Annotated in this window: 55 protein-coding genes and 2 tRNA genes (1 of these 57 only partly in view); 35 read left to right on the forward strand and 22 right to left on the reverse strand. The window is 67.2% G+C overall.

What is annotated here, in order from left to right; all coding sequences use genetic code 11:
• The first annotated feature begins 215 nt into the window (after positions 1–215).
• Positions 216–593 carry a hypothetical protein gene (locus CHB86_RS21135; RefSeq protein WP_245838254.1) on the forward strand — a complete coding sequence of 126 codons (378 nt, stop codon included), beginning with the start codon at positions 216–218 and terminating at the stop codon, positions 591–593.
• 269 nt (positions 594–862) lie between these two features.
• Positions 863–1,639, forward strand: coding sequence for a hypothetical protein (locus CHB86_RS21140; protein ID WP_141134948.1), 777 nt, complete (start codon positions 863–865; stop codon positions 1,637–1,639).
• A gap of 172 nt (positions 1,640–1,811) precedes the next feature.
• Here the strand turns inward: CHB86_RS21140 and CHB86_RS21145 are convergent.
• Together CHB86_RS21145 and CHB86_RS21150 are read right to left on the reverse strand one after the other, a co-directional pair.
• Positions 1,812–1,897 (reverse strand) — tRNA-Leu (locus tag CHB86_RS21145).
• A 69-nt stretch (positions 1,898–1,966) separates the two neighbouring features.
• A complete protein-coding gene (locus CHB86_RS21150; RefSeq protein ID WP_089235113.1) occupies positions 1,967–2,533 on the reverse strand; it encodes a tetratricopeptide repeat protein in 567 nt (188 codons plus the stop codon).
• Between the two features lie 104 nt (positions 2,534–2,637).
• Here CHB86_RS21150 and CHB86_RS21155 point away from each other — a divergent pair, with 104 nt between their 5' ends.
• Positions 2,638–3,369: a rhomboid family intramembrane serine protease gene (locus CHB86_RS21155; RefSeq protein WP_089235114.1), complete on the forward strand. Its 732-nt coding sequence runs from the start codon at positions 2,638–2,640 to the stop codon at positions 3,367–3,369.
• A gap of 12 nt (positions 3,370–3,381) precedes the next feature.
• On the opposite strand, the gene CHB86_RS21160 is transcribed toward CHB86_RS21155, so the two are convergent.
• From CHB86_RS21160 to CHB86_RS21170, 3 genes are all read right to left on the reverse strand, one after another.
• Positions 3,382–3,528 (reverse strand): hypothetical protein, encoded by a 147-nt coding sequence (locus CHB86_RS21160; protein ID WP_245838258.1) that lies wholly within the window; start codon positions 3,526–3,528, stop codon positions 3,382–3,384.
• A gap of 96 nt (positions 3,529–3,624) precedes the next feature.
• On the reverse strand, positions 3,625–4,422 hold the full coding sequence (locus CHB86_RS21165; protein ID WP_089235116.1) for an inositol monophosphatase family protein: 798 nt from the start codon (positions 4,420–4,422) through the stop codon (positions 3,625–3,627).
• A gap of 200 nt (positions 4,423–4,622) precedes the next feature.
• Positions 4,623–5,531, reverse strand: a complete 909-nt coding sequence (locus CHB86_RS21170; protein WP_089235117.1) for a LysR family transcriptional regulator — start codon at positions 5,529–5,531, stop codon at positions 4,623–4,625.
• A 93-nt stretch (positions 5,532–5,624) separates the two neighbouring features.
• On the opposite strand from CHB86_RS21170, the gene metF reads away from it, so the two are divergent.
• Both metF and CHB86_RS21180 read left to right on the forward strand, forming a co-directional pair.
• Positions 5,625–6,491, forward strand: coding sequence for a methylenetetrahydrofolate reductase [NAD(P)H] (gene metF / locus CHB86_RS21175; protein ID WP_089235118.1), 867 nt, complete (start codon positions 5,625–5,627; stop codon positions 6,489–6,491).
• Positions 6,492–6,642: 151 nt separating this feature from the next.
• A complete protein-coding gene (locus CHB86_RS21180; protein WP_141134950.1) occupies positions 6,643–6,948 on the forward strand; it encodes a hypothetical protein in 306 nt (101 codons plus the stop codon).
• 8 nt (positions 6,949–6,956) lie between these two features.
• On the opposite strand, the gene CHB86_RS21185 is transcribed toward CHB86_RS21180, so the two are convergent.
• Both CHB86_RS21185 and CHB86_RS21190 read right to left on the reverse strand, forming a co-directional pair.
• Positions 6,957–8,018, reverse strand: coding sequence for a DUF2235 domain-containing protein (locus tag CHB86_RS21185; protein WP_089235120.1), 1,062 nt, complete (start codon positions 8,016–8,018; stop codon positions 6,957–6,959).
• A 160-nt stretch (positions 8,019–8,178) separates the two neighbouring features.
• Positions 8,179–9,321, reverse strand: coding sequence for a type III PLP-dependent enzyme (locus CHB86_RS21190; RefSeq protein WP_089235277.1), 1,143 nt, complete (start codon positions 9,319–9,321; stop codon positions 8,179–8,181).
• Positions 9,322–9,523: 202 nt separating this feature from the next.
• Here CHB86_RS21190 and CHB86_RS21195 point away from each other — a divergent pair, with 202 nt between their 5' ends.
• Complete coding sequence (locus CHB86_RS21195; protein ID WP_089235121.1) at positions 9,524–9,955, forward strand: Lrp/AsnC family transcriptional regulator; 432 nt, start codon at positions 9,524–9,526, stop codon at positions 9,953–9,955.
• Positions 9,956–9,959: 4 nt separating this feature from the next.
• On the opposite strand, the gene CHB86_RS21200 is transcribed toward CHB86_RS21195, so the two are convergent.
• Positions 9,960–11,084 (reverse strand): acetoin utilization protein AcuC, encoded by a 1,125-nt coding sequence (locus tag CHB86_RS21200; protein WP_245838261.1) that lies wholly within the window; start codon positions 11,082–11,084, stop codon positions 9,960–9,962.
• A 213-nt stretch (positions 11,085–11,297) separates the two neighbouring features.
• Here CHB86_RS21200 and CHB86_RS21205 point away from each other — a divergent pair, with 213 nt between their 5' ends.
• Positions 11,298–11,768 (forward strand): DUF1178 family protein, encoded by a 471-nt coding sequence (locus CHB86_RS21205; RefSeq protein ID WP_089235123.1) that lies wholly within the window; start codon positions 11,298–11,300, stop codon positions 11,766–11,768.
• A gap of 15 nt (positions 11,769–11,783) precedes the next feature.
• On the opposite strand, the gene CHB86_RS21210 is transcribed toward CHB86_RS21205, so the two are convergent.
• Together CHB86_RS21210 and CHB86_RS21215 are read right to left on the reverse strand one after the other, a co-directional pair.
• Positions 11,784–12,689 (reverse strand): DMT family transporter, encoded by a 906-nt coding sequence (locus tag CHB86_RS21210; protein ID WP_245838262.1) that lies wholly within the window; start codon positions 12,687–12,689, stop codon positions 11,784–11,786.
• Between the two features lie 65 nt (positions 12,690–12,754).
• Positions 12,755–13,354, reverse strand: a complete 600-nt coding sequence (locus CHB86_RS21215) for a LysE/ArgO family amino acid transporter (RefSeq protein WP_089235124.1) — start codon at positions 13,352–13,354, stop codon at positions 12,755–12,757.
• An 89-nt stretch (positions 13,355–13,443) separates the two neighbouring features.
• Here CHB86_RS21215 and CHB86_RS21220 point away from each other — a divergent pair, with 89 nt between their 5' ends.
• Both CHB86_RS21220 and CHB86_RS21225 read left to right on the forward strand, forming a co-directional pair.
• Positions 13,444–14,349, forward strand: coding sequence for a LysR family transcriptional regulator ArgP (locus tag CHB86_RS21220; protein WP_245838264.1), 906 nt, complete (start codon positions 13,444–13,446; stop codon positions 14,347–14,349).
• A gap of 75 nt (positions 14,350–14,424) precedes the next feature.
• Positions 14,425–15,264: an SDR family NAD(P)-dependent oxidoreductase gene (locus tag CHB86_RS21225; protein WP_089235126.1), complete on the forward strand. Its 840-nt coding sequence runs from the start codon at positions 14,425–14,427 to the stop codon at positions 15,262–15,264.
• Positions 15,265–15,324: 60 nt separating this feature from the next.
• Here the strand turns inward: CHB86_RS21225 and CHB86_RS21230 are convergent, their stop codons facing one another.
• Genes CHB86_RS21230 through CHB86_RS21240 form a run of 3 tightly spaced genes read right to left on the reverse strand, consistent with a single transcriptional unit; the run spans position 15,325 to position 18,278 of the window.
• Positions 15,325–16,212 (reverse strand): NAD-dependent epimerase/dehydratase family protein, encoded by an 888-nt coding sequence (locus CHB86_RS21230; RefSeq protein ID WP_089235127.1) that lies wholly within the window; start codon positions 16,210–16,212, stop codon positions 15,325–15,327.
• Entirely contained in the window at positions 16,209–17,051 is an 843-nt protein-coding gene (locus CHB86_RS21235) for a glycosyltransferase (protein WP_089235128.1), read from the reverse strand. Before CHB86_RS21235 ends, CHB86_RS21230 begins: the two co-directional genes overlap by 4 nt.
• Positions 17,052–17,057: 6 nt before the next feature.
• A complete protein-coding gene (locus CHB86_RS21240; protein ID WP_089235129.1) occupies positions 17,058–18,278 on the reverse strand; it encodes an NAD-dependent epimerase/dehydratase family protein in 1,221 nt (406 codons plus the stop codon).
• 280 nt (positions 18,279–18,558) lie between these two features.
• Between CHB86_RS21240 and CHB86_RS21245 the strand changes: the two genes are divergently transcribed.
• The 9 genes from CHB86_RS21245 (at position 18,559) to CHB86_RS21285 (ending at position 29,808) form a co-directional block, all read left to right on the forward strand.
• A complete protein-coding gene (locus tag CHB86_RS21245) occupies positions 18,559–19,065 on the forward strand; it encodes a hypothetical protein (RefSeq protein WP_089235130.1) in 507 nt (168 codons plus the stop codon).
• A 207-nt stretch (positions 19,066–19,272) separates the two neighbouring features.
• Positions 19,273–20,328 carry a glycosyltransferase family 2 protein gene (locus CHB86_RS21250; protein WP_176442967.1) on the forward strand — a complete coding sequence of 352 codons (1,056 nt, stop codon included), beginning with the start codon at positions 19,273–19,275 and terminating at the stop codon, positions 20,326–20,328.
• Entirely contained in the window at positions 20,312–21,616 is a 1,305-nt protein-coding gene (locus CHB86_RS21255; RefSeq protein WP_176442968.1) for an oligosaccharide flippase family protein, read from the forward strand. Before CHB86_RS21250 ends, CHB86_RS21255 begins: the two co-directional genes overlap by 17 nt.
• Entirely contained in the window at positions 21,613–22,545 is a 933-nt protein-coding gene (locus CHB86_RS21260; protein ID WP_176442969.1) for a glycosyltransferase family 2 protein, read from the forward strand. The genes CHB86_RS21255 and CHB86_RS21260 overlap by 4 nt, the downstream gene beginning before the upstream one ends.
• 28 nt (positions 22,546–22,573) lie before the next feature.
• Positions 22,574–24,142 (forward strand): alkaline phosphatase family protein, encoded by a 1,569-nt coding sequence (locus CHB86_RS21265; protein WP_176442970.1) that lies wholly within the window; start codon positions 22,574–22,576, stop codon positions 24,140–24,142.
• Positions 24,139–25,125 carry an NAD-dependent epimerase/dehydratase family protein gene (locus CHB86_RS21270; protein ID WP_089235135.1) on the forward strand — a complete coding sequence of 329 codons (987 nt, stop codon included), beginning with the start codon at positions 24,139–24,141 and terminating at the stop codon, positions 25,123–25,125. The genes CHB86_RS21265 and CHB86_RS21270 overlap by 4 nt, the downstream gene beginning before the upstream one ends.
• Positions 25,122–26,687, forward strand: coding sequence for an alkaline phosphatase family protein (locus tag CHB86_RS21275; protein ID WP_089235136.1), 1,566 nt, complete (start codon positions 25,122–25,124; stop codon positions 26,685–26,687). Before CHB86_RS21270 ends, CHB86_RS21275 begins: the two co-directional genes overlap by 4 nt.
• Positions 26,684–28,204 (forward strand): alkaline phosphatase family protein, encoded by a 1,521-nt coding sequence (locus tag CHB86_RS21280; RefSeq protein WP_176442971.1) that lies wholly within the window; start codon positions 26,684–26,686, stop codon positions 28,202–28,204. Before CHB86_RS21275 ends, CHB86_RS21280 begins: the two co-directional genes overlap by 4 nt.
• Positions 28,201–29,808, forward strand: a complete 1,608-nt coding sequence (locus CHB86_RS21285) for an FAD-dependent oxidoreductase (protein WP_089235138.1) — start codon at positions 28,201–28,203, stop codon at positions 29,806–29,808. Before CHB86_RS21280 ends, CHB86_RS21285 begins: the two co-directional genes overlap by 4 nt.
• 50 nt (positions 29,809–29,858) lie before the next feature.
• Here CHB86_RS21285 and CHB86_RS21290 read toward each other — a convergent pair.
• Positions 29,859–29,935: transfer RNA gene (locus tag CHB86_RS21290), tRNA-Arg, on the reverse strand.
• Positions 29,936–30,041: 106 nt separating this feature from the next.
• On the opposite strand from CHB86_RS21290, the gene CHB86_RS21295 reads away from it, so the two are divergent.
• On the forward strand, positions 30,042–30,650 hold the full coding sequence (locus tag CHB86_RS21295) for a TetR/AcrR family transcriptional regulator (RefSeq protein ID WP_089235139.1): 609 nt from the start codon (positions 30,042–30,044) through the stop codon (positions 30,648–30,650).
• Between the two features lie 15 nt (positions 30,651–30,665).
• Here the strand turns inward: CHB86_RS21295 and CHB86_RS21300 are convergent, their stop codons facing one another.
• Positions 30,666–30,977 carry an ETC complex I subunit gene (locus CHB86_RS21300; RefSeq protein WP_089235140.1) on the reverse strand — a complete coding sequence of 104 codons (312 nt, stop codon included), beginning with the start codon at positions 30,975–30,977 and terminating at the stop codon, positions 30,666–30,668.
• 500 nt (positions 30,978–31,477) lie between these two features.
• Here CHB86_RS21300 and uvrB point away from each other — a divergent pair, with 500 nt between their 5' ends.
• The 8 genes from uvrB to CHB86_RS21340 all read left to right on the forward strand — a co-directional run bounded on the left by uvrB (position 31,478) and on the right by CHB86_RS21340 (position 38,725).
• A complete protein-coding gene (gene uvrB, locus CHB86_RS21305; RefSeq protein WP_089235141.1) occupies positions 31,478–33,679 on the forward strand; it encodes an excinuclease ABC subunit UvrB in 2,202 nt (733 codons plus the stop codon).
• 8 nt (positions 33,680–33,687) lie between these two features.
• Positions 33,688–34,011, forward strand: coding sequence for a hypothetical protein (locus tag CHB86_RS21310; protein WP_141134951.1), 324 nt, complete (start codon positions 33,688–33,690; stop codon positions 34,009–34,011).
• A 367-nt stretch (positions 34,012–34,378) separates the two neighbouring features.
• The gene (locus CHB86_RS21315; RefSeq protein ID WP_176442972.1) at positions 34,379–35,218 is read left to right on the forward strand and encodes a calcium-binding protein; all 840 of its coding nucleotides are present in this window, start codon (positions 34,379–34,381) and stop codon (positions 35,216–35,218) included.
• A 310-nt stretch (positions 35,219–35,528) separates the two neighbouring features.
• Positions 35,529–35,741: a hypothetical protein gene (locus tag CHB86_RS21320; protein ID WP_141134952.1), complete on the forward strand. Its 213-nt coding sequence runs from the start codon at positions 35,529–35,531 to the stop codon at positions 35,739–35,741.
• 280 nt (positions 35,742–36,021) lie between these two features.
• Positions 36,022–36,315: a hypothetical protein gene (locus CHB86_RS21325; protein WP_089235145.1), complete on the forward strand. Its 294-nt coding sequence runs from the start codon at positions 36,022–36,024 to the stop codon at positions 36,313–36,315.
• A gap of 36 nt (positions 36,316–36,351) precedes the next feature.
• A complete protein-coding gene (locus tag CHB86_RS21330; RefSeq protein ID WP_089235146.1) occupies positions 36,352–37,080 on the forward strand; it encodes a hypothetical protein in 729 nt (242 codons plus the stop codon).
• Positions 37,081–37,167: 87 nt separating this feature from the next.
• Entirely contained in the window at positions 37,168–38,214 is a 1,047-nt protein-coding gene (locus CHB86_RS21335; RefSeq protein ID WP_089235147.1) for a calcium-binding protein, read from the forward strand.
• Positions 38,195–38,725, forward strand: a complete 531-nt coding sequence (locus CHB86_RS21340; protein ID WP_089235148.1) for a YdcF family protein — start codon at positions 38,195–38,197, stop codon at positions 38,723–38,725. The genes CHB86_RS21335 and CHB86_RS21340 overlap by 20 nt, the downstream gene beginning before the upstream one ends.
• Here the strand turns inward: CHB86_RS21340 and CHB86_RS21345 are convergent, their stop codons facing one another.
• From CHB86_RS21345 to CHB86_RS21365, 5 genes are all read right to left on the reverse strand, one after another.
• The gene (locus CHB86_RS21345) at positions 38,726–39,133 is read right to left on the reverse strand and encodes a universal stress protein (protein ID WP_089235149.1); all 408 of its coding nucleotides are present in this window, start codon (positions 39,131–39,133) and stop codon (positions 38,726–38,728) included. It lies immediately after the preceding gene.
• Between the two features lie 127 nt (positions 39,134–39,260).
• On the reverse strand, positions 39,261–40,025 hold the full coding sequence (locus CHB86_RS21350; RefSeq protein WP_089235150.1) for an NAD(P)H-dependent oxidoreductase: 765 nt from the start codon (positions 40,023–40,025) through the stop codon (positions 39,261–39,263).
• Between the two features lie 10 nt (positions 40,026–40,035).
• Complete coding sequence (locus CHB86_RS21355; protein WP_089235151.1) at positions 40,036–40,356, reverse strand: antibiotic biosynthesis monooxygenase family protein; 321 nt, start codon at positions 40,354–40,356, stop codon at positions 40,036–40,038.
• Positions 40,357–40,434: 78 nt separating this feature from the next.
• A complete protein-coding gene (locus CHB86_RS21360; protein WP_089235152.1) occupies positions 40,435–41,280 on the reverse strand; it encodes a DUF6206 family protein in 846 nt (281 codons plus the stop codon).
• 63 nt (positions 41,281–41,343) lie between these two features.
• The gene (locus CHB86_RS21365; RefSeq protein ID WP_089235153.1) at positions 41,344–41,751 is read right to left on the reverse strand and encodes a universal stress protein; all 408 of its coding nucleotides are present in this window, start codon (positions 41,749–41,751) and stop codon (positions 41,344–41,346) included.
• Positions 41,752–41,999: 248 nt separating this feature from the next.
• On the opposite strand from CHB86_RS21365, the gene CHB86_RS21370 reads away from it, so the two are divergent.
• Positions 42,000–42,494 (forward strand): HugZ family pyridoxamine 5'-phosphate oxidase, encoded by a 495-nt coding sequence (locus CHB86_RS21370; RefSeq protein WP_089235154.1) that lies wholly within the window; start codon positions 42,000–42,002, stop codon positions 42,492–42,494.
• 10 nt (positions 42,495–42,504) lie between these two features.
• Here the strand turns inward: CHB86_RS21370 and CHB86_RS21375 are convergent, their stop codons facing one another.
• On the reverse strand, positions 42,505–43,068 hold the full coding sequence (locus CHB86_RS21375; protein ID WP_089235155.1) for a hypothetical protein: 564 nt from the start codon (positions 43,066–43,068) through the stop codon (positions 42,505–42,507).
• Between the two features lie 237 nt (positions 43,069–43,305).
• Between CHB86_RS21375 and CHB86_RS21380 the strand changes: the two genes are divergently transcribed.
• On the forward strand, positions 43,306–44,514 hold the full coding sequence (locus CHB86_RS21380; RefSeq protein ID WP_089235156.1) for a trans-sulfuration enzyme family protein: 1,209 nt from the start codon (positions 43,306–43,308) through the stop codon (positions 44,512–44,514).
• A 73-nt stretch (positions 44,515–44,587) separates the two neighbouring features.
• Here CHB86_RS21380 and dnaE read toward each other — a convergent pair whose 3' ends face one another.
• Entirely contained in the window at positions 44,588–48,046 is a 3,459-nt protein-coding gene (gene dnaE, locus CHB86_RS21385) for a DNA polymerase III subunit alpha (RefSeq protein WP_089235157.1), read from the reverse strand.
• Positions 48,047–48,177: 131 nt separating this feature from the next.
• Here dnaE and CHB86_RS21390 point away from each other — a divergent pair, with 131 nt between their 5' ends.
• The 6 genes from CHB86_RS21390 to CHB86_RS21415 all read left to right on the forward strand — a co-directional run.
• Positions 48,178–48,945 carry a sulfite exporter TauE/SafE family protein gene (locus tag CHB86_RS21390; RefSeq protein WP_089235158.1) on the forward strand — a complete coding sequence of 256 codons (768 nt, stop codon included), beginning with the start codon at positions 48,178–48,180 and terminating at the stop codon, positions 48,943–48,945.
• 215 nt (positions 48,946–49,160) lie between these two features.
• Positions 49,161–50,606: a xanthine dehydrogenase small subunit gene (xdhA, locus tag CHB86_RS21395; protein WP_089235159.1), complete on the forward strand. Its 1,446-nt coding sequence runs from the start codon at positions 49,161–49,163 to the stop codon at positions 50,604–50,606.
• Positions 50,603–52,972: a xanthine dehydrogenase molybdopterin binding subunit gene (gene xdhB, locus CHB86_RS21400; protein WP_089235160.1), complete on the forward strand. Its 2,370-nt coding sequence runs from the start codon at positions 50,603–50,605 to the stop codon at positions 52,970–52,972. Before xdhA ends, xdhB begins: the two co-directional genes overlap by 4 nt.
• Positions 52,969–53,925 (forward strand): xanthine dehydrogenase accessory protein XdhC, encoded by a 957-nt coding sequence (xdhC, locus tag CHB86_RS21405; RefSeq protein ID WP_089235161.1) that lies wholly within the window; start codon positions 52,969–52,971, stop codon positions 53,923–53,925. The genes xdhB and xdhC overlap by 4 nt, the downstream gene beginning before the upstream one ends.
• Positions 53,922–55,481: an ABC transporter ATP-binding protein gene (locus CHB86_RS21410; RefSeq protein ID WP_089235162.1), complete on the forward strand. Its 1,560-nt coding sequence runs from the start codon at positions 53,922–53,924 to the stop codon at positions 55,479–55,481. The genes xdhC and CHB86_RS21410 overlap by 4 nt, the downstream gene beginning before the upstream one ends.
• A protein-coding gene (locus CHB86_RS21415; protein ID WP_089235163.1) for an ABC transporter permease crosses the window boundary here: on the forward strand, positions 55,478–55,932 show its 5' end (the start). It continues 628 nt past the right edge of the window; the window shows 455 of its 1,083 coding nt (coding positions 1–455); it begins with the start codon at positions 55,478–55,480; the stop codon falls past the right edge of the window. Before CHB86_RS21410 ends, CHB86_RS21415 begins: the two co-directional genes overlap by 4 nt.

Genomic DNA, 55,932 nt, shown 5'->3' on the forward strand with positions numbered 1-55,932 from the left:
ACCCACACTCCGGCCTGAAATGGCGCTCGCCCCGCGAGTTCATAAGGGCCCAAACCGAAACCGCGTAGGTGTCCGGTCAAATGGGGGCAAGTTCATCCAGACCGTTCGTAGTTCCAAGCTTTGCCGAGACTCTCCCGGCGGGAGAGTACGAGATCGAAACGGAGTTGGTTTCGCCCCCGGATCAAAAGGATCCCGCGGCCTGGAAAGCTAACGTAATGGTAAAGCTTCATCCGCGGAGCTCGCATCCCGGACTTGCGCGGACTCTGACCGTTTCGCTTGCCGACCTGGACCACGCACGCGCCAGGGACAAGCTGTCGGGCAAGGCGTTGTCCGACTTCTTTCTCGAGGAAATGCTGGCAGATCCGATGGTGCGTCTCGTGATGAAGGCTGATGGAGTCTCTGAGGCGCATCTGAGACATCTCTACTCAGGGCATGGCACGCCTGATCACAGCTTGAATGCGCCGGCGTCGAAGACGACCACCCAAAAGACGCGGGACGATGCGTCGATCCCGGCAGCCGAAAACGAAGGCATGCCCTCAAGACCGGAAAAACTGTCGCGATCGCACAGCCGCGACGTCGTGGGACAGATTTGATGGCGGACAGGGCCATCGCGGGAAGTGCAGCGCCGGACATCGAGACCGCGAGGGCCTTGGGAGACGTAGCGCAAGAACGGCGATGCCTGCGATGCACTGCGTTGTTCTGGAGCGAGGGTTTCGGAGAACGGATCTGCCGACGCTGCAAGGTGCTGCACGCCTGGCAGAACGCCGCGTCCGTCAACCCGGGCGCATCTCGCTGCCGCTGAGGCATCACGAGATCCTGAGGGTCGATGCGGCGTAGCCTGTCGCGAAGAGGAGTGATGGCCATGAAGAAGGCAATCTTTGAACGATGGGATAGCAACTTCGCGGACTACGAGTGGCGCTGGCTTTTCTATCTCGAAAGACTCACTGACGGATCATTCACCCTGTCGGCTGAGCAGGAGCTCATTAAGGCCGATGAAGGCGACGAACCCTTGGAGGTCGCCGACATACCAGGGCTTCGTGAGGGTGCCGACATCTACGAGAGCTTCATGACTATGATTGCCTCGAACGAGTGTGGCATCGATCTGGACGACATCGATCCAGTGGCGGATGTCGTCGCCGAGCTCGACCCGGTTGTGGGCGACCAGTTCCGCCGTGGTGAAGAACTCCTCGAGCGCCGGGCCAGCCAGGCACAGAGAAGCGACGATGCCCGCATCGATGCCCTGGTTGCGCGACACCAGGAGGCCATCGATGAACTGACGGCGGGGCTGGATCACACGCCAGAACAAGTGGGCGGCAAGAGCCTGTTCTCACCCAGGGATCGGGTGCGGAGATTCCTCGAGTGCCATCTGAGGCGGGAGGAGAAACTTCCGAGCCCAGAGCAGGCCATTGATTTGGTCCTAGGTGCAGGCCGCCTAGCCGACGCTCTCAGCCCCGAGGCGCCAGAAAGCTGGATTAAGGTTCCCTATCGCCGGGTCTCCGTGCCCCGCGGAACCGGCGGCATCTGCCCATTCTGTGGGAATGAGTTTCGCGGCAGACCTGTCAGCCCGCGGTGGAACCTGCATTGCCAGTGCGGTGCGACCCTGGATTACCTCGGAATGGCCTGGCTCAGCGATCAGTGACATGATCCTGCTCTTCAGGCGTGGCAACTTAGCCCTCCACACCCTCAAGGCGGTGGCGGTGGCAGAGTTGGTCGACAGGATCCACCAAGCGTAGAAGGGTGGTCTATAGGGTGGATACATAGTATCGGCAACGACAGAACTTCATGATATACATCAATATTATAAAAGAAATTGGTGCGGGCGGCCGGACTTGAACCGGCACGGCCATACGGCCCAGGGAGTTTAAGTCCCATGCGTCTACCATTCCGCCACGCCCGCACGGATCATCGGGATAGGCGGAAGCGGGGCGCTCGGCAAGCGGCTACGCGAGGTCTCCGCCGGCATTGTTCAGATGTCTTGCTCGCCAAGCCTTTGGCGCAGCACCGGCAGCAGGCTGCGCTCCTTCAGCCAGGGGTTGAGCGCAAGCGCCGCCTCGAGGTCGTCCATGGCCTCGGCGTTGCGTCCGAGCGCCATCAGCGCCATCGCCCGTCCGGTCAGGGCGCCAAGGTGCTCCGGGCTGCGCTCGAGCGCACGGTCCAGATCGACCAGCGCCGGCGCATAATCCTGCCGGATGAACAGCACGAAGGCGCGCTGGTTGTAGCCTTCGGCATATTCCGGGCAATAGGCGATCAGCGCGTCGAACGCGGCGAGCGCCTTGTCCAGATCGAACACCGCCCGCCGATCGATGCCTTCATCGAGCAGTTCCTGCGCATGGTCGTCCGGCGCGTCGGCCCAGATCTCCCACAACCCGTTGGTGAGACGCTGCGCCTCCTCGGCGTTCGGCGCTTCCCGCACCGCCTCCATCAGCGCAAGCCGGCGCGTCTCGTCGACCTGCACAGGCGCGCACCCCACCTGCTCGGATGCCCCGGCCATGGAAGCACAGAGGATGAGGGCGGTTGCGAGGGTGCGTGACATACCTTCAGTCTGCCCAGTCGACCCAACGGGTCAAGTCACGGCTGTGTCAGCCGCCGGAGCGAGGCAGCCCTTGACCGCCGCCCCGGTGACGCTAGCCTCCGCCCATGTTCCCGATCCGCGACCACAACCCCTCGGGCCGAACGCCCTATGTCACGATGGCGCTGATCGCAGTGAACATCGCCGTTTTCCTGTCCTACTGGCACCTTTTCAGCAACCCTCCGGCGCTGATGCGGTTTTACGTCGATTACGCGCTGATCCCGGCATGGCCGCAGCCGCATAGCTTCGTCACCTCGATGTTTCTTCATGGCGGCTTCTGGCACATCGCCGGAAACATGCTGTTTCTCTGGATATTCGGGGACAACCTCGAAGACGAGATGGGTCACATCGGCTTCCTGCTCTTCTATCTCGCAAGCGGCGTCGCTGCCGGGATCGTGCATGTCGCGCTCTCACAAGGCTCCACCGTGCCGACGGTCGGCGCCTCGGGTGCGATTGCCGGGGTGATGGGGGGCTACCTTCTGATGTTCCCCCGGGCGCGGATCGACATCCTGATCATCATCATCATCATCTTCCGCATCATCACGGTCCCGGCCTGGCTTATGCTGGTGCTGTGGTTCGGAATGCAGGTGATCGGCGCCGCCGGGTCGGATCCCGACATGGGCGGCGTGGCCTACTGGGCCCACGCGGGCGGCTTCGCAATCGGCGCAGCCTTCGCTGTCCCGCTCTGGCTCAGACGCGGCGGGCGCGATTTCTGGAACCGCACCCACGGGCTGCCGCCGCACCCTGCCCGGCCGATCACCGCGCCGGGTGTGCCGGTCGTGCGTCGCAAACACCGCTGACGGGTGCGTTTGTCAGTCGAAGCTGGTCTTGATCTGGTAATCCGAGGCCGTGGACGCGATGTCGTTGGATATCTCGCCGGCACTGCTGCGCCACACGGTATGCGTCGCAAGTGCGAGGCCGATCACCAACGCCGTAAGCATGACCCAGTCAGTGGTCACGGCGCCGTCTTCTTCCCCGAAGAACCGCCCAAGGCGTTGGATATGTGTGTCGCTTTTCATCATGTTCACGACACTAGATGCGAATTGTGTCGCGATTCAGGCGCCTTCGCGGCTCCGAAGCGTTTCGGCGAACTTGGTGAACACGTCGCCATTGGCCGCGATCACGGCCCGATCGGCGAAAATGTCACCCCCCTCGCGCAGCGGCTCGACGAAACCGCCGGCCTCGCGCACGATCACGATCCCCGCGGCGATGTCGTACGCGTTGATTTCCCGCTCCCAATAGCCGTCGTACCGGCCCGCGGCCACGTAAGCGAGGTCGAGCGAAGCGGCTCCCCAGCGGCGCACCCCGGCACATTGCGGCATAAGGCGCGCAAGATCCTGCATCGTCGCCGGAAGCGTCCGCTTGGCACCGAAAGGCACGCCGGTCGCAAAGATCGAATCATTCAGCGAACGCCGGCCGGAGACCCGGATGCGCATGTCGTTCATCCAGGCGCCTGCGCCCTTCTCTGCCACGAACATCTCGTCCTTGGCGGCATCGAAGACCACGCCCGAGACGATCTCGCCCTTGTGCTCCAGCGCGATCGACACGGCCCAGTGCGGCAGCCCGTGCAGGAAGTTCGTGGTGCCGTCCAGCGGGTCGACGATCCAGCGCCGCGTCGGGTCGGTCCCGGCAACCTCGCCGGTCTCCTCGCCAACCCAGCCGTATTGCGGCCGCGCGCCCAGGAGCTCGTCCCGGATGATGGTCTCGGCGGCCATGTCGGCTCTCGTGACGAAGTCGCCCGGCCCCTTGGACCCGACCTGGAGATTCTCCACCTCGCGGAAATCCTTGACCAGAGACCGGCCGGCCTTGCGCGCGGCCTTGATCATGACGTTGAGATTGGCGCTGCCCTGCATCGACCCGGCTCCTGATGTTCAAGGGGGCGCTATACGATGCAGGTGCCCCGATTCCAAGGCCAGAATACAGCATTCCGACGCCCGACCCGTTGGCAATGGGCAAGGCGCACAGCCCGCTCGTTCTTCTGTCGTCAGATATCCCCGCCGGAGGCTCCCGTACCAGCCGCCCGCGCCGTCGCCCGAGCGGAGGCGTGCGCCGCTCACCCCTCGCGCTGCAACTTGACCGGGATCGTTCGGGCCAACCGCAGGAAATGCGCCATGAACGGTTTCGACACTTCCTCGCTCCGCGTCGCCGCAAAGAGCCGGCGCGAGATCCCCTGTTCGGTTATCGGGCGCGTCACGTAGTCGGAATTGTAGCGCACTTCCCGCACCACCCAGTCCGGCAGGACCGCGACGCCCCGGTTGGAGGCCACCAGAAGCAATATCACCGCGGTCAGTTCTACCTGCCGCACCGCTCGTGGCTCGACCTTGGCCGGCATCAGCACCTGGCTGAAGACGTCGAGCTTCGTGCGCTCCACCGGATAGGTGATCAGCAGCTCGTTCCGGAAATCTTCCGCCTCGACAAAGGGTTTCTCCGCCAGCGGATGTCGCGACGAGGCGACGAAAACCGGCGAATAGTCGAAGAGCGGGTTGAAGGTGACGCCGTCGATCTCCTCCGGGTCGGAGGAAATCACCACGTCCACCTCCTCCTTCCACAGCGCCGGAAGCGCGTCGAAGGCGAGCCCGGGACGAATGTCGACATCCACGTCCGGCCAGGCCTTGCGGAACTCCTCCAGAACCGGGAAGAGCCACTCGAAACACGCGTGGCACTCTATGGCGATGTGCAGCCGGCCTGACTTGCCGGCGCGCAGGCCGCGGAACTCCTCCTCCAGCGCTGACACCTCCGGCAGGATCCGCTCCGCCGCGCGCAGCATCCGGATGCCGGCCGCCGACAGCTTGAGCGGTTTGGAGCGGCGCACGAAGAGCTCCATCCCCGCCTGCTCCTCCAGCCCCTTGACCTGATGGCTCAGAGCCGACTGTGTCATGTTGAGGATCTCGGCCGCGCGGGCCAGCCCGCCGGCTTCGTGGATCGCCTTGATCGTGCGCAGATGGCGAAGTTCGATATGCATGCCGTATTCATAACCTTTGTGAGAATTATGAAATTGCTTCATCCGGAGCGATATGCAATTCCAACGGGCGACACAAGAGGACCCGAAACCGCCATGCCCGCCCCGAAAGTCTCCTTCGAATTCTTCCCGCCGCGCTCGGTCGAGGCTTCGTTCCGCCTGCACGACACGGTCCAGGCGCTGGCGCCGCTCAACCCCGAGTTCGTTTCGGTCACCTACGGCGCCGGCGGCACCACCCGTCGCCTGACGCACGAGGCCGTCTCGGCGATCCACCACACCAGCGACCTGCGCGTCGCCGCCCACCTGACCTGCGTCGACGCCACCCGCGAGGAAACGCTGGAGATCGCCCGCAGCTATGCCGAGGCCGGCGTCCGCGACATCGTCGCGCTCCGCGGCGACCCGCCGAAAGGGGCTGCGCGGTTCGAGCCGCATCCCGAGGGCTTCCGCGACACCTGCGAGCTGATCTCCGCGCTGAAACAGACCGGCGACTTCACGATCCGGGTCGGCGCCTACCCCGACCGCCACCCCGAGGCCGCCAGCGATACCGCCGATGTGGAATGGCTCAAGCGCAAGATCGACGCCGGCGCAGACGCCGCGATCACGCAGTTCTTCTTCGAGGCGGAGACCTTCTTCCGCTTCCGCGATGCCTGCGCCAAGGCCGGCATCGATGCGCCGATCCTGCCCGGCATCCTGCCGATCGAGAACTGGGCCGCCGCCCGCCGCTTCGCCCTGCGCTGCGGTGCCACCGTGCCGGCCTGGCTGGACGAGGCTTTCGAGACCGCCGTTCGCGACGGCCGCGAGGAGATCCTCTCCATCGCCGTTGCGACCGAGCTTTGCTCCAACCTTCTCGAGGGCGGCGTCGATCACCTCCATTTCTACACCCTGAACAAGCCGCACCTGACGCAGGACATCTGCCGCGCGCTTGGGGTGACGCCGGAGTTGCACCTCGAGGACGTCGCCTGAACCGGGACGCGGAGGCGGACGGCTCGCGCCGCCGCTCCGCTGTGGTTCTCGCGCCGCAGCCCTGGTAAATTTTGCAAGGCACCTATGCGCATAGGGCATTGGCAGGTTACAAATCCTGCCAATTTTCCTTTTGGGTTCACGGGGTGCTTCGATGTTTGGATTTCAGACCGTTCTACAAAACGGCCGCAACTGGCAGGACGCCGCGACGGCCTATGGCCAGATGTGGCTCTCAGCCGGCGAGGTCATCTGGCTGCGCAGCGTTCAGATGATGACCGGCACCATGACCCAGGCAGAAATCGCCCGCATGTTCATCGAAAAACCCGTGGCGTTTGCCCAGGCGGCGCAGGAAGCCGGGATGGCGGTGAGCCTCGGCAAGGATCCCGCGACCGTCGCCCGCCTCGCTGTCAGCCCGCTCAGCATCCAGGCCAGCACGAACGCCCGACGGCTCCGCAGCTGAGGCCCGCGCTACCCGGTCGCCAGCGCGGCGAGGTCCGCCTGGCGGTCAATCGCCGGATGAAAGGTCTCTGACGGGTCCATCCCGATCCGCCGACGTCCGCGCATCAGGAACAGCTTGGCCCAGCCGCGCCATGTGCCGACCGACGGCGCCGCGATGTTCTGAGGAAAGAGCTCGCGCCAGCCATCGGGCAGCATCAGCCCCGCGGCTTCCGCATGTTCCAGCATCCAGACCAGCGGCACGTTGGCCCGGGGCCGGGCCTCGGAAAAGCCGCCGAGCTGTCCGCCGACATCGCCATGCGAGCCCGGAAACCACCTCTGTTCCACGATCCCGCCGTTGCCGCCATGCGTCTCCCAGAGCTCCGGCGCAAAGGCCAGCCGGTTCTCGTCATGCGCCAGCGCATGGCAGCCGCGTTTGACGTGACGCCCGAGCGCGTGGTTGTGGAAAGCGTGGGTCGGTTCGTTCAGACGCCAGACCAGCGGCAGGCGGACGCCGAGCGCCTTGACCGTGTCCCAGACCCCGATCATCTCGATCGGCACGTCGCAGTGGCAATGCAGGCGGCTGAAATCCGCGGCGGCAACACTTTCGGGGGCGCATTCGTAATGCCGCCAGAGCTGCCGCACGTTCCGAACCGTGGCATGACGGGCTTCCAGCAAGCCAAGCCGGTCGATGGCACCGGCCAGCGAGCGCGCGGCAAAGGCGCCGCGGGAATAGCCGAACAGGAAGATCCTGTCGCCCGGCCGGTAGCGCGAGGCGAGAAAGCCGTAGGCGTGCCGGATCTTTCGGTCGAGCCCGTAGCCAAGCACGACGTGATGGGTGCTGACCCAATCCTGCCACTGGATGCCGGCATCGTAGTAGAGCGACAGCGACGCCCGCGGTCCCTCGGAAGCAAGCAGCTTGTACGTGAGGCCGGCGTTGGTCTCGTCTCCCGGCGACAGGGAGGACATGGTGCCATCGAGTACGATCACGTGGGTGACCGGCCCGCGTTCCCGCAGCGCCGGACGGGACTGGCGATGGCGATTGGCGCGGCGCAGGCGCACCCAGGCGGCGAACTGCCTGTTGAGACGTTTCATGCGCGCCCCCTGCCGAAGAGATCGGCTTGCCCTACCCGCACCATCACTCGCGACTCCTGAACACTCCGTTGTTTAGCATAACAGAAATGTGGCCCCGCGGGGTGTTTCGATCCAGCACCCGGTAACGTTGCACGCGCAATGGTGTTCGATGTGTGAACGGTTAGCCACAGAGCGACCGGACCGTTGCCCGCTCGAGAACGCCAAACCCGTTGAACCCCGTCAGCGTCGCCGTCGCGTAGGCGCCCATGCCGTGAAAGATCAGCACGTCGCCCTCGGCGACGTCGCCCGGCAGGTGGAGCGTGCCCGGCAGCCGGTCGAGGCTGTCGCAGGTCGGACCGAAGACCACCCGTTCCACGCGCGCGCCCATGCGCGGCCTGCCGACCGGGTCGCGCAGTTCGTAGCGGTCGGTGGCGCCGATCTGAGGAAATTCCATCAACCCGCCGTAGACCCCGTCGTCCAGGAACACGTCGCCGCCGTCACGCACCGCGCGCACCCGCGCCGCGAGCGACTGGCTGCCGGCCACGATCCCGCGCCCCGGTTCGCAGACCAGCGCAGGGGGCGCGGCGCCAAAGGCTTCGCGGGTGGCCTGTGCGATGCGAGCGAAGATCGCCTCGAGGTCGGGCGGCGATGCGGCCTCCCGGTGAGCGGGAAAGCCACCGCCGACGTTGAGCCGGGACAGCCGCACGCCGGCCGCGCGCGCCACCGCGGCAGAGGCCCGGATGTAGACCTCCCAGGCCGCCGCGTCGGTGCATTGCGTGCCGGGATGGAACGTCAGCGAGGGTATCAGGCCGCCAGCGGCTACACGGCGCAGAAGGTCTCGGGCAAGCTCGGCATCTGCGCCGAACTTGGAGCCAAAATCATAGGCCGCGCCCTTGACCGGCAGGCGGATGCGCACCGAAACCTCCGTGCTCGCCGGAACCAGGGCAAGGAGCTTTTCCAGTTCGCTATGGCTGTCCACGCTGAAGGACCGGACGCCCAACTCCGTCGCACGGGCGATCTCGCCCCGCGACCGGACGGGGTTGTTATAGTGCAGCGCCGCGTCCGGCGCGATCTCGCGGAGCAGTTCGATCTCCGGCACCGAGGCGACATCGAAACCGCGCAGGCCGGCCGTCCAGAGGTTCTCCAGCACCGCCCTGTCGGGGTTGGCCTTCACCGCGTAGGTGACCCTTCCGGGAAATCCCCGCTGGAACCGGCGCGCCGTGTCCTGGAGCACCGAGGGGGCGAAGAACAGCACCGGGCGGGCGCCGTCGTGGGAGCGGATGAACTCCGCCGGGTCGGACCAGATCTGTCGGGCCGGATACATGTGCGCGTTTTCCTGCTCTGCCGGCACGGTGTCCGCCGCCTGCTCCCTGGTATCGAGCACGGCACCATGCGCGTTTCCTGTTGCGGCGGAACAAACTCCCGCCAACTTCAGTGTCACTCAGGAATCCGTCGTTCTGTTCAGTCATCTTGATTGAAATGACGTTCAGTTCGATACAATCTGACGAAACAGGAGGGCAGATTGCATGGACACCCTGGATCGCAAGCTGATCGCGGCGCTCTCCGCCGACAGCTCCACCAGCACCGCCGAACTGGCGCGCAACCTCGGCGTCGCCCGTTCCACCGTTCAGGCCCGGATCGAACGGCTGGAAGGCTCCGGCGTGATTGCCGGCTACACGATCCGGCTCGGCGAACCGGTGGAGCGCCGGCGGATCCGGGCCACGGTGCTGCTGCAGATCGAGCCACGCGCGACCGCGTCGGTGCTGTCGCGCCTCCGCGCGCTCTCGGAGATCGAGAGCTGCCATTCCACAACCGGCCGCGCCGACATGGTGCTGCAGCTGGTCGCCGAAACGACCGAGGAACTCGACCAGGCGCTCGACCGGATCGGAGCCTTCCAGGGCGTTCGGGCGACCGAGTCGCTGATCCATCTCAGCACGAAGTTCGACCGGCGAACCTGAGGGGTCAGCCTAGGCCTTCGCGCCGCAGCAGGACGGCCAACCGCTCTTTGAGTTCATCCCGAACCGGCCCAGGGCGCGGGGCGTCGCGCAGGGTCGTGAACCAGTGGTCGGGCGGCGCCTTGCCCCGGCTGTTGCCCTCCCAGCGGAGCGCGCGCAGCACCGCCTCGCCCTCCGGTTCAAGGCGATCCGGGATCTCGATCCCGTTCAGCACCGCCCAGACGCCCGTCCACAGCCTGCCCACCGACCATGGGTTGTAGCCGCCGCCGCCGAGCACGAGGTAGCGCGGCGCCAGCGGGCGCAGCGCCGCCACGATCTCCCAATGGGCGTTGTTCGACAGCGTAAGCCGCGAGAGCGGGTCTTCCTCCACCGCATCCGCGCCGCATTGCAGGACGATTGCCTCGGGTGCAAACCGTGCGACCAGCGGCAGAATCAGCGCCTCGCGTACCAACGCCATCTCGCTGTCGTTGAGCCCCTTCGGCACTGGAAGGTTCACCGCTGCGCCTCCCGCCCTGTCGCCCAGGTGGCCGGTGAAGGGCCAGCGCCGTTCCTCGTGAACCGAGATCATCAGGATCTCGGGATCGCCGTCGAAGGCGAGTTCCACACCGTCGGGATGGTGCGCGTCGATGTCGACATAAACGATGCGCCGAACGCCCATCCGCCGCAGCGACAGGATGCCGAGGACCGGGTCGTTGAGATAGCAGAACCCGTTCGCCCGGCCGGGCAGACCGTGATGGGTGCCACCAGCGGGATGATAGACGACCCCGCCATCTACCAGCAATTCGCCGGCCAGCAGCGAGCCACCCGCGGCCGTGGCCGGGCGACGATAGACCTCCGGATAGATCGGGTTCGAATGCGTGCCGAGCCCGAACCGCTCTCTGTCCTCCTCCGTCCCGAGCTGCGTCGCTTCGACCCGCTCCAGCGCCGCGACGTAGTCCGGCGCGTGCCAGACCGAAAGCGCCCCTGGCTTTGCTCGCGGAGAGGCCAGGTAATTCGCCGGTCCGAGCCAGCCCAATGCCCGCGTCAGGTCCATCACCGTGGAAACCCGCGGCACCCGAAGCGGATGCCAGTGGCCGTAGCTCGATCCCCGGTAGATCTCCGAGCCGATGAAGACCGGTCCGTCCCGCTGCACCCCGCGCCCTTCCCATTCTGCCCCCCTTCGCAGACGACCTGTGCTGCAAGGAGCCTTGTCGATGAATACGTAGCCTCGGCCCGCCCGGATTGCCAATCGCGCGCGCATCGCGCATCCCGGACCGTGCGCCCTGCCACGATTACGGGCAGGCGGCCTATCGGACAGCGCGCGCCCCCTTTGCAGTTGCCGCACAACGGATTACATCTGAAGGGCATGATCAGATACAGCCTCATATGTGGCGAGAAGCACCGGTTCGATAGCTGGTTCGCCTCGGCCGACGCGTTCGAGACCCTGCGGACCTCCCGCCTGGTCTCCTGCGCCGTGTGCGGCTCGACCTCTGTCGAGAAGGCGATCATGGCCCCCAGCGTCCAGACGGCGGAGAGCAAGCCCGCCAAACCGCGCGAGGCCGATCCCGCGCCCGAGGCCACCCCGCCGGCAGAGCGCCCGCTGGCGTCGCCCGGCTCTCCGGCGGAGCAGGCGCTGGCCGAACTGCGCCAGAAGATCGAGGCGAATTCAGATTACGTCGGCAGCGATTTCGCGCGCGAAGCCCGTGCGATGCATCTCGGCGAGACCCCGCGGCGCTCGATCCACGGCGAGGCGAATGCGAAAGACGCGAAGGGGCTGATCGAGGACGGCATTCCCGTGCTCCCCCTGCCCTTCATGCCCCGCCGCAAGACCAACTGACCCCGGCCAGGCGGCTCAGCCTTCGGTCGACGGCGGCGTTGCGCGCATTCTAAGGCGCGCCTCCCGGTAGGCGATGAAGCTCACCGAGGCCATGATCAGCCCGCCCCCGAGAACGACCCATCCGTCCAGCGCCTCGCCAAAGGCGACGGCCCCGAGCAGCGTGGCCCAGATCAGCTGCAGGAAGGTGACCGGCTGGCTCACCGCCATCGGCGCCGCCTGAAAGGCCAGCGTCATCGCGTAATGCCCCCCCGTGGCGAAGGCCGCGACGATCATCAGCCAGCCGAGGTCGCCCCAGCTCGGCGTAACCCAGACGGCGGCGGCAAATGGCACCAGAGCGATCGTCACCATGATCGAAAGCATCGCGACGACCACCGTCGGGCCGACCTCGCCGGTCATGCGCTTGGCGATGAGGTAGGAGGCGGCGAAGCAGAGCGCGGTGACGATCATTGCGAAATGCCCCGGATCCAGCGGCCTCAGCCCCGGCCGGAGGATGACCAGCGCGCCGAGAAAGGCCACGCCGATCGCAGCCAGTCTCCGCGCCGCCAGCGGCTCGCCCAGAAACACCGCCGCTCCGAGCGTGATGTAGATCGGGTTGAGGTAGTTCATCGCCGTGACCTCGGCGAGCGTGATCCGTGTCATGGCGTAGAACCAGCAGATCACCGCCACGGCCTGCACCAGCCCGCGAAACGCAAAGAGCCCCCAGGCGCGTCGGCTGATCCTGGCGCGCCGCAGCGCCGGAAGCATCGGCAGGAGAAAGACAAGGCCGAGCAGGTAGCGCAGGAACGCCGCCTCGGCAGCCGGCACGCGCGGTCCGATATACTTTACCGTCGCCTGCACCCCGACGAAGCACAGCCCGGTGACCACCATCCAGAGGACGGCGACCAGCGGGCGTTGATCGGGCATGGCGGGAGCGACGGACATGGCGGCGACCAGACCCGATCCGGCGGAGCGGCACAAGGCGGAAAGCGCAGCCCTCGGCCGGTGTTTCAACCCCGGATCAGGCCCACCGCGATGCTCCACATCACGCAGCCGATCAGAACGTCCAGCAGGCGCCAGCTTTGCGGCCGGGCGAAGACGGGCTGCAACAGACGCGCCCCGTAGCCGAGGGAGAAGAAGAACGTGAACGAAGCCGCGACAGCCCCGGCTGCAAAGGCCGGGCGCGCCTCCCCGAAGGTAGATGAGACCGACCCGATCAGCACCACCGTATCGAGATAGACATGCGGGTTGAGCCAAGTGAGCGCGAGGCAGGTGGCCAGAACCGGCCCGAGCGCCCGCACCCCCGCGCCGCCGGGCTCCAGCACCTCCCCGCCCCGCCAGGCGTTCCGGAAGCTGAGCGCGCCGTAGGCCAGCAGGAAGGCCGCGCCGCCCCATCGCATCGCCGGAACCAGTGCCGGCGCCAGCGTCGAGATCGCGCCAAAGGCAAAGACGCCGATCGTGATCAGCACCGCGTCCGACAGCGCACAGGCAAGAACCACCGGCAGCACATGCTCTTGACGCAGCCCCTGCCGCAGCACGAAGGCGTTCTGGGCGCCGATGGCCAGGATCAGCCCGAAGCCGAGGCCAAATCCCTGAATGAATGCGTCCATGCCCGTTTCCTGCCCGTTTGCGTCAACGGCTTGCGTCTATCGGTTCGGCGGGGATAATCCAAATTCAACCTTCTGGAGCCAGATTAGAATTGCTTACGCTCGACACAGCACAACTCGCCGCGCTGGCAGAGGTGATCCGAACCGGCAGCTTCGACCGTGCCGCAGCGGTGCTCGGGGTGACGCCGTCGGCAATATCGCAACGGATCCGGGCGCTGGAAGAGCGGCAGGGGGCGGTGCTGATCCGCCGGGGGCAGCCCTGCACCGGCACCGAGGCGGGGATGCGGCTGTTCCGGCATGCGGAGGAGGTCGCGATGCTGGAACATGCGCTGGAGCGCGATCTCGGTGGCGGCACGCCGGCGTCTCGGCAGACGATCCGCATCGCCGTCAATGCCGACAGCCTTGCAACGTGGTTTCCCGCCGCGCTCGCCACGGCGCAGGCGGCCGACCCCGGTCTGCTCTTTGATCTGATCCTCGATGACCAGGACCATTCCGCGGATTGGCTTCGGCGCGGCGAGGTCGTGGCGGCAGTCACTGCCCATGCCGCGCCGATCCAGGGGTGCGACAGCCATCCCCTCGGCGCGCTGCGCTACCTCGCCACGGCGAGCCCGGATTTCATGTCCGCCCATTTCCCGCAGGGCGTCACGCCGGAGGCGTTGGCCGAAGCGCCGGCGCTGACCTTCGACCGCAAGGATGCGCTGCAGGCGCGGTGGATCTCCATGAAGGCCGGGGACGGGATCATGCCGCCCACGCATTTCCTGCCGGCAAGCCAGGCCTTTGTCGACGCGGCGCTGCTCGGGATCGGCTGGGGGATGAATCCGGAGCCATTGGCGCGCCCGCTGATCGCGGCCGGCAAGCTCGTTGCGCTCGACCCAGACCTGCCGCTCGAAACGCCGCTCCACTGGCAGACCAGCCGGGTGGCGCGGGCCGCTCTGGCGCCTCTGAGCGCGGCGGTGCGTCAGGTGACGCGCGAGTGGCTGGAGCCCTGCGCGGCCTGACGCGGGCGGTTTCGCCCTTTTCCCTGTGGGACCGCGGGACTAGGCTCCCGCCGACCGGCAAGAGGAGGACAAGCCATGGTCGATTCCGTTCTCAACTCCGAGTCCGTTGCGGTGATCACCGGCGGCGCGGCAGGCATCGGGCGGGCAATCGCCCTCGAGTTCGCCGCCCTCGGGATGCGCGTCGTGGTGGCCGACAACCGTGCGGACAGGCTCACCGGCATCGAGGCGGCGCTCAAGGCCGCAGGCGCGCAGGACGCCATGGCGCAGGTTGCCGACGTCGCGGACCCGCAATCCCTGGCGGCACTGGAGCAGGCAGTGGCGGAGCGCTTCGGCGGCACCGACATCCTGGTGAACAACGCCGGGATCCAGCCCGGCAGCGCGATGTTCGGCCCGGTGGAGGCATGGGAGGCCGTGCTGGACACCAACCTCTGGGGCGTGATCAACGGCACCCGCGCCTTCGGACCGCGCATGATCGAACGCGGCCGGCCCGGAATGATCGTCAACACCGGCTCCAAGCAAGGCATCACCACCCCGCCCGGCGATCCGGCCTACAACGTCGCGAAGGCCGGGGTGAAAGCCTATACCGAGGCGCTGGCCCACGAGTTGCGAAACACCGACGGCGCCCGGCTGTCGGCACATCTGCTGATCCCCGGCTTCGTCTTCACCGAGTTGAACTCGCGTGGCCGCACCGAGAAGCCGGCCGGCGCCTGGACGCCGGAAGAGCTCGCGGCCTTCTTCATCGAACGGCTCAAGGCGCGGGATTTCTACATCCTATGCCCGGACAACGACGTGACGCGGGAACTGGACCAGAAGCGCATGGCCTGGGCGATCGGCGACATCATCGAGAACCGCCCTGCCCTGTCGCGGTGGCATCCCGACTATGCCGAAACCTTCGAGGCCTTCATCCGGTCCTGATCACGGCGGAACATCGAATAAGGGCCTTGGGTAATTCGACCAGAAAGTCGGGCGTGGTCGCTATCCGGCGATCATCCCCGGCAGGGCCGCCCGGAGCCGGTCCATCCCGCCGGGGCGCCACCCCAGCGCCTCGATCTTCGCAGTGTCCATGACGTTGACCCTGGCCGCGTCCGAACGCTCGGGAAGCGGGCTGGTGGCTCCGGTGATCCGGGCGACCTCGGCCAGCAGGTCTTGGCGGTCGAGCAGGATGTCGGAGATGTTGAACAGCCCGCCGTCGCCAAGGCTGTCGCGGTCTGTGGTCAGCAGGAGCCGGATCGCAGCGGCGAGGTCCGCGCCATGCACCTCGGTCGCCGCGCGAGGCGTGACCGGCTCGCCCCCGGCGAAGCCCTCGAACAGCTCCGCCCACTTGTGCGTCCGGCCCGGTCCGGCGGGGCCGTAGACGCCGGTGACCCGCAGGCTTGCGGTGCCGAACTCCGGCGTCGCCATCGCGGCGAGCGCCTGCTCGGCCTCCAGCTTGACCTTGCCGTAGAGCGTGCCGGGCCGTGGAGCCATGGTCTCGACCAGCCGGGCGCCCGGAGGCCAGCCTTCGCCATAGGCCGCGCGGCTGGAGAGAAAGAGGAGCCGCGACAGGCCGGCCCGACGCGCCGTGGCAAAGAGCCGGAGCGAGCCCTGCAGGTTGGCGCGCAGGAAGCCCTCGCTGTCGTCGCCCTCGCCGCCGCGGTAGCGGCCGGGCACATGGCTGAATGCGGCATGAAGCAGCGCGTCGCAGCCGGAGAGGTCCGGCACGGAGCCGGTGAGCTCGTAGGGTTGATGCGCGACCTCGGCACTGAAGAGACCGGGCGGCGGGGCATGGCGGGAGAGGATCGTCACGCTGTCTCCGGCCGACAGCGCCTCCTCCACCAGGAAGCGCCCGACGAGCCCTGTGCCGCCGGTGATGGCGAGCCTCACCCCTGCGGGCCCGGCAACGAGGCGATAACCGGCACCGGGCCGTCGCCGGCGAACGCCTCCCAGAGCGCGATCAGCGGCGCCAGCTTCTCGGCCTTGGGATGGTCGTCCTGCCAGGGCTTCTCGTACTGGTAGTGCAGGATGTGGATCGCGGGCCAGCTCCACAGCTCCGGCATGTTGAACCAGACGTACTGCAGCATGTTGTCGAACACCGGCAACCCGTGCCAGTCGGGGAAGAAATGCTGCAGGAAGGTCTGGTCCGTGCGGCGCCAGAAGGCGCCGGGGGTATCGAGTTCGGCCAGCATCATGTCGAATGTCGCGACGGAGGGCCGGGCGGTGAAGACGCCGGAGTTCATCCGGTGGAAATCCGCGAGGCTCTCGTAAACGTTCGGCGCGGCACTGAACTCCGGGTAATGGAACAGCCGGTCGCAATTCTTCAGCATCAGCGCATCGGCGTCGATGAAGACGACCCGCTCGTATTCCACCAGTTGCCAGAGCCTGAGCTTGGCGAAATTGTCCAGCGGCGTATGGAACCTCGGCTTGCCGCCCTTGGTGAAGGGCGCCAACCCGTGCAGCCTGTCACGGGCATGGGCCTCGTTGAAGCTGGTGGACGTGGGCAGCAGGTCCACCTGAACCAGGCGCGCGCCAAGCGCCCTGAGCGGCGCAAGATCCTCCCCCGCCACCCCGCCGGTGTGCAGGACGACACTGTCCGCGTCGGTGCCGGTGAGGCTGATCGAGCGCAGCAGCGCCTTTGCCCCCAGGGCATAATCGGCATTGGTGACCAGCGTCACGTAGGCAAGGCGGCTCGCCGCCGGCCGGTCTGCCTGCAGTCCTTCGATCATGGGAGATCAGGAAACGGATTTCAGGTGCACGGCCTCCGGGTCGTGAACGACGCGTCGGGCGATATCCTTGGTCCAGGCCGAAACCGCCGGTACGTGCTTGCGGTCGATCCGGTGGGCGTATTTCTCGGCGATATGCACGATCTCGTCGAGCAGGCCGCTCTCCAGCCGGATCGGATCGAGGCCGAGCGCGAGGAAGCTGTCGTTCTTCACGATCAGGTCGTTCTCGGCGGCTTCCTTGCGCGGGTTGGGCAGGAAGGCGATCTCGGAGCCGGTCAGCTTGGCCACCATCTCGGCCAGGTCGCGGACCCGGTGGGTCTCGGTCATCTGGTTGAAGATCTTGACCCGGTCGCCGCGCTCCGGCGCATCGCTCAGGGCAAGCTCGACGCAGCGCACGGTATCCTGGATGTGGATGAAGGCCCGGGTCTGACCGCCGGTGCCGTGGACGGTCAGCGGGTACTTGATCGCCGCCTGGATCAGGAAGCGGTTGAGCACGGTGCCGTAGTCGCCATCGTAGTCGAAGCGGTTGATCAGCTGCTCGTGGCGCGAGGTCTGGTCGGTGTTGGTGCCCCAGACGATGCCCTGGTGCAGGTCGGTGATACGCAGCCCGTCGTTCTGGGCGTAGAACTGGAACAGGATCTGATCGAGCGACTTGGTCATGTGATAGACCGAGCCGGGACGCGTCGGATAGAGGATCTCGAGACCCTTCTTCTCGCCCTCGAGGTTCTCGATTTCGACGTCGAGATAGCCCTCCGGGATCGCCGCGCCGACGCTGGAATAGCCGTAGACGCCCATGGTGCCGAGGTGCACGAGATGCGCGTCGATCTCGGTTTCCACCAGCGCGGTCAGCAGGTTGTGCGTGGCGCTGACGTTGTTGTCGACGGTGTAGACCTTGTGGCGGTCGGACTTCATCGAATAGGGCGCGGCGCGCTGTTCGGCGAAGTGAATGATCGCGTCGGGGCGGTATTCCTCCAGCCAGAGGCGCAAGCGCTGATATTCCTTGGCGAGGTCGAGCAGGTGAAAATGGATCTCGTTTCCGGACACCTGTTTCCAGATCCGGCAGCGTTCCTGGATGGAATCCATCGGGGTCAGCGACTGCACGCCCAGTTCGGTATCGATCCAGCGGCGGGACAGGTTGTCCACGATGTGCACGTCATGCCCGAGGTTCGACAGGTGCAGTGAGGTTGGCCAGCCACAGAAACCGTCACCGCCGAGAACTGCAATACGCATGGTCAACTCCTCTTCGTCATGTCGCTGACGTTTCTGCTCTTCCGCTGGCTTGCTGACTTAGCTGCGCCCGGAAGGCATGTCGAATGAAAGATATGCGACAGAGTCGGACATTGCGGCGGTCGAGTTCAAGCCCCGGCAGCGAAAAAACCTTACCACTCCGCGGGATTGCGCCGTGCGGCATTCGCGCGGGCAAAGCCGGTCGGGAAGGGATTTGCACTCCCACCGGGCCGGCCCGCGCGCTAGGCTTCGGGCAACGTTCGCATCTTGAAAGGCCCGTTCCATGCCCTCCTCCCCGTCGCGGCTGCGCCGCACCCTGAGCGACCTGCTGCTGGCGATGCTGAACGCGACGCTGATCCTCGTGGCGCTCTGCCTGTTTCTCGGGCTCCGGCTGGCCGGCACGGTGGAGGACGTGACCGAACGGCTCACGGGCAATCTCGCCTCGGTTGCGCCGCTGCGCGACGGGGTCGGCGAGATGACGGAGGAGCTTCGCGCCTTGCGCGCCGATCTCGCAGCGGTCACGACACAGGCCGGCGAGGCATCTTCAGAGCGGGTCGCAGCATTGAACGCGCGGCTCGAGGCGCTGGACGCCCGCCTCGAAACGACCCAGGACCGGTTCGCGGAGCTTGGCGAGCGGATCGACTCGGCCATCGAGGATCCATCCGTGCTGATCGACCGTGCCGTGCGGGCGGCAGCCGACCAGACCGCGCAGAACCTTGCCGGCATGGCAGGCTGCGCCCTGCCCGCGTCCGGCGCGCCCGACCTGGCCGTGAACCCGCCCGGATCGTGACGCGGCGCGCCGGCACGCGCAACCTCCGAACCCGCCCTGAGTTTGTGCAGCCGCCGAGCAGCGCAGGTGCACCCTTGGGACACCTGCGAAAAAAAGCGGTGGTTCCGGTATGCCGAGGCTTGCGCGGCGTCCAATTCTGCTAGGCTTGCCGGGAGCAGAAGGCCACGGGAAGACCGGATGGAAGCTGTGCGGCGCGAAGCGCCACCGATGCTGAGTGCAGTCGTCGTGAACTACAACGGCGGAAAGCGCCTGTTGCGCTGCGTGGAGTCGATCCGTCGTCATGGCGGCATGGTCGAGGAGATCATCCTCATCGACAACGGCTCGCAGGACGGCAGCGCCGATGCCGTTCTGGCGGCCTTCCCCGAGACCCGGCTCATCCGGCTGAACGACAATCCCGGCCCTGCGGTGGCGCGCAATCGCGGGCTCGAGGCGGCGCGCGGCCGGCTCGTGCTGCTGGCCGATGCCGATACCCGGCTGACCGAGGGCGCGATGGAGACCCTTCTGCAGGCCCATGCCGACACCGGGGCCGAGATCGTCTGCCCCCGCCTTGTCTTTGCGCCCGGCACCAACACCGTGCAATGCGACGGCGCGGCGCCGCATTTCGTCGGCACGCTGATCCTGCGCAATGCCAACGCGGCGCCGGATGCGGGCGGCCCGCCGCGGGACGTCGGCGGGATCATCAGCGCCTGCCTGCTCGTGGATCGCGCCTCCGCGCTCGACGCCGGCGGCTTCAACGAGACCTTCTTCTTCTATTTCGAGGATCTGGAGTTCGGCCTCCGGATGCGCCTGCTCGGTCACCGGATCGTCTGTGCCTCGCGGGCCGTCGTCATCCACGACCGCGGCAGCGGCTATGCCGGCCTGTCGTTCCGCGGCACCGGGAACTACCCGCGCCAGCGCGCCTATCTCTCGATGCGCAATCGGCTGCTGACCATCGCGATCTGCTTCCACTGGCGCACGATCCTCGTGATCGCCCCGGCGCTGTTGCTTTATGAACTCGCGACGCTGGTGCTGGCGCTGATGCGGGGGTGGCTGCCGCTCTGGGCGCGCGGCTGGGCCTGGATGTTCACCCATGGGCGCGAGGTTCGGCAGATGCGGCGCAGCATGCAGGCCCGGCGCAAGCTGCGCGACAGCGAGGTGCTTGCCGGCAGTCCGCTGCCGCTGGCGCAGGGGCTTTTCAAGAGCCGCCTGCTCACAGCCGCGACGGACGCCTTCTCCCGCCTGCTGGCCGCCTACTGGAGGCTCGCCCGTGTCGCAGCCAACTGAGATCCGGACAGGGCAACCCCGCCCCGCGCCAAGCGCCTCGCTGATCGCGCGGATCACCGGCTGGGAGCGCGACCTCGTGCTGTCGGTGCTGTCGCAACTGGTGCAGAAACTGCCCGGGCTGGTCGGCGCCGTGGTGCTCGCCCGGCATTTCGACATCGCCCTGATGGGTCAGTTCTTTTTCTGCGGCGTGATCGCCGCCATCGCCGCGACCGTCAGCCATCTCGGCACCGACCGGGCGTTGAACCGCTCCGTCGCCCAGAACCCCGAGGGCGCGCTGGAGATGCTGGGCAAGGTGCTGCCCTTGCGACTGGTCGCCATCGCAGGGCTCTGGGTCGGGATCAACGGCATCGTGGCGCTCGTGGCGCCGGATCTGCTGGCGATCTGCGCGCTGACGACCGGCTACATGCTGCTCGGCAACCTCTTCTTCTCCTTCTCCGCCGTCTTCGTCGGCCTGCGGTGGGCCGGCCTGCGCCTGGTCATCGGAGCCATCGGACCGCTGCTGATCGCGCTTTCCTCCTGCGCGGTGTTCCTCGGGTGGTCGTTGCCGGCAGTCCTCGCGCTCTATTGCTGCGCCAACGCGCTGATGGTCGCGGTCGCGATCCGGGTGACCCGCGCGCGCCTTGGCCGGCCGGACCTCGTCTGGAACTTCGACGCGCTGCGGCCCGTGCTGCTGCTTTCGGCCCCCTTCCTCGCAATCGAGATCGTGCTTCTGATCCAGGCGAAGATCGACGTGCTGATGATCTACGCCATGAGCACCCCGGCGGCGGTGGCGGAATACGAGACCTCCTACCGCCTGCTCGAGGTCACCCGCACGCTGATCCGGCCGCTGATGATGGTCTTCGTGCCGATTGCCGCGGCGATGGCGGCGACGGGCGACCACGCCGGCCTCGCGCGCGTGGTGCGGCGCCTTCTGGCAGGCGTCAGCCTCGCCGGTGCCGTGCTGGCGCTGGTCAGCATCGCCTTCGCCGAGCCGATCGTGGTGACCGTCTGGGGCGAGACCTACCGGTCGGGCGCGGACATCTTCTCCGTGCTGGCGCTCGCCACCGTGCCCCTGTTCCTCGGACTGGCCAGCCTGCACCTCGCCGGAGCGCTCCACAGGGAACGCAGCGGCCTTCGCATCCTCATGCTGACCGCCCTCGTCAACGCAGGCACCAACGCAATGGTGATCCCACGCTTCGGCGCGCTCGGGGCGGCATGGACCACCTTCGCCACCGAATGCCTCGCCGCGCTGGCGCTGATGGTGCTGATCCTGCGCGCCACCCGCACCTCCGAGGGAGGGACGCGATGAGCGGTCCCGTCGTCTCGGTCGTGATCCCCTGCAAGGGCGGCGCGGACGGCCTTGCGCGGCTGCTGCAGGATTTTACGGCGCAGGACTTTCCCCACGCGTTCGAGGTGATCGTCGTCGACGCCTGGGCCGACGACGCGATCCGCGACACGGCGCTGGCGCATGGTGCATGGCCCGTCCGCGAGGGAACCGGCCACCTGCCCGGCGCCGCCCGCAACCTCGGGGCGCACCACGCCCGCGGCGAGATCCTGGCCTTCATCGATGCCGATTGCCGGGTCGATCCCGGCTGGCTCACAGCGGCCGTCCGCACGCTCGACGGCGGGGCCCTGATCGCCACCGGACCGGTCGCGGATCTCGCTCCGCTCCACCCCGTGGCCCGCGCCGACAACCTGCTCCAGTTCGCCGACCTGCCGCGGGAGCGCAAACCCGGCGTTCTGCACATGGCGCCATCGTGCAATTTCGCCCTTCGCGCCGAGGATTTCGACCGGCTCGGCGGCTTCCGGCACCGCGAGGGCCTGCCGACCGGCGAGGACGTGGATTTCTGCCAGCGCGCCACCGCGCTTTTCCCCGATGCGATCCGCTTCGAACCGCGCATGGCGATCCGCCATGCCGGCCGTCGGACGATCCCGGCCATGATCCGTCATCACCACGCCTTCGGCCATTCCCGCGGGCGGCTGCGCCTGTTGCTGACCGAGCGGCAGGCCCGCCTTGGACGGATGGCGGTGATGGCCCCTGCCGTGGTGCTGAGGCGGCTAAGCTACATCACCGGCCGCGTCGTGCGGCTCGCCCCCGGGAAATTGCCCGCGACTCTGCTCATCAGCCCCCTGCTGCTGATCGGCGCGGTCGCCTGGACCGCAGGTTTTCGCCGCGGGTTGAACGAAAGCGCGCCCTCCACCCCGGCCGGGGCGGAGACGCAACCGGAAGATGGATGACACGCCGCACGCAGAAGGAAGGCAGCGCATGGGACAGAAACGCAGAAAGCTGATGCTCCTGGCAATCGACGCTTCGCCGGCGGAGCGCATGACCCGCTGGATCGAGGACGGCTCGCTGCCCAACCTCGCCCGGCTGCGCGCCGCCGGCGCCCATGGCAGGATCGACTCCACGGCGGAATACCTCGCGGGCACGCCCTGGCCCACCTTCTACACGGGCACCTACCCGCCGGAACATGGCTGGATGTTCTACCTCGCCTGGCGGCCCGACCTCATGCGCTTTGTCCGGGCGACGCCGGACTGGCAGCCGATCGAGCCCTTCTACCGGAACTTCCCGCTCGACGGGCCGCGGGTGATCGCCATCGACGTGCCGATCACCTATGCGCCCAAGCCCTTCAACGGCGTTGAACTCACCGGCTGGGGGACCCATGACAAGATCGGCGCGCCGGGCGCCTACCCGCTGGGGCTGCTCGACAGGGTCCGCAAGGAGATCGGTCCGATGCCGATCCCCGACGAATTCGCCGGCCTGCAGGGCTCGCGCGAACTGCTCGACCTGCGCGACGACCTGATCGACGCCGCCGACTGGCACAGCCGGGCGGGCCGGATGCTGATGCGGGAGAACGACTGGGACCTCTTCATGCTCGGTTTCGGCTCGGTCCACCGGGCAGGCCACAAGCTCTGGAACCACCACGGCGCGGCCGGCCCGGTGACCGACGCCGAGAAGGCGGAACTGGACGACGCAATGCGACAAGTGGCGATCGCCACCGACAAGGCCGTCGGCGAACTGATCGAAGCGGCCGGAGACGACGTGAACGTGATCGTGTTCTCGCTGCACGGAATGACCGAGAACTTCTCGGTGCAGCCGCTGTTCGGGCGCATGCTGCGCCGTATCCTGACCGGGCAGCGCGAGGACGACCCCGAGACGATCGCGCCCTCGCCGATCTCCCGCCTGCGGGAGACGATCCCGCTCGGCGTGCGCGCCCGGGTCAAGGCGCGGCTGCCCTTCAGCCTGCAGGACAGCATGACGATGTACTGGCGCAGCGAGAAACGCGACTGGGCCCGGACCAAGGCCTTCGTGCTTGCAGGCGACCTCGAAGGGCTGATCCAGGTGAACCTGAAGGGCCGCGAGCGCGACGGAATCGTGGAGCCGGGCGCGGAATACGACGCGCTGCTGGAGGAGATCGCGGCCGGGCTGGAGACCTTCGTCGACATGGACACCGGCGAGCCGCTGGTGCGCGACATCAACCGCGGCCGCGACATCTGGCCCGAGGCCGTGCTGCGCCGGACCATGCCGGACCTGCTCGTCCGCTCCCGCATCCGCAGCGCGCGGGACATCCGCGGCTTCCGGTCCGAGAAATTCGGAACGGTGCGCAATTACGACTTCGGCAATTACGTCGACGGTCGGCCCGGACACCACGTCGGAGAAGGCTGGTTCGCCGCAGCCGGCGCGGACATCTCCGGCCGCGGCGAACTCGCGCGGATCCACGAGTTCGACCTCCTGGCAAGTGTCCATGAGCTGATCGGCCAGCCGATGCGGCCCGAGATGCGCGGCGCGCCGGTCGAGGCGCTGTCGCCCGGCGGCGGAGAAAGCGCCCCGTGACGGAATCGCACCCTGCCCTTGTCACCGGGGCCGCCGGGTTCATCGGCCGACGGCTGGTGTCCGCGCTCCGAGGCGCCGACCAGCCGGTGCGTGCCCTGGTCCGGCCGGAGCACGAGGTGGACGACCTCCAAACCCTCGGTGTGGAGATCCTGCGCGGCGATGCGGCCGACGCGCAGACGATGGTGGAGGCCGCCAAAGGCTGCGGCACGATCTACCACCTGGCAGCGGCCCGCGGACCGAAGAAGCTCTCGCTCCACGCCTATGAGCGTCTGAACACCGCGCTGCTGGATGCGGCGGCGTCTGCGGCGCTTGGCGCCGGGGCGGTTCTGGTCGCGGCAAGCACGGTCAGCGTGCTCGGTGGCTGCCCGCCCGGAGCGCCGGCGAACAGCCTGCCGCTTCGGCCCAACACGCGATACGGCGCCTCGCGCGCGGCCTGCGAGACCCGGCTGGCCGGGCATTGGGGCCCTCGGGGCCTCGACTGGCGGATCGCCCGGATCGCCGAGCGGGTCGCCGGCCCCGGCGCAAGGGACTGGCGCGGCGTCGTCTGCGCCGTGCGCGACAGCTGCTACCGCTGGCTGCCGACCGGCGGTGCGATGCACAGCTGCGACGTGGATGACGTGGTCGCCGGACTGCGCCTTTGCGCCGGCGACCGGGCGCAGGCCGGGCAGACCTATGTGCTGACCGCGTCCGAACCCGAACCCATGGAAAGCCTGTTGCAAGGCATCGCGGACATGCTCGGCGCAGACTTCGCGCCACGGCGTCTGCCCGGCGGGCCGGCGCGCGCCTACAAGCGGCTTGGCGACGCCGTGTTCAAGGCGTTTCGGCACGAACTGCCATACGCTTTCACGGCGAGGATCTATGCCTGGCCCAGCCGGTACGACGGAGCAGACACCGGCCGGCAGCTTGGATTTGCCCCAAGGTTCACGGTGGCCGAAGCGGTGCAGCGCTCGGTGCGCTGGATGCAGGCGGAGGGGCTGGTATGAGCACGTCCAATCGCCCTCTCGCGGTGATCGCCTTCGACGCCGCCGAGATCAGCATGATCGAACGCGGCATCGCCGAGGGCTGGCTGCCGAACCTGGCGCGGCTGCGCGAGGCGGGCGCGATGGTGTCGATCCGGTCGGAAAGCGACATCATGGTCGGCACCGTCTGGCCGAGCTTCTACACCGGGCGCCTGCCCCCGGAGCACGGGATCTTCGGCGTGATCCAGTGGCGGCCCGATCACATGCAGCACGAGCGCCCCGACAGCCCGGACTGGCTGCAAACCCGGCCATTCTACCGGGGGTTTGGCGAGGACGGCCCGCGTGTCCTTGCCATAGACATGCCCTTTGCGCCCACTGCAACGCCGTTCAACGGCCGCGAGATCGTCTCGTGGAACGCCCACGCCACGATGGGACCGCGCGGCGCCTTTCCGGCGGATATCGCGCAGCAGGCTGCCCGCGCCCACGGCGCCCCGCTGATGCGGGACGAGATCTACGGACCACAGACGCCGGCCGGACTGCTCCGCCTACGCGACCGGCTGGTGGCCAGCACGGCCCAGCAATCGGCGCTGGCGCGCGATCTCGCCGCGCGTGGCGACTGGGACCTCTTTCTGCTCGGCTTCGGCGCCGTTCACCGGGCGGGCCACAAGCTGCAGACTCCGATGATGCTCCGCTCTGGCGCGGAGAGCGACGATCTGCGCGACGCGTTGCGGCAGGTCTATGTTGCCTGCGACGCCGCCATCAGCGAGGTTGTGGAGAGCCTGCCGCCAGAGTGTCATGTGATCTTGTTTTCCCTGAACGGAATGGTCCCCAACACGTCGCACCATTTCCTGCTGCCCGAAATGCTCCGCCGCATCGTCGAGGGCGACAGCAGCGACACGACCGGCCGCCCCCTGCCCCGCCCGTCCTTTCTTCATCGGCTGCGCGAGGCGGTGCCGCTGGAGTGGCGCAGTGCGGTCAAGGAGGGGCTGCCGGGACCGGTGAAGGACCGGCTGGGCCGTTTCTGGCGCGGCGCCGAGGCCCGCGACTGGTCGCAGGTGCGCGCCTTCCGGCTGGTGGGCAGCGATTTCGAAGGGCAGATCCAGATCAACCTGAAAGGCCGCGAGCGCGACGGGATCGTCGAGCCGGGCGCGGAGTACGAGGCGCTGTGCGACCGGATCGCCGAAGGGTTGCCCGGCTTCGTCGACGCCGACACCGGCGCGCCCGTCATTGCCCGTGTGCTGCGCCCCGCACAGCTTTGGCCCGACGCACAGGAGCGGCAGGATCTGCCTGATCTTCTGGTGCAATGGGCCGGGCGCTCTGCCGTCGGGCTCCGCGCGCTGCGGTCGGACCGCTACGGCGCCTTTCTCAACCGCTGGCAGGACAACCCGCCGGATGGCCGCTCCGGCCACCATCAGCCCCGGGGATGGGCAATGGCGCGCGGGCCTGGCGACGGGGTCGAAACCCTGCAAGAGCACTCGGTCCAGGACCTCGCCGCCACGATCCATGCCCATTTCGGCCTGCCGACAGCGGCCGGAACCCATGGCAGGCCCATCTCAGCGCTGCTCCGCGGGGAGGCCCGGCCATGAGCACCGGCGCGCGTGTCGCCCTGATCGCGCTCGACGCGGCGGATCTGGACCTGCTCGACCGGCTGGTCGACGAGGGCCGCGCGCCCGTCTTTGGCGGGCTGAAGGCCAAAGGTGCGCTTGGCAGGCTGTCCTCCTGGGGCGGCTGGCTGCCCGGCTCGGTCTGGCCCACCTTCTTCACCTCCACGCCACCATCCCAGACGGGCTTCCACCACTACCTGCAATGGTCGCCCGACGAGATGTCGATGCGGCGGCCGGACCCTGCACAGGTCGGCACGCCGTTCTGGCGCCATGTGACGGCCGAAGGCGGCAAGGTGATCGCACTAGACATGCCCTTCGCGCCCGCCCCGACCTCGGGAACCGAGCTGACCGGCTGGGCGACACTCGACAGCCTCGAGCCGCCGCACGCCAGCCCGCCCGGCCTGCTGGAAGAGATCGAGGCCCGGCACGGCCCCTCGCCCCGGGTCGCCGAGATGCACGCCCTGCAATCCATGGCCGCGCTGCGCAAGCTGCGCGACGAGCAGGTCGCGATCGCCGGGATGCTGGCCCAGATCGCCGAGGACCTACTGGCGCGCGAGCGCGTCGACCTGCTGGCGATGACCTTTCCGGGCCTGCACCGGGGCGGCCACTGGCTCTGGGACGAGACCGGTCTCGCCTCCGAGCCGACCTCCGCGGAACGGGCCGAACTGGCGCAGGCGCTCCCCGAGGTCTACGCCGCCACCGACGCCGCCCTAGGGCGGCTGCTCGATGCGGCGCAACCCGACGAGGTGATCCTGTTCTCGCTGCACGGCATGGGCCCCAACACCAGCCGGCTGGAGATCCTCGACGAGATGCTGCACCGGGTGCTCGGCGGCGCGAGCGACGCCACTGGACCGATGCGCGGCATCGAACGGCTGCGGCAGGCGGTGCCGGCGGAGCTTCGGCACCGGGTCAAGGACAGCCTCCCAACCGCCCTGCAGGACAGGCTTACCGGCTTCTGGCGCACCGGTGGGCGCGACTGGCAGAGCACCCCGGTCCTGACCCAGGTGGCGGACCTGACTGGCTACCTGCGCCTCAACCTCGCCGACCGGGAGAGCCAGGGGATGCTCTCGCCGGAAGCGGCCCGCGATCTTTCCGAGCGCATCATCGACGGCCTGGCGAGCTTCGCGGACGCCGACACCGGTGCGCCGGTGGTCCGGCGCACCGCCCGGATCGAAGATGTCCTGCCCCCTGGCGAGAACCTCCGGATGCTGCCTGACCTGCTGGTGGACTGGGCGGAGAGCCCGGCGGCGCTTCATCGCGCCGTGGTCTCGCCGGAGTTCGGCACGATCGACTGGCCAACTCCGGGCCGCCATCCGAGCGGGCGCGCCGGCAACCACCGCGCCGGGGGCTTCTACCTCGCCTGCGGCTGCAGCCTGCCGTCTGGCGCCGGACCGGGCGGCGACATCCTCGACCTTGCGCCGACCGTGCTCAGCCGCCTCGGACTGACCCCGCCCGCCGCGATGCGCGGCCGCCCGCTGTTCGGGAGCCCTGATCCATGACCTTGCTGCACGCCACCGATATCGACCCCGGCGCCACCATCGAGGCCGATCTCTGCATCATCGGCGCCGGCGCAGCCGGCATCTCGATCGCCTGCGCGCTGGCCGACAGCGGGCTCAGCATCGCGATGCTGGCCGGAGGGGGCGAGCAGTTCCGGCACCGCGATCAGATGCTCTATCATGGTCGCAACATCGGGCGTGAAAGCTTTGCCCCCGGCAAGGCACGGTTTCGCATGTTCGGCGGCTCGACCACCCGCTGGGCCGGTCAATGCCGCCCCCTCGACCCGGTGGATTTCGAGCCGCGCCCCGGCCTGCCGGACACCGGCTGGCCCATCGGCGCAGAGACCCTCGCGCCCTGGTATCGCGCGGCGGCGGAGGTCTGCGACCTCGACGACTGGCGCTTCGACCCACCGACACTGACCGGCCTCGAAACTCACGAAGACGCCGCGCCGGTCCGGTACCGGCACGGCCATAACGTCGACTTCGCAGTGAGTTACGGACCAAAGCTCGCGCAATCGAATACGACAAAGGTCTATCTCGACACTCACGTCACCGGGATCGTGCAGGCAGGTTCGCGGATCTCCCATGTCGAGGCCACAGGTCCGGATGGCCGGCGGATACGCTTTGCCGCCGGGAACTATATCCTGGCCACCGGCGGACTCGAGAACGCCCGCCTGCTGCTGGCCTCGACCGCCGGGTCGCCGAACGGCCTCGGCAACGAGCGCGACCTCGTTGGGCGCTATTTCATGGACCATCCGTTCTTCTTCGGCGGCGCACTGGAATTGGCGCCGGGCGTCGGGCCCGAGGCCGTCGACGCGCTGCAAGGCTACGAGCAGGCCGGCGTCGCGCAGCGCAGCCACGGCGCCTTCGCCCTTGGCGAGGGCCTGCGACGGGACGAGGGATTGAACGGGGCGGCCGTGTTCTTTGTCGAGCGCGCCGCGCACAAGTCCTCCGAGGATTTTCTCTCCACAGGCGGCGTCGCGATGACCCGGGTGCTCGACGTGCTGATGCACCGCGAACTGCCCGATGGCCGGCTTGGGCGGCACCTGCCCGCCCTGCTCACGCATCCCGGCGAGGTCGGCCGCTCGACGCTGGAGCGGCTCCGCGGCGCGGTCTCGAAGCGACGCACCCTCGCCGCCCGCTTCACGCTGGAGGCCCTGCCGAACCCCGAGAGCCGGGTCAGGCTCGATCCACGCCGGCACGACCGTTTCGGAATGCCCCACGTCACCGTCGATTGGAGGCTGACCCGGGGCGACCCTGGCGGTCTCGAACGGCTCCGCGGCGGGCTTGCACGCCTGTTCGCCGACGGCGGCATCGGGGAGCTCTCGCTCCACGGTGCGCGCGATGCAGACGGCTTTCCCGTCAGCATGGAAGGCGGCAAGCACCACATGGGCACGACCCGCATGTCCACGGACCCGGCCCGCGGCGTGGTCGACCCCGATTGCCGCGTGCACGAGATCGACAACCTCTTCATCGCCGGAAGCTCGGTGTTCCCGACCGGCGGCTACGTCAACCCGACCCTGACCATCGTGGCCCTCGCGCTGCGTCTGGCGGACCACCTGCGCGGTCGCACAGGCGCCGCCGCCAGCAAGGCCGGGCAGGCATAACTGGGCCCTCACGACGGTCGGACCGCGCATGTTTTCGAATCTGGCGTGATTGGCGATCCCACGAGGACTCGAACCCCGAACCTGCTGATTAGAAGTCAGCTGCTCTATCCAGTTGAGCTATGGGACCGCTTCGCCCCTTTTGCGCAGCAGCGCGGACGATTTCAAGCCTCTCCGGCGGGTGTTTCCCTCTTCGCGACTTTGGCTTAGCATTGAACGGAGTTCACGAGGATTCCATGAGCGCAAAGACCGACGCCCGACGCGATGCCCTGCGAACCAGCCTGGTCGATATCGCCGAACGGCAGATCTCCGAAGCAGGGCTGGGCGCTCTCAAGGCTCGGACGCTGGCGACCGAGGCGGGCTGTTCGGTCGGGGCAATCTACAACGTCTTCAGCGACCTGAACGAGCTGACCATGGCCGTGAACGGACGCACCTTCCGTCGGCTCGGCGCGGCGATCGAGGCGGATCTGGCGGACGTGCCGGAAGCCAGCCCGCAGGAGCGGCTGGTGGTGATGTCGGTCGCCTATCTGCGTTTCGCATCCGAGAACGAGCACCTGTGGCGCTGCCTGTTCGACCTTCGCGTGACGGAACTCGATGCCGTTCCCGCCTGGTATCGCGCGGCGCTCGAAGACCTGTTCGCGATGATCGGCGGCCCGCTTCGGGAAATCTTCCCCGACCTTTCGGCGACGGATATCGCACTCATGACGCGGGCGCTGTTCTCGTCAGTCCACGGGATCGTATCGCTCGGGCTGGAGCAGCGCATCTCCGGCGTGCCGAGGCCTCAGATCGAACGGATGATCGAGCTGATCCTGTCGAACCTCACCGAGCAGAGCGCGGCGGTCTGACGGCCCCGCCGTCTTTCAGTGCGTCCAGGCGCCGCGCCGGTTGGTGGCGAAATTCTCGCCATAGCCATTCGGACGGATCACCGGCTTGCGCTTCTTGGGCTCGACGAGGGTGAAATCGAGGCCCTTCTCGCGGGCATAATCCACGGCAGCTTCCTTGCTGTCGAACCGAAGGCGAACCTGGCTGCTGACATCGGTGCCGCCGGGCCATCCCATAAGCGGATCGATCTCGGCGCCATCGGCCGGGACGATCTCGAGCAGCCACACCTTGGTCTTGCCGGTGCCGGATTGCATGGCGTTCTTCGCCGGTTGGTAGATTCTCGCGCGCATGGATCGTCTCTCCTTGGCTTCAAGGAGATTTACTGCCAAGCGTATCGAGGCTGCAAGGGCCCAATCGACCCCGCCGAGCGCAGCGGCTGCCGGCCAGCAACGGCGTGCGGGGGTTGGGGGTGGGTCGCAGTTGAGGCCGGCAACCTGTCTGCTGCGTAGCGGAATGGTGCGAAACTTTTTCCGAATCAGCAACAATAAATGCGTTTTCTCGCGGATTGCTTCCAAATTGATCCGAAGAACCGCCCATGTCAGTGCTCAAGCGAGCACCAAGGCAGCGCCTGGCTCCGCCAATTATTGCCCGATACCGACGGCAAGCTACCTCTGGCAACGAACAGGTCCCCGATTGTCATCCCCATGCTTCCCCTCCGATCGCCAATGGCAACATCGTGATCGCGGAAAAGCGCCTTGAAACGATGGTGCGCCGGGAAAGAATTTGCACTTTCCGGCGCACCGGCCGAAAAGAACAAAAGCAGACCGTATTGCAGCCAGACGAGTCGCCCATGCCCTATGCCCATTCCGACAAGACCGCGCCCGTGCTGAACAGCCCGGCGCCCGACGTGCGCACCCGGGAGAAGCTCGAGGGGGGCAAGCGGTTCATCATGCATTCGGAGTTCGAACCCGCCGGCGACCAGCCGACGGCGATCGTCGAGCTGTCGCAGGGCGTGCGCGATGGCGAGCGCGACCAGGTCCTGCTGGGCGCCACCGGCACCGGCAAGACTTTCACCATGGCCAAGGTGATCGAGGAAACGCAGCGACCGGCGATCATCCTTGCACCCAACAAGACACTGGCAGCCCAGCTCTACGGCGAGTTCAAGCACTTCTTCCCGGAGAACTCGGTCGAGTATTTCGTCAGCTATTACGACTACTACCAGCCCGAAGCTTACGTGCCGCGCTCGGACACCTATATCGAGAAGGAAAGCCAGATCAATGAGCAGATCGACCGGATGCGCCACTCCGCGACCCGGGCGCTTCTGGAGCGCGACGACGTGATCATCGTCGCCTCGGTCTCCTGCATCTACGGCATCGGCTCGGTCGAGACCTACGGGGCGATGACGCAGGATCTGCACGCCGGCAAGGAATACGACCAGCGAAAGGTGATCGCCGATCTGGTGGCCCAGCAGTATCGCCGCAACGACCATGCATTCCAGCGAGGCTCGTTCCGGGTCCGCGGCGACGTGCTGGAAATCTGGCCCGCGCACCTCGAAGACCGCGCCTGGCGGGCGTCGTTCTTTGGCGAGGAACTGGAGAGCCTGACCGAGTTCGATCCGCTGACCGGCGAGAAGACGGACACGTTCGAACGGATCCGGATCTACGCCAACTCGCACTACGTGACGCCCAAGCCGACGATGAAACAGGCGATCGAGGGCATCAAGAAAGAGCTTAAGCTGCGCCTCTCCCAACTGGTCGACGAGGGCAAGCTGCTGGAGGCGCAGCGGCTGGAACAGCGTACGAACTTCGACCTCGAGATGCTGGAGGCCACCGGCGTCTGTAACGGCATCGAGAACTACTCGCGGTACCTGACGGGGCGCGCGCCGGGCGAGCCGCCCCCCACCCTGTTCGAATTCATCCCCGATCACGCCATCGTCTTCGCCGACGAGAGCCACGTCTCCGTTCCACAGATCGGCGGCATGTACCGCGGCGACTACCGGCGCAAGTTCACCCTGGCCGAGCACGGCTTCCGCCTGCCCTCGTGCATGGACAACCGCCCGCTCAAGTTCGAGGAATGGGACGCGATGCGACCGCAGTCGGTCTTCGTTTCCGCCACGCCGGCGGCGTGGGAGCTGGAGCAGACTGGCGGTGTCTTTACCGAACAGGTGATCCGCCCGACCGGGCTGCTCGACCCGGAGGTGGAGATCCGACCGGTCGAGATGCAGGTGGACGACCTGCTGGACGAGATCCGGAAGGTCACCGCCAATGGCTTCCGCACCCTCGTCACCACGTTGACCAAGCGCATGGCGGAGGATCTGACCGAGTACCTGCACGAGCAGGGCATCAAGGTCCGCTATATGCACTCCGACATCGACACCATCGAACGGATCGAAATCCTGCGCGACCTGCGCCTCGGCGCTTTCGACGTGCTCGTGGGCATCAACCTGCTGCGCGAAGGCCTCGACATCCCCGAATGCGGGCTGGTGGCGATCCTCGACGCGGACAAGGAAGGCTTCCTGCGCTCCGAGACCTCGCTGATCCAGACCATCGGCCGCGCCGCCCGCAACGCCGAAGGCCGGGTAATCATGTATGCCGACCGGATCACCGGCTCGATGGAGCGCGCGCTCAAGGAAACCGAACGCCGGCGCGTCAAGCAGATCGCCTACAACGAGGAGCACGGCATCACGCCTGAAACCATCCGCAAGAACGTCGACGACATCCTGCAGGGGCTCTACCAGGGCGATGTCGACATGTCGCGCGTCACCGCGACGATCGACAAGCCGATGCACGGCGCGAACCTCGAGGCCCATCTCGACGGCCTGCGCGAGGAGATGCGCAAGGCGGCCGAGAACCTGGAATTCGAGGAGGCGGCCCGTCTGCGCGACGAGATCAAGCGGCTGGAAGCGGTCGACCTCGCAATCGCCGACGACCCGCTGGCCCGTCAGTCCGCCATCGAGGCGGCCGGCGAAGCGGCGGTGGCCGGCAGGGGCAGATCCACGGCCGGCCGGCCGGGGCAACGCGGCGGCAACGTCAAACGGAGGAAATCGAAGTGAGATCGATCTTGGCCGCACTTCTGACCGTCACAGCGCTTCCCGCCTCGGCGGACAACATCGCGATGTGCGTGGACACCGGCGCCAGTGAAGCGGTCTGCACATGCGCGGCCGCAGCCCTGGCCGAACAGGTCGGCCCCGAAGACCTTGCCCGGTACGACGCCATCTCAACGGCCTTTGTCGAGAAGCGCTCCGAGGGGCTCGGATGGGTCGATGCGTGGGACGGTGCCGTCGCAGCGGTGGCCGAACGCGATGGCACGGCCGCAAACACCATGCAGCGAGCGATGAACCCGGTCGGCCAGGCACATCGCGACTCAATCAAGGCGTGTGAATGAAGCGCCCCTGAAGCCGCCGACCGCCGTTTTTTAGATCACGAGACCGACAGGTCAAACCGCGCGGAAAACGTTAATCCTTGTGTCATTTCCAAGGCAAGACGGCCGGAAGAGCCCGGCGACAAGTGTCTGATTTTACTAAAAATGTCCCAAAAACGCCGCCTTGGAGGTCGTTTCCGTACGGTCAAAGTTCATGATCTTGCCGCAGTTCACGGAAAAAAAGCCACACACACTTGGTGCGATGAGCGGGCGAACCGACTCAACCTGTGGTGGAGTTTAGTCTTGGTACTTGGTCCGCCACCTTTACGGCGATTGGAGGACACCCATAATGCCGACAAAAAGTATTAACGTTACCCCATACGATGGCGCATTGCTGACCCTGAAACTGCTTTCCGACGACCCCACGATTCTTCTGAGCGACATGGACTCGGAGATCCAGGGAACCCTCAGAGATGGCAACGGCACGATGACGTCGGACGACGACGGGCTGTCGCTCTTCAACGGAAAGACGCTGGCCTATATCGGCTCCGGCACTTTCGAGCCCGGCGTCACCGTTGCCGGCCTGCACGTCCCGACCGGCGCGGCGGTGAACGTGGTCGTCTTCAGCGCAGGGAGCCAGACTTTCCTGCACTTCCCGGACGACAAGCCCAATCTGACAGGCGCCCTCGTCGCGTCGCTGGATATCTCGAATGCTCCGCACGAGTTCTTCGAGAACCCCTATCTCGGAACCGAATTCAACGATTCCTTCCGCGGTGACTTCCTCAACAACGAGATGACCGGATCGGCAGGGGCGGACATGTTGTCCGGCCGCAACGGCGACGACCATCTGGTTGGCGGACAGGGCGACGACCGCCTGTTCGGCGGCAAGGACAATGACGTACTCCAGGGCAGCAAGGGAGACGATTTTCTCCGCGGCGGCATGGGCAACGACCGTCTGATGGGCGGAATTGGCGACGATGTCATGCGAGGCGACTTTGGAAACGACACGTTCGTTTACCATGACGGAAAGGACAAGATCCGCGACTTCGAGGACGACGAGGATCGGCTTGTCCTCAAGGTCTCCGGCGTGACAGGCAAGACGGCCGAAGAGGTCATCGACGACTTCGGAAAACAGCGGGGCGACAACGCAATTCTGGACTTCGGAGACGGCAACAAGCTCATTCTGGCCAATACCGAACTCGGCAGCCTCGCCGACGACCTGATCGTCTGAACGCTCTTTCAAAGCGGGGCCGGCTGATCATCGCGATCCCCAGCCACCGTTTCGCCATAAAAGACGAAAGCTTCCGGCCCGGGCAATTGTCCCGGGCCGGTTTCTAATTCCGGCACCCGCATGCGGCATCCTGTATCTGGATACAATTGAACTGCGGCAGGAGACGCCACGCCCGCGCCACATTCTCGCCCATTTCTTGGTGCCACATCGCCCCAGGTACAAATGTCCGGCAGTGCGAAAGTTCATAAAGGACTGAACCGCATTGCTAAAAACGGGCCGAATGACGCCCGGGATCGAGGAGGCGCAGAAAATGGCGATCGCAGTACTTCTGATTTCGACCTTCATCGCCTCTGGCGCTGCGATCATCGCCGCGCTGGCCGGCCATGGCGTACTGACGATCATCGCCGCATTCTGCGTATCCGGGTGGGTTGCCTCCATCGTCCTTACGGTGCTGATGGTGCTGCGGGCCTACGTCCCCAAGCCCGACTCCGGCGACGACGATCGCCAACCCGTCACCGCCTGACACGCTGAAATCATTTCAACATAGCGGCATGGCGCTCACACGCCTGCTGAGCCGGACTGACCGCACCTACCCAGACAGACTGGTCGCCTCGTGCTCGAGCGGACTCCACCGCCTTCCCGGGCCCAACCTATTGCGACCACCACCGTCGAAATATGCGTCCACGTGTTTCCCCATGTGTCGCAGACGGGAATTTTCTCGCCACCGTTAACCCGACGACAAGGATTTCCATGGAATGGTTGGAACAACGGGCCAGAATCGGTTCGTGCCTCGGAGACCTGGAATGATCATTGGCGTCACGCTGCTTTCAACAATTGCCGGATTGATTGCGGCTGTCGTCGTGGGATTTGGTGGCTCAGGCTGGATTGCCATCGTGATGAGCTATTTCATCACCGCTTGGATATGTGCAATCTCGCTTGTCGCGCTGGCCGTGGTCCGGGATCTGCTGTCCGGAAATGGTCCGACCTCGCCGGGCAGCGCTCGCTCCGAAGAAACGCCCTTTTGCCTCGAGCCCACGCTGCAGGAGATGGAGCGACACAACGCTTCCACTCAAAGCGCACGCGCTCTCCACGCCTAAAGCACTTATTAACCATCCTGGCGGAGGGTCGGGGGCATGCGCCCCGTGATGCATCTCCTGCTTTTCCTCCTCGCCATGATGACGGCGCTCCCTGCCGCTGCGGGCGGTGCCTGGCCACGGGGCAAGGGCAACGTCTTTGCTTCGATATCCTGGACAACGTTCGGCGACGTGGAAGGGTATCTCGCGCAGGTCTCGCATCCGATCGTGGAGGGACGCCGCGTCGAGCTGGAAAACGAGCTCGGCCTATACGCGGAGATCGGACTGAGCGAACGCCTCACTTTCGGCCTTGATCGGCACACTCGCCCCGAGAGCGACATAAATGCGGCGATCTGGTTTCTGCGCGGCAGCCTCGGCGATCTTTCCTGGCGCAATCGCTACGCCGTCGAGATCGGGCTTGGCCCCGTTCAGGACTGGCGCGGGCTCGAAGACACCATGATGCGCACCGGCTTTGCCTGGGGGCGGGGTTTCGAGACACGATGGGCAGACGGCTGGGTCGATGTGGACGCCAAGGCCGGCTGGCAGATGGAGGCCGAAGAGGGCCACTGGAAACTGGACACGACGGTCGGGTTCAAACCCGGCGAACGGAACCTCGTCTACCTGCAGATGCAATCCGGCGGGATCGAGAGCGCCCCCGCCTATCTCCGGGCCGTGCCGACCTATGTCCGCCGCCTCGGTCATGGCCTGAGCGTCGAATCCGCACTGCAACTCGGCCTCCACAACGACGACGCACAGGGCGTGAAGCTCGGCACCTGGTTCGAATTCTGAGCCGCGATAGTTGAAAAACTGCGGTCCCATTCCGGCACCTGGGCTGTTAGGGTCCACTTCGCAGAGCAGCGCGAAGAGGAAAAAAGCATGACAACCTACGCGATACAGGGCTTTCGTTACAACAACGACACCGGAAGCGTCGGCAAGGCCGAACTCGAGTTCGTTCTGCCGGACTACGCGAATTCGTTCCGCTATGAGCAGGACGGGTATTTCTTCATCTATGCGCTCGCGGATCTCGAATTCGGACCGCGCGCAAACCCACTGGACACGCCCTACCAGACCAACGTGGACGGGAGCGTCGAACTGGGAGCCGAGGGCACCCGCGAAGTCGTCTTCACCGTCGCCAAGGGCAAGCATGAAGGCAAGGTCTTCTACGGATATGTCGACAGCATCCTCAGGGAGTGGAGCCTTTTCCAGGTTTCGGGCAAGGCCGTTAAGCTGGACACCCGCGCGGATGCGCGGCAGCTCTATTCCGAGTTGGGGGCCGGCGATCCGAGCTATCTGGATTTCAGCAGCTATCCCAAGGCTTTCGCCCCTGGCAAGACCATCTCTCTGTCGTCCCTTCCCCTCGTCGACATCACTGAGGACGACGTTTTCAGAACCGATCAAAGTGGCATGACCGATCCGGAGATCTACGCCGGCAAGGGGCATGATCGGCTGATCGGAGCCAACCGGAGCGAGGACAGTTTCCATGGCGGCAATGGCCGGGACCTGCTGAACGGCGCTGGCGGCAAGGACATGCTGTGGGGCGGCGGCGCCAACGACACGCTCCGCGGAGGCGGTGGCGCCGACAAGCTGTTCGGCGGCGACGGCAAGGACACGCTGTCCGGCGGCACGGGAAACGACCGGATTGTGGGCGGGGCCGGCGACGACAGTCTCGGCGGCGGCAAGGGAACCGACCGCTTCGTCTTTCACAAGGGCGACGGCGACGACACGATCCGCGATTTCCGCGACGATGTGGATGTGCTCGTGCTGGAGAACCTCTGGAAGGACGACCTCACACGGGCGCAGGTCGTCAAGCGTTTCGGAGAAGAGCAGAATGGCGACGCTCTGTTCGTTTTCGGCGACAAGGGCTCGGTTCTGATCAAGGACATCTCTCTGGACGAGATCCAGAATGATCTGGCGATCGGCTGAGCCATCCTCATCGCCGCGCGCTACCGAAGCGCGCGTGGCGGCGCTGGTTCTGGGAGCGGCGGTCTGGCCAGGCGGACGTCCCTCTCCCACGCTCGACCGACGGGCGCGCAAGGGGGCCGAACTCTGGCGCGACGGGCATGTCCACGTCGTCATCGGCTGCGGCGGGGTTGGAGCTCTTCCGCCAAGCGAGGCCGAGGTGATCCGGCGCATCTGCGCGTCCGAGGGGGTGCCGGAGCCGGCCCTGCGGTGCGAGCCGGTCTCGACAAGCACCTACCAGAACATCGCCTTTGCATTGCCGCTCCTGCACGCGGAAGGGATCGCCCGCGTCGTGATTGTCACGGACGCCTACCACGCACCGCGCGCCGCGCTCGTGGCGCGACGGCTCGGGCTCGCATACACCACCGCAGCGCCCGCGCCCGAAGGCACGCCCGGTTGGAAGCGCCTTCGGTCGGCACTGAGGGAGGTGCCGGCCTTCCTCTACTACCTGATCAGGCCCGGCGGCCCCGGCTGATCAACGGACCACCATGACCGCGCAATGCGCATGCCGCACGACATGCGCCGCGGTGCTGCCGAGCACGTAATCCTGCAATCCGGGGCGATGGCTTTGGATCACGATGCAATCGGCCTTCATCCGGCTCGCCTGGTCCAGAATGCTGCGCCCCGCGTGCCCTTCCAGCAAAAGGGCATTGCCGTTGGGCAGGTCCTCTCCAAGCCGGCTCAGTTCGGCATGGAGGCCATCGCGCGTGGCGCGCATCAGGTCTTCCGGGATGTAGTGGATCGCATAGGCCGGCACGTGTTCGATCACGTGCAGGAGCGTCACAGTCGCATCCTTGGCGGCCAGCGTCTTTGCCACGCTCAGAGCAGCGTTCGGTTTGCTGTCGCCGTCGAACGCAATCGGCACGAGGATGTTGTGGTACATCATTCCCCTCCCGCAACTTGCTCGAGCCATCCTCCTGCGGACGGGGCAGCAGCGCATTGATCCAGGTCAGCCCGGGCCGGTTTTGGACAAAGAACGGATGAACGCCGCTGGAGACGCGGGGCGCCGCCTAGATATGCCGGATGAACGGCGAATGGGACGGTGCTTCGGGCAGAAGCCGCCCCTCGGAATCGAAATCGGCATCCCTGTTGAAGGGCCAGAGCGGGCGCGTCTCAAGGCCGGCGACAAGGCCCTCCTGTGCGGCGAGCGTCTCGGAAAGCCGCTGCTCCAGCGCCCGACGCTGCGGCGGTTCGTGGTAGCCGTGCACGGAGTGGACCGCGACCGGTTCGTAGACCTCAAAGCCGCAATACCGCAAAGTCTGCGCCAGCGGCCAGAGCAGAAGGCGCAGATCGCCCTCGCGCCCGTCGGGTCCGCATTCGGCGGCGCTGCACCCGGTCGAGACGCAGATCAACGCCCGCTTCCCGCGACAGACGCCGCGATCGAACCGCGCGTCCTCGGCATGCAGGGCCCCGTGCACCAACGCGCGATCCATCCAGCCCTTGAGGATGGCGGGAGGACTGAACCACCAGATCGGGAAATGCAGGATCAACAGGCCGGCCCGCCGGATTCGCGCCACCTGCTCGGCAAGATCGGCAGGCAGGGCGTCGCGGGCAACCGCACGCTGCTGAACCTTCAGCGGGTCGAAATGGCCTTCGGCGATGTCGGCATTGGCATAGAGCGCCGCGCGTTCCGCGGGATCGAACCCGAGCGCGTAGAGGTCGGAATGTTCGGCCACACCACCAAGCGCGCGCACCGCGGCGACAGAGGCGCGCGCCCAGGCCGCGGTGAAGGAATGCGGCTCCGGGTGGGCCGAGACAACATGAGCATCGGGCACGGCGCTGCGCTCAGCCGTAGCTCGCGACCACGTCGTACATCACGGGTTCGAAGCTGCGGCACAGCTCGTGCAACCGGCGGCTCCGGGCGCGCATCTCCTCGCTGCGCAGCATCGCCTGGAAATCCTCCCGCCGTTCCCATTGCGAGTAGTTGGCGATCCGGGTCTGGGCATCGTTCACATGCACGCCCGCGCCGATGAAGCCGGGCTGATGCGAGATGAAGTTTTCGTAGGCGTCCTCGAGTTCGTCGAGCAGGTCCTGGCAGGTGCCGGGCGTCATCTCGAAAGTGGTGATGACGGTCTGGCCCGTGTTGGCTTTGGAAATCGTGGGCATTTCACTCTCCTGACGGTATGGCGAGCCTACCACGCAATACCGCCCGAGACAGGAGAAACTGGCGGTCGCGCCCTCCGGTCAAAGGTTCGGCTCGCCTTTCAGGCCCAGAAGCTTGCGCGTCGCCGTCCAGTAGCCGGGAAGCCGCGGCGGCACGGCAAGATGTTCGCGGACCTCCTGCGCATGACGCGGCATGCGCCGCTCCGCGAAGTCGCATCCCCAGTCGAGGAAGTCCGGCGCCTCGACCGGCCGCAACCGGCAGGCGCTGCCGACCAGCCCGATCAGGGTGCCGGCGGGTGAATACCATTCGTCCTGGATCGCCGTGACACGCTTGCGCAAGAGCGGCCCGACGGCGCGCATCAGGGGCGAGCCGGAGAAGGTGATCAGCAGCTGCCCCATCTCGTCGCGGTCGTAGCCGATGAGCGGCGGGAAGGTGTCGAAGAAGATCGCCCGGCCATCGATCACCGCGAGATTGCGGATCGACGGGTGGAAGCCGATCCGCTCGGTCCGCCCCTCCACCGCCGCCCAGAAATCGGCGATCAGCTCACCGGCGGCCTGCATCAGTGCTAGCGCCTCCGCCGGGGTGCCGGAAATCATCTGGCGGCGCATCATGCTGGCGTCCGACAACCCCTCCTGAACGATCACCGGCACCCGGCGTCCACGCGTCTCGACCAGGTGGAATTCGGTCTGCGGAACAGCGACCCCGCATTTGAGCAAAAGGCAGAGGTAGGCGTCATGGGCGTCGGCCAGACGGTCGAGTTCGGCCGACGTCGCATGGGACGGGTAGCGCTTGATGACCTTGCCGGCGAATGGCCCACCTGACGGACGGAACGGCGCACAGAAGTAGCCAAGCCGGGAAATCGGCTCGCCCTGCTCCGTCCTTCCGGCTTCGAGCAGGTCACGGAGTTCGGTTTCAGTCTGCGCCATTCCTCTCCCGCGGTTCAGGCCACGCCCGGCATACCCCGCCCGGTGGAGCCGACATGTACCATGTCAGCGGACCACATGCACCGCACATTTGGCATGACGCACCACGCGGGCCGCGGTCGAACCGAGGAAGTAATCCTGCATCCCCGGCCGGTGGCTGGCAATGACGATGCAATCGGTGCCGGCTTCCTCGGCATAGTCGAGGATGGTGCGGGCCGAATGCCCCTCGACCACGACCACATCGGCGTTCTTCACCGATTCCGACAGCGCGGACAGGCCGCTCGTGATATCCGCACGCGCCTTTTCAAGGTGATCGGCCGGCAGGTATTCGGTCGCATATTGCGGCAGATGCTCCATCACGTGCAGCAGCGTGATCTTGCCGCCCTCGGCGCGGATGGCCTGGGCGATCTCCATCGCCGCGCGCGCGTTGCGGTCTGCTTCGAAGGAAACGGGGACAAGAACATTGTCATACATGGTGCTGTTTCTCCTTGGTGCCGGCAGGCTAGCCGAAGCGGTTTGGCGAGGCTTTGATTCAGGTCACGATCCGGGCCGGAAAAGAACGCGTCGCCATGGAGACGCCCTTCCGCCGACACTCGGGTTTCGGGCGCGTGCAAGCGCCGGGCATCGGTTCGCCTATCCGCTCTCCTCCTTGAATCCTCCCGAGCCGGCGTTACCCTGCGCTCGACGGCGCAAAGACGCAAGATACCATGATATCGAAAAAAATGATCGATCCGATCCGACCGACCGATGACGAAGCCCGCGCACTGGCCCGCGAACTGCTGACTGGCGCGCGTCACGCGGCGCTCGGCGTGCTGGAGCCGGGGACAGGCGCCCCGATGGTGACGCGGATCGCGATCGGCACGGATGCTTCCGGCCGGCCCGCCACGTTGATTTCGTCGCTGTCCCAGCATACCGCCGCGCTGCAGGCAAACCCCGACTGCTCTGTGCTGATAGGCGAGCCGGGCGACAAGGGCGATCCGCTCACCCATCCACGGCTCACCTTGCAATGCCGGGCCCGACTGGTCGCGCGAGGCGCCCCCGAACACGCCGAGTTGCGCGATCGCTGGCTGGAACAGCACCCGAAGGCGAAGCTCTACATCGACTTCGGCGATTTCGGTTTCGCGATACTGGAGGCCTCGCGAGGCTTCCTGAACGGCGGCTTTGGCAAGGCCTATCTCCTTGCGCCCCGAGACCTCGGGATGCCGGCAAAGGGGTGAGCGGCGCGGCCTATTTCTGCGCCACCGCCGCCAGCCGCCCCCGCGTCATCAGAAGCTCCAGCCGCGACGGGCTGCCCTTGGACGGATAGACGCTCAAAAACGCGGCACTCCGCTCCAGTCGGCGTATCTCCCGCTCGGAGCAGGCGGACTTCGATGAGCCGCAGGTGCGCGCCCGCAGCTGCGCATAAGCGGCATCGGTCGCATCGCCCTTCGGCTTCAATCCCACCGGGCCGTAATGCACCGCCTCATAGAGCGCGACCGACCCGAACATCGCAACCGCTGCCGTGATCCGCCGCGGGCATCCATCGCTGAACCCGGTAAGGTAGAAATCGCGCGGTGCCGTGCTGCCGGGCCGCGTGTCATAGAGCTTCCACTTGCCCGGACCCTTTTCGACCGGGCTGCCGAGCGCCTTGCCGCGTACGCCGCAGGCCTGCGCCAGCGGCCCCTGCTCGATGGTCGTCGGCGCCTTGGTCGAAGCGCGCGGTTGTCCTTGCTGCTCCGCCGAAGCGGAGAAGGCGGCCAGCGTCACACATAGCACGGCACAGACCCGCGCGGCGGCGTGGGAAATGGGCATCGTCAAACCTCGTGTGAAAAACGAGTCCGGGCTAGCCGAACCTTCCGCGTGGCGCAACCGCAACAGTCCCCGAGATGCCCGGACGGCACGAATCCGCCGAAAATTCATGCACCCGCGGAGGTTGACATCGCGGCGCGCCTGTCGCTGCATCGGGGCACCTGGGGCCATAAAGGCTGTTGCAACGCGAAACCGCGCTGAGGCCGCAGGAGACGTAACGCAATAGCCCGACAGGATACCATGACAGACCGAAAGAACTCCCGCGGACCGATGACCCTTGCCATCCACGCAGGCGAAGGGCCCGACCCGAGCACCGGTGCCTCCGCGCCGCCGCTGCACATGTCCTCTACCTTCGTGACCGACCAGGTCGCAGGCTTCTCCGCCCATGACCTCGAGGATGCCAGCGGCTACCTCTACACCCGCTGGGGCAACCCCACCGTCGACATGCTGGAACGCAAGATCGCCGCTCTGGAAGGCACCGACGCCTGCCTTTGCACCGCCTCCGGCATGGCCGCGGCCTCGGCGATCTTCCTCACCTTCCTCTCCTCCGGCGATCACGTGGTCGTCTCGGACGTCTCCTACGCCGGCGTTGCCGAGCTCGCCCGGGATACCCTGCCCCGGCTGGGCATCGAGGTAAGCCTCGTCGACATGTCCGACATCGAGGCCGTGGCCGCCGCGTTGCGCGACAACACCCGGCTGGTGCATTGCGAAACCCCGGTCAACCCGATCGGCCGGCTGACCGACCTCTCGGCGGTGACCAGGCTCGCCCATGACGCCGGCGCGCTGGTCTCCTGCGACGCCACCTTCGCCTCGCCGCTGGGCCAGGAGAGCGCCGGTCTCGGCGTCGACCTGGTGATGCACTCGATCACCAAGTACATCGGCGGGCACGGCGACGCGGTGGGCGGCGCCGTCGCGGGCTCTGCCGAGTTGATCGGCCGGATGCGGCTGGAGGCCAGCATCCACCACGGCGGCATCCTGTCGCCCTTCAACGCCTGGCTCATCGCCCGCGGCATGGCCACCCTGCCCCTGCGCATGAAGGCCCACGAGGCCGGCGCGCTCGAGCTGGCCAACTGGCTCGAAAGCCGCGACAGCGTCACCCGGGTCATCCATCCCGGCCTTGCCTCGCACCCGCAGCGCGCTTTGGCCGAACGGCAGATGACCAATACCGCCGGCATGATCTCCTTCCAGGTCGGTGACGCCGCCAAGGGCCAGGCGCTGGCACAGCAGATGATCGACCGGCTGGAGGTGATCCACTACGCCGTCTCGCTCGGACACCACCGCAGCCTGATCTTCTGGATGGAAACCGCCCCGCTGATGGAAACCTCGTTCCGCCTGCAGGGCCGCCAGCTCGAGAGCTACCGCGCCTTTGCCGGCGACGGGGTCTTCCGGCTCTCGGTCGGGCTCGAAGACCCGGCGGACCTGATCGCGGATCTCGCGCAGGTGCTTTGAGCGACGCGGGACCTCACGTTCTTCCTGGTCCCGATACCCTTGCAGAAGGCAGCGCCCATCGGGCGCTTCCTTCTCACCGCAGGTCGAGGTCCTCCACGTCCACCACGCCGCCCACCGCCTTGAGCGCCCCGCGCACCTGCGGGCTGACGGGGAGGTCGGTGCCGAGCTCCATGTCCACCTCTCCGGGCAGGCCGGGATCGATCAGGGTGACATGGATCGGGCCCTTCATGCGGACGGGCCCGGCCTCGGCGGTGCGGACGAGGATCGACTGCAGCACCGGCAGCGCGCTCCCGTCGTTCACGAACAGGCGGAAGCCGCCGCCCCCCGCGCGGGGGCCGCCCTCCTCATCCACCGGTCGCGCGCCCTTGCAGAGCAGCTTGAGCTGCTCGCTCTCGAAGGTCGCCTCCGCCGTCACCACGACGTTGCGCCCCGGTTCGAGGTGGTCGCGGGCCTTCTCCAGCGTGTCGGAGAAGACCGTCATCTCGAACAGCCCCGTGGGGTCCGACATCTGGACAAAGGCGAAGCGGTTGCCCCGCGCCGACTTGCGCTCCTGCTTGCCGGAGACGGAGCCGGCCATCTTGACCACCGCCGGCCCGTGTTTCACCAGCTCCTGGACCTCGGCGAAGGTCTTCACGTCCCGGCGCTTCAGCATGCTCATGTAATCGTCGAGCGGATGGCCCGAGAGGTAGAAGCCGATCGCCGCGTGCTCCTCGGCCAGCCGCTCGTTGGGCAGCCAATCGTCGAGGTTCGCGAGCCGCGGCTCCGGCAGGTCTTCGCCCGCCTCCCCGAACAGCGACACCTGGTTGGAGTTCCGCTGCTCGTGGATCGCCGCCGAATAGGCGACCAGCGCATCGAGCGAGTTCAGCACACGCCGCCGGTTGCGATCCAGCACGTCGAAGGCGCCCGCCCGCGCCAGCATCTCCAGCGCCCGCTTGCCCACGTGCTTCAGATCCACCCGGCGCGCGAAATCGAAAAGGGTGACGAAGGGCGTCTCTCCGCGCCCTTCCACGATCAGGTGCATCGCGTCGGCGCCCACGTTCTTGAGCGCGGCCAGCGCATAGATGATCTTCCCGTCCTCAACCGAGAAGGTCTCGATGGAGCGGTTGATGCAGGGCGGCACGATCTCGATATCGAGCCCCCGCCGGACCTCCTCGGCGTAAACCGAGAGCTTTTCCGTCAGGTGGATATCGCAGTTCATGATCCCGGCCATGAACTCGACCGGGTAGTTCGCCTTGAGATAGGCCGTCTGGTAGCTCACCACCGCATAGGCCGCGGCGTGGGACTTGTTGAAGCCGTAGTTGGCGAACTTCTCCAGAAGGTCGAAGACTTCGCTGGCCTTCTTCTTGTCGACCCCGTTCTCGCCCGCGCCCTTCTCGAACTTGGGCCGTTCGGCGTCCATCGCCTCCTTGATCTTCTTGCCCATGGCGCGGCGCAGCAGGTCGGCGCCGCCGAGGCTGTAGCCGGCCATCACCTGGGCGATCTGCATCACCTGCTCCTGGTAGACGATGATGCCCTGCGTCTCTTCGAGAATGTGGTCGATCAGCGGATGGACCGATTCCGCTTCTCGCAGCCCGTTCTTCACCTCGCAATAGGTCGGGATGTTCTCCATCGGGCCGGGGCGATAGAGCGCCACCAGCGCCACGATATCCTCGATGCAGGTGGGCTTCATGCGCCGCAGCGCGTCCATCATGCCCGAGCTTTCCACCTGGAACACGGCGACCGTCTTGGCGGCGGCGTAGAGCTCGTAGGTCTTCTTGTCGTCGAGTGGGATGTGGTCGATGTCGATCTCCACCCCGCGCAGCTTGAGCAGGTCCAGCGCGTTCTGGATCACCGTCAGCGTCTTGAGGCCGAGGAAGTCGAACTTCACCAGCCCCGCCTGCTCGACCCATTTCATGTTGAACTGGGTCGCCGGCATGTCGGACCGCGGATCCTGGTAGAGCGGCACAAGCTCGTCGAGCGGCCGGTCGCCGATCACCACCCCCGCGGCGTGGGTCGAGGCGTTGCGCAAGAGCCCCTCGACCTGCTGGCCGTAGGTCATCAGCCGGTCGACCTGTTCGTCGTTCCGCGCCTCCTCTCGCAGCCGCTCCTCGGTCGCCAGCGCCTTCTCGATGGAGACGGGCTTCACCCCCTCCACCGGGATCATCTTCGACAGCCGGTCCACCTGGCCGAACGGCATCTGCAGCACCCGGCCGATGTCCCGCACCGCCGCCTTCGACAGAAGCGCACCAAAGGTGATGATCTGCCCCACCTTGTCGTGGCCGTACTTGTCCTGCACGTAGCGGATAACCTCCTCGCGGCGGTCCATGCAGAAGTCGATGTCGAAGTCGGGCATCGAGACCCGCTCCGGGTTCAGAAAGCGTTCGAACAGCAGGCTGTAACGGAGCGGGTCGAGGTTGGTGATGGTCAGCGCATAGGCGACCAGCGAGCCCGCCCCCGAGCCCCGGCCCGGCCCCACCGGAATGTCATGCGCCTTGGCCCACTTGATGAAGTCGGCAACAATCAGGAAGTAGCCCGGGAAGCCCATCGACTCGATGATGCCCAGCTCGAATTCCAGCCGCTTGTCGTATTCCTCGACCGGCGCCGCATGGGGGATCACCGCCAGCCGGTCGGCCAGCCCCTCCTTGGCCTGGCGGCGCAACTCCTCCACCTCGTTCTCGGCGAATGTCGGCAGGATCGGGTTGCGCCGTTCGGACACCACGTGACAGCGCTTCGCGATCTCCACCGTGTTCTGGATCGCCTCCGGCAGATCGGCGAAGAGCGTGATCATCTCCTCCGGCGTCTTCAGGTAATGCTGCGTCGTCAGCCTGCGGCGCGGCTCCTGCTGGTCCACATAGGCGCCATCGGCGACGCAGAGCAGCGCGTCGTGCGCCTCGTAGAACTCGGACTTGGGAAAGTAGACGTCGTTGGTCGCCACCAGCGGCAGGCCAAGCTCGTAGGCCGATTCCACGAAGAACCGCTCCGTCGCCCGCTCCGCCTCCGGCTGCCCGTCCTCGCCCGGGTGGCGCTGCAACTCCACGTAGAGCCGGTCCGGAAATGCCTGCGCCATCCGCTCCAGCAGCGCCCGCGCCTTCGGCTCCTGGCCACCGCGCACCAGCCGCCCCAGCGCGCCGTTCGGCCCGCCGGTCAGGCAGATCACCCCCGCCGAATGGGCGGCAAGCTCCTCCTCCGTCACATGCGGCTGCGAATGATCGCCCCGCAGATAGAGACAGGAGTTGAGCTTCATCAGGTTGCCATAGCCCTGCTCGTCCTGCGCCAGCAGCACCACCGGCGCCGGCGGCACCGGCTTCGCGCCCGGCGCCACGGGCTCGTACTCCAGGTCCACCTGGCATCCCATGATCGGCTGGATGCCGGCGCCGCTCGCGGTGACGGAAAACTCCAGCGCCGCGAACATGTTGTTGGTGTCGGTCACGGCGACCGCCGGCATGCCCATGTCACGGCACAGGCCGGGGAGTTTCTTGGTCCGGATCGCGCCCTCGAGGAGCGAGTATTCGGTGTGAAGACGGAGGTGGATGAATCGGGGGGAGCTGCTCATGCCGGAGACCCTAGGCGAGCGCCGCGGACAATGAAACGGGTTGATTGCGGGGCCGCGATTTGCCATTGCGAATCGCCGCGCAAATCGGACATTGGCGCGTCGCATTTCATCGTCCGCGAAAGGGTTGGCCGGTGTCTGATTTTCTCTTCTTCGCAGTGGTCGGCTTCCTCGCGCAGCTCGTCGACGGTGCGCTCGGCATGGGCTTCGGCGTGATCAGTTCCGCCATCCTCTTCGGCAGCGGCGTCGCCCCGCCGCTGGTCTCCGCAACGGTCAACGCCGCCAAGATCCCGACCGGCTTCGTCGCCGGCCTGTCGCACTGGCGCTTCCGCAACATCGACCCGGCGCTGCTGCGCACGCTCGCCATCGGCGGCATCCTCGGAGGGGTCGCCGGCGGCCTGACCCTGACGCATCTCAAGGGCGGCGTGCTGACCCTTCTGATTTCCGCCTACCTTATCTTCATGGGCACGACCGTCATCCTGCGCGGGATCCGCGGACGCGCGCCGCGGACCCTTCGCAGCCGCAACACAGCCGTCATCGGCGCGGCCGGCGGCCTGATCGAGGGAATCGGCGGCAGCTGGGGCCCCGTGGTCACCCCTGCGCTGACCGCGTCGGGCGTGCCGCCAAACCGCGCGATCGGCAGCGGCGCGGTGGCTGAACTCTTCGTCTCGATCGCGGTCTTCGCGACCCTCGCGGTGGGGTACTTCGCCGGAAGCTGGGCGCCGCAGCCCGGGCGGGGCCTGTTGATCCCGGTCCTCGGCCTGCTCGCTGGCGGCGTGCCCGCGGCGGTGTTCGGCGGCTGGCTCGCCTCCAGAGCGCCGCGCCGTCCGCTCACCATCGGCGTCGGCCTGCTGGCGCTCAGCATCGGCATCTACCGGCTGATCGACACGCTCTGGGCCTGAGACAGGGGCCCAGGCGCCGCATCCCGCCCTCCCCGATTCTCTCGCCGCCCAGAAATCGGGCAGATGCGGCGCGTTAAGGCATTTCCACCGCCCACGCGCTTGCAATGCCCGCCGGTTTTGGCTTTGCTGCCCTGTGCAACAGGGCCGCGCGTCTTCTACGCCGCATCGAGGACGCGCCCGGGGTCAGGGCAAATGGTACCGCGGCGGACGACCGGATGCAGACCACCTTTCGCCTGAACGGAAAGACCGTGCATGTCACGGCAGAACCGACGCGAACCCTGCTCGACTGGCTGCGCGAGGATCGCGGCCTGACCGGCACCAAGGAGGGCTGCAACGAGGGCGATTGCGGCGCCTGCACCGTGATGGTGACCGATCCCGCAGGCCAGGCGCGGGCGCTCAATGCCTGCATCCTTTTCCTGCCCCAGCTCGAAGGGAAATCCGTGCGCACCGTCGAAGGCTTGGCCGGGCCGGACGGCACGCTGCACCCGGTCCAGCAGGCGATGATCGACCACCACGGCAGCCAGTGCGGATTCTGCACCCCCGGCTTCGTCATGTCGATGGCCGTGGCCCATCTCGACGGCAAGACGGATCACGACGACCAGTTGGCCGGCAATCTCTGCCGCTGCACCGGCTACGCCCCGATCGTCCGCGCCGCCGAGGCCGCCGCCTCCGAACCGGTGCCGGATTGGCTCGCGCAGGCCCCCGATTTCACCTGTCCCGAAATATCCTCGGGCGGGCGCGCCGACGGCGCGCGGGGGGCAGACAGCACCCCGGAGGGGCAACGCCCCGACGCGAGCAAGGAGGCGGAGGTGGCCCGGCCCACCTCCTCCGACGCGCTCGCCACCTGGTACGCGGCCCATCCCGACGCCACCCTCGTGGCCGGAGCCACCGATGTCGGTCTCTGGGTCACCAAGGGGCTGCGCGACCTGCGCCCCCTCGCATTCCTCGGCCATTGCAACGACCTCCGGGCCATTTCCGTGGGCGAGGACGAGATCCGCATCGGCGCCATGGCCACGATGGAAGAGCTTCGCAACGCCGTGGCACCCCTCCACCCGAGCCTCGGTGAACTGCTCCGCCGCTTCGCCTCCCGGCAGGTCCGCAATGCAGCAACGCTGGGCGGCAACATCGCCAATGGCTCGCCAATCGGCGACGCGCCCCCCGCGCTGATCGCCCTCGGCGCCAGTCTCCACCTGCGAATGGGGGACGCCCGCCGAAGCCTCCCGCTCGAGGCGTTCTTCCTGGACTACGGCAAGCAGGACAGGGCCCCGGGCGAGTTCGTCGAGGCCATCAGCATCCCGCGCCAGCCGGATACCCTTCGCTGCTACAAGCTCTCCAAGCGTTTCGACCAGGACATCTCCGCGGTCTGCGGCTGCTTCAACCTGCCGATCGAGAACGGGGTGATCGCCGGCCCGCGCGTCGCCTTCGGCGGCATGGCCGCCACCCCGAAGCGCGCCGCCCATGTCGAGGCGGCGCTGTACGGCAAACCCCTCTCCGAAGCCACGGTCGAGGCCGCCTTGCCCGCCTTTGCCGAAGATTTCACGCCGATCTCCGACATGCGCGCCTCCGCAGAATACCGGCTGACGGTGGCGCAGAACATGCTCCGCCGCTGCCTCGCCGAAACATCGGGCCATGCCACCAGCGTTCTGGAGCTGCGTCCATGAGCGTCGCGAAGCCCCTGCCCCACGACGCCGCGCGGCTGCATGTCACCGGCCAGGCCCGCTACGTGGACGACATCCCGACCCCGCGCGACAGCCTGCACCTCGCCTTCGGCCTCTCGTCCATCGCCGCCGGGCAGATCACGTCTATGGAGCTCGACGCGGTGCGCAACGCACCAGGGGTCGTCGCTGTCCTGACGGCCAAGGACCTGCCGGCGGAGAACGACGTCTCGCCCGCGCCGACCTTTCACGAAGAACTGCTGTCGAGCGGCGAGGTCTTCTACCTTGGCCAGCCGATCTTTCTCGTGGTGGCCACCAGCCACCTCGCCGCCCGCCGTGCGGCGCGCCTCGGCGAGGTGCGCTATTCGGAGACCAGGCCGATCCTGACCATCGACGAGGCGCTGGCCGCCGACTGGCGGTTCGAGGAAGGCCCCCGGATCTATGCGAAGGGCGATCCCGACGCCGCCATCGCCGGCGCGGCGCATGTCGTCGAAGGCTCGATGGAGATTGGCGGGCAAGAGCATTTCTATCTCGAAGGCCAGGCCGCGCTGGCCCTGCCGCAAGAAGGCGGGGACATGGTGATCCATGCCTCCTCGCAGCACCCGACCGAGATCCAGCACAAGGTGGCGGAGGCCCTCGGGATCCCGATGCATGGCGTGCGCGTCGAGGTGCGGCGGATGGGCGGAGGCTTCGGCGGCAAGGAAAGCCAGGGCAACCACCTCGCGGTGGCCTGCGCGGTGGCGGCGCGGGCGACCGGCCGGCCCTGCAAGATGCGCTACGACCGCGACGACGACATGGTGATCACCGGCAAGCGCCACGACTTCCGGATCAGCTATCGCGCCGGGGTCGATGCGGAGGGCCGGATCGCCGGCATCGCCTTCGAGCATTTCTGCCGCTGCGGCTGGTCGCTCGACCTCTCGCTGCCGGTGGCCGACCGGGCGATGCTGCATGCCGACAACGCCTACCTTCTCGAGAACGTGCGGATCACCTCGCACAGGCTGCGGACCAACACGCAATCGGCCACCGCCTATCGCGGTTTCGGCGGGCCGCAGGGGATGCTCGGCATCGAGCGGGTGATGGACCATGTGGCCCATGTGGTCGGGCGCGATCCGCTGGAGGTGCGGCGGGCGAATTTCTATGCCGAGGCGCCGTCGAGCGAGGCCGGAGCGGGGCCGTCTGCCCCCCGCTCGCCGCAGGCGAGCCCCCCCGAGGATATTTCCGGACAGGCGAAGGCAGGCGTTCCGCAAACGACCCCCTACCACATGGAGGTCACCGATTTCATCCTGGGCGGGATGGTCGAGCGGCTCGCGGCAGACGGGAGGTATGCGGCGCGCCGGCAGGCCGTGGCGGCCTGGAACGCGGAGAACCCCGTGGTGAAAAAGGGGATCGGCTTCAACCCGGTGAAGTTCGGCATCTCCTTCACGCTGACGCATCTGAACCAGGCCGGCGCGCTGGTGCATGTCTATACCGACGGCTCGATCCACCTGAACCACGGCGGCACCGAGATGGGCCAGGGGCTGTTCCAGAAGGTCGCGCAGGTCGCCGCATCCCGGTTCGGCGTGGGCCTCGACCATGTGAAGATCACCGCGACCGATACCGGCAAGGTGCCCAACACATCGGCGACGGCGGCCTCCTCCGGCTCCGACCTCAACGGCATGGCCGTCCAGGCGGCCTGCGACACGATCCGCGACAGGTTGGCGGGTTTCGTGGCCGAACGGTTCCAGGCGGACCCGGCCACCGTTCGGTTCGAGGGGCGCGCGGTCCATGTCGGGACGGAAGCGATCCCGTTCGAGACCGTGGTACTCGAGGCCTACCAGGCACGGATCAGCCTCAGCGCGACCGGCTTCTACAAGACGCCGGATATCTCCTGGGACCGCATCCGCGGCACAGGGCGGCCGTTCTTCTACTTCGCCTATGGCGCGGCGATCACCGAGGTCGCCGTCGATACGCTGACCGGCGAATACCGCATCCTGCGCACCGACATCCTGCACGATGCCGGTGCCTCGCTAAACCCGGCGCTCGACATCGGGCAGATCGAGGGCGGCTACGTCCAGGGGGCAGGCTGGCTGACCACCGAGGAACTGGTCTGGAACGACAAGGGCCGGCTGATGACCCACGCGCCCTCGACCTACAAGATCCCCGCCTGCTCCGACCGGCCCGCGGTCTTCAACGTGGCGCTCTGGGACGCCCCGAACCGGGCCGACACGATCTACCGCTCCAAGGCGGTGGGCGAGCCGCCCTTCATGCTCGGGATCTCGGCCTTCCTCGCGCTGTCGGATGCGGTGGCCGCCTGCGGCCCCGGCTATCCCGCGCTCGACGCGCCGGCGACGCCGGAGCGGGTGCTCGCGGCCATCGAGAGGGTGCGCGCGTGAGTTTTGCTCCCGACCCGCTGAAACAGGCCGTGGCAAGTCATGGCCGCGTCGCCCGCGTCGTGGTGGCCGAGGTGCGCGGCTCCGCCCCGCGCGAGGCCGGAGCGGCGATGCTGGTCTGGCATAGCGGACAGAAGGGCACGATCGGCGGCGGGGCGCTGGAACTCGAGGCGACGCAAGCGGCCCGTGTTGCGCTGGAGACAGGCTCCGGCGCGGTCAGCCGGCATCCGCTGGGGCCGTCGCTCGGCCAGTGCTGCGGTGGCGTCGTGACGCTGGTGACGGAGGTGTTCGACGCGGTGGCGCTGGACGCGCTGCTGCGGCAGGCACGGGACGGGTGGATCGCGCGTGCCGTCGAGGCGGCAGCCGAGCCCTCGCTCGGCCTGCGCCAGATCCTGCGCGACATTCGCAACGGATCGGCCGCGCCCGGCGCCGTCATGCGCGGCGGATGGCTGCTGGAGCCGCTCGCGGCGCCGCGGCACGAGCTCTGGCTGCACGGGGCGGGCCATGTGGGCCGCGCCATCGCCGGGGCCGTCGCGCCGCTTCCCGACTGGCACGTGACCTGGGTCGACACCCATGCCGACCGGTTTCCCGCGACCCTGCCCTACGGCGTGGCACCGCTGGTGGCCGCCGAGCCCGCGCGGGCGGTGGCCCATGCGCCGCGCGACGTGCATCACCTGATCCTGACCTATTCCCACGCACTCGACCTGGCGCTCTGCCACGCCGTGCTGGAACGCGGTTTCGCCTCTGCGGGGCTGATCGGTTCGGCAACCAAGTGGCGCCGCTTCCGCAGCCGGCTTCGCGACCTTGGCCATGGCGAGGCCGAGATAGCCCGCATCACCTGCCCGATCGGCGACCCGTCCTTCGGCAAGCACCCCCAGGCCATCGCCGTTGGAGTGACCGCCATGCTACTGAAAACCGCCGCCGCCGCGGCCCCGGCCATGGACCGCCCCGCGTGACCGACCTGCTTTCCATCCAGAGGCTCACCAAGGCCTATCCCGGCGTCGTCGCCAATGACGACGTGTCCTTCGACATCGCGCCGGGAGAGATCCACGCGCTGCTGGGCGAGAACGGCGCCGGCAAGTCGACGCTGGTGAAGATGATCTATGGGCTGGTAAAGCCCGACAGCGGCAAGATGGAGCTGTTCGGCAAGCCCTATGCCCCCGCCCGGCCCAGCGCGGCGCGCACCGCCGGGGTGGCGATGGTGTTCCAGCACTTCTCGCTGTTCGAGGCGCTGAACGTGGCCGAGAACGTCGGCCTCGGCATGGAGACCCCGCCGCCGATGCGGGAACTGGCGCGCGAGATCCGCGAGGTCAGCCACGCCTACGGCCTGCCTCTCGACCCGCGCCGCCTGGTGGGCGACCTCTCGGCCGGCGAACGCCAGCGGGTGGAGATTATCCGCTGCCTGCTTCAGGACCCGAAGCTCCTGATCATGGACGAGCCGACCAGCGTGCTGACGCCGCAGGAGGTGGAGATCCTCTTCGCAACGCTGAACAAGCTGAAGGCCGAGGGCACTTCGATCCTCTACATCTCGCACAAGCTGGAAGAGATCCGCGCCCTCTGCGACCGCGCGACGATCCTGCGACGCGGCAAGGTCGTGGGTGCCTGCAACCCCCGCGAAAGCTCGGCGGCGGAGCTGGCCGAGATGATGGTTGGCGAGGCGCTGCACACCCCCGACCGGGCACCGGGCGAGCGGGGCGAGGTGGTGCTGCAGGTGGCGGGCCTGACCAGCCAGCACGTCGAAGCCTTCGGCACGCGGCTGCAGAACATCGGCTTCGAGGTGCACGCGGGCGAGGTTCTGGGCATCGGCGGGGTGGCGGGCAACGGCCAGGACGAGCTTCTGAGCGCGCTCTCGGGCGAGACCCTCGGCCCCAGGGAGACGGTGCGCCTGCGTGGCAAGCCGGTGGGCAATCTCGGGCCCAACGCACGGCGCGCACTCGGAATGCTGGCGGCGCCGGAAGAACGGCTCGGCCATGCCGCCGCCCCTGACATGAGCCTGACCGAGAACGCGGTGCTCTCGGGCTGGCAGCGCGAGGACCTGACCCGGAACGGCTTCGTGCTCTGGGGCAAGTCGCGCGGTTTTGCCGAGACGATCATCCAGAGTTTCGACGTCCGCACGCCCGGCCCCGGGGTCGCGGCGCGGGCGCTCTCGGGCGGCAACTTGCAGAAATTCGTGATCGGGCGGGAGATCCTCCAGCGCCCGGACGTGCTGGTCGTCAACCAGCCCACCTGGGGCGTCGACGCGGCGGCGGCGGCGGCGATCCGGCAGGCGCTGCTGGACCTCGCGGCCGGCGGCGCGGCGGTGATCGTGATCAGCCAGGACCTCGAGGAACTGATGAAGGTGGCCGACCGCTTCGCGGCCCTCAACGCCGGCCATCTCTCGGCGCCACGGCCCACCCAGGGGCTGACGATGGAGCAGATCGGGCTGATGCTCGGCGGCGCACATGACATGGACGTGGCGCATACCGACGAGGCCCATCACATCAAGGAAAGCTACGAGGAGGGCCGCCAGTGATCCGGCTGGAGAAACGCCCCACGCCGTCCCGCTTCTGGACGTGGTCCACCCCCGTTCTTGCCGTGCTGCTCACGATGATCGCGGGCGGGCTGATGTTCGCGGCACTCGGCAAGAACCCCTTCATCGCGATCAAGACGATCTTCTACGATCCGATCCTCGGCGAATTCGCCTTCTACTACCGCGGGCAACTGCTGGTGAAGGCGGGGCCGCTGATCCTCATCGCCGTCGGCCTCGCCATGGGCTTCAGGGCCGGCATCTGGAACATCGGGGCCGAGGGGCAATACATCATCGGCGCGATCTGCGGCGCCGCGGTGGGGCTCGCCTTCTACCCGGCGGAAAGCTGGATCATCTTTCCGCTGATGATCGTCGCGGGCGCGCTCGGCGGCCTGCTCTGGGCGATGATCCCGGCGATTCTGAAGGTCCGCTTCAAGACCAACGAGATCCTTGTTTC

Source organism: Tropicimonas sediminicola (assembly GCF_900188335.1).
Classification (GTDB): Bacteria; Pseudomonadota; Alphaproteobacteria; order Rhodobacterales; family Rhodobacteraceae; genus Tropicimonas; species Tropicimonas sediminicola.

What these genes read in the sequence shown, in the direction of transcription:
- CHB86_RS21170 (WP_089235117.1), bottom strand. Translation starts at nt 5,531, where the DNA reads ATGCATATCGAACTTCGCCATCTGCGCACGATCAAGGCGATCCACGAA.
- CHB86_RS21325 (WP_089235145.1), top strand. Translation starts at nt 36,022, where the DNA reads ATGATCATTGGCGTCACGCTGCTTTCAACAATTGCCGGATTGATTGCG.
- CHB86_RS21285 (WP_089235138.1), top strand. Translation starts at nt 28,201, where the DNA reads ATGACCTTGCTGCACGCCACCGATATCGACCCCGGCGCCACCATCGAG.
- CHB86_RS21360 (WP_089235152.1), bottom strand. Translation starts at nt 41,280, where the DNA reads ATGGCGCAGACTGAAACCGAACTCCGTGACCTGCTCGAAGCCGGAAGG.
- CHB86_RS21275 (WP_089235136.1), top strand. Translation starts at nt 25,122, where the DNA reads ATGAGCACGTCCAATCGCCCTCTCGCGGTGATCGCCTTCGACGCCGCC.
- CHB86_RS21190 (WP_089235277.1), bottom strand. Translation starts at nt 9,321, where the DNA reads ATGTATCCGGCCCGACAGATCTGGTCCGACCCGGCGGAGTTCATCCGC.
- CHB86_RS21330 (WP_089235146.1), top strand. Translation starts at nt 36,352, where the DNA reads ATGCGCCCCGTGATGCATCTCCTGCTTTTCCTCCTCGCCATGATGACG.
- CHB86_RS21345 (WP_089235149.1), bottom strand. Translation starts at nt 39,133, where the DNA reads ATGTACCACAACATCCTCGTGCCGATTGCGTTCGACGGCGACAGCAAA.
- CHB86_RS21365 (WP_089235153.1), bottom strand. Translation starts at nt 41,751, where the DNA reads ATGTATGACAATGTTCTTGTCCCCGTTTCCTTCGAAGCAGACCGCAAC.
- CHB86_RS21280 (WP_176442971.1), top strand. Translation starts at nt 26,684, where the DNA reads ATGAGCACCGGCGCGCGTGTCGCCCTGATCGCGCTCGACGCGGCGGAT.
- CHB86_RS21215 (WP_089235124.1), bottom strand. Translation starts at nt 13,354, where the DNA reads ATGGACGCATTCATTCAGGGATTTGGCCTCGGCTTCGGGCTGATCCTG.
- CHB86_RS21260 (WP_176442969.1), top strand. Translation starts at nt 21,613, where the DNA reads ATGAGCGGTCCCGTCGTCTCGGTCGTGATCCCCTGCAAGGGCGGCGCG.
- CHB86_RS21210 (WP_245838262.1), bottom strand. Translation starts at nt 12,689, where the DNA reads ATGTCCGTCGCTCCCGCCATGCCCGATCAACGCCCGCTGGTCGCCGTC.
- CHB86_RS21370 (WP_089235154.1), top strand. Translation starts at nt 42,000, where the DNA reads ATGATCGATCCGATCCGACCGACCGATGACGAAGCCCGCGCACTGGCC.
- CHB86_RS21155 (WP_089235114.1), top strand. Translation starts at nt 2,638, where the DNA reads ATGTTCCCGATCCGCGACCACAACCCCTCGGGCCGAACGCCCTATGTC.
- CHB86_RS21165 (WP_089235116.1), bottom strand. Translation starts at nt 4,422, where the DNA reads ATGCAGGGCAGCGCCAATCTCAACGTCATGATCAAGGCCGCGCGCAAG.
- CHB86_RS21295 (WP_089235139.1), top strand. Translation starts at nt 30,042, where the DNA reads ATGAGCGCAAAGACCGACGCCCGACGCGATGCCCTGCGAACCAGCCTG.
- CHB86_RS21265 (WP_176442970.1), top strand. Translation starts at nt 22,574, where the DNA reads ATGGGACAGAAACGCAGAAAGCTGATGCTCCTGGCAATCGACGCTTCG.
- CHB86_RS21355 (WP_089235151.1), bottom strand. Translation starts at nt 40,356, where the DNA reads ATGCCCACGATTTCCAAAGCCAACACGGGCCAGACCGTCATCACCACT.
- CHB86_RS21300 (WP_089235140.1), bottom strand. Translation starts at nt 30,977, where the DNA reads ATGCGCGCGAGAATCTACCAACCGGCGAAGAACGCCATGCAATCCGGC.
- CHB86_RS21180 (WP_141134950.1), top strand. Translation starts at nt 6,643, where the DNA reads ATGTTTGGATTTCAGACCGTTCTACAAAACGGCCGCAACTGGCAGGAC.
- uvrB (WP_089235141.1), top strand. Translation starts at nt 31,478, where the DNA reads ATGCCCTATGCCCATTCCGACAAGACCGCGCCCGTGCTGAACAGCCCG.
- CHB86_RS21320 (WP_141134952.1), top strand. Translation starts at nt 35,529, where the DNA reads ATGGCGATCGCAGTACTTCTGATTTCGACCTTCATCGCCTCTGGCGCT.
- CHB86_RS21225 (WP_089235126.1), top strand. Translation starts at nt 14,425, where the DNA reads ATGGTCGATTCCGTTCTCAACTCCGAGTCCGTTGCGGTGATCACCGGC.
- xdhB (WP_089235160.1), top strand. Translation starts at nt 50,603, where the DNA reads ATGAGCGTCGCGAAGCCCCTGCCCCACGACGCCGCGCGGCTGCATGTC.
- metF (WP_089235118.1), top strand. Translation starts at nt 5,625, where the DNA reads ATGCCCGCCCCGAAAGTCTCCTTCGAATTCTTCCCGCCGCGCTCGGTC.
- CHB86_RS21335 (WP_089235147.1), top strand. Translation starts at nt 37,168, where the DNA reads ATGACAACCTACGCGATACAGGGCTTTCGTTACAACAACGACACCGGA.
- CHB86_RS21375 (WP_089235155.1), bottom strand. Translation starts at nt 43,068, where the DNA reads ATGCCCATTTCCCACGCCGCCGCGCGGGTCTGTGCCGTGCTATGTGTG.
- CHB86_RS21240 (WP_089235129.1), bottom strand. Translation starts at nt 18,278, where the DNA reads ATGCGTATTGCAGTTCTCGGCGGTGACGGTTTCTGTGGCTGGCCAACC.
- CHB86_RS21235 (WP_089235128.1), bottom strand. Translation starts at nt 17,051, where the DNA reads ATGATCGAAGGACTGCAGGCAGACCGGCCGGCGGCGAGCCGCCTTGCC.
- CHB86_RS21380 (WP_089235156.1), top strand. Translation starts at nt 43,306, where the DNA reads ATGACAGACCGAAAGAACTCCCGCGGACCGATGACCCTTGCCATCCAC.
- CHB86_RS21150 (WP_089235113.1), bottom strand. Translation starts at nt 2,533, where the DNA reads ATGTCACGCACCCTCGCAACCGCCCTCATCCTCTGTGCTTCCATGGCC.
- CHB86_RS21135 (WP_245838254.1), top strand. Translation starts at nt 216, where the DNA reads ATGGTAAAGCTTCATCCGCGGAGCTCGCATCCCGGACTTGCGCGGACT.
- CHB86_RS21185 (WP_089235120.1), bottom strand. Translation starts at nt 8,018, where the DNA reads ATGAAACGTCTCAACAGGCAGTTCGCCGCCTGGGTGCGCCTGCGCCGC.
- CHB86_RS21340 (WP_089235148.1), top strand. Translation starts at nt 38,195, where the DNA reads ATGATCTGGCGATCGGCTGAGCCATCCTCATCGCCGCGCGCTACCGAA.
- CHB86_RS21205 (WP_089235123.1), top strand. Translation starts at nt 11,298, where the DNA reads ATGATCAGATACAGCCTCATATGTGGCGAGAAGCACCGGTTCGATAGC.
- CHB86_RS21195 (WP_089235121.1), top strand. Translation starts at nt 9,524, where the DNA reads ATGGACACCCTGGATCGCAAGCTGATCGCGGCGCTCTCCGCCGACAGC.
- dnaE (WP_089235157.1), bottom strand. Translation starts at nt 48,046, where the DNA reads ATGAGCAGCTCCCCCCGATTCATCCACCTCCGTCTTCACACCGAATAC.
- CHB86_RS21245 (WP_089235130.1), top strand. Translation starts at nt 18,559, where the DNA reads ATGCCCTCCTCCCCGTCGCGGCTGCGCCGCACCCTGAGCGACCTGCTG.
- xdhA (WP_089235159.1), top strand. Translation starts at nt 49,161, where the DNA reads ATGCAGACCACCTTTCGCCTGAACGGAAAGACCGTGCATGTCACGGCA.
- CHB86_RS21140 (WP_141134948.1), top strand. Translation starts at nt 863, where the DNA reads ATGAAGAAGGCAATCTTTGAACGATGGGATAGCAACTTCGCGGACTAC.
- CHB86_RS21250 (WP_176442967.1), top strand. Translation starts at nt 19,273, where the DNA reads ATGCTGAGTGCAGTCGTCGTGAACTACAACGGCGGAAAGCGCCTGTTG.